Annotated in this window: 45 protein-coding genes and 1 tRNA gene (1 of these 46 running past the window's edge); 34 read left to right on the forward strand and 12 right to left on the reverse strand. The window is 66.2% G+C overall.

What is annotated here, in order from left to right; translation table 11 throughout:
- The first annotated feature begins 209 nt into the window (after positions 1-209).
- The 7 genes from FDW81_RS00005 (at position 210) to FDW81_RS00035 (ending at position 10,976) form a co-directional block, all read left to right on the forward strand.
- Positions 210-557, forward strand: a complete 348-nt coding sequence (locus tag FDW81_RS00005) for a holo-ACP synthase (RefSeq protein ID WP_018776647.1) — start codon at positions 210-212, stop codon at positions 555-557.
- A gap of 24 nt (positions 558-581) precedes the next feature.
- Positions 582-2,177, forward strand: a complete 1,596-nt coding sequence (locus tag FDW81_RS00010; RefSeq protein ID WP_138131859.1) for an NAD(P)H-hydrate epimerase — start codon at positions 582-584, stop codon at positions 2,175-2,177.
- A gap of 66 nt (positions 2,178-2,243) precedes the next feature.
- Complete coding sequence (glgX, locus tag FDW81_RS00015; protein ID WP_138131861.1) at positions 2,244-4,499, forward strand: glycogen debranching protein GlgX; 2,256 nt, start codon at positions 2,244-2,246, stop codon at positions 4,497-4,499.
- The gene (gene treY / locus FDW81_RS00020) at positions 4,496-6,823 is read left to right on the forward strand and encodes a malto-oligosyltrehalose synthase (RefSeq protein ID WP_138131863.1); all 2,328 of its coding nucleotides are present in this window, start codon (positions 4,496-4,498) and stop codon (positions 6,821-6,823) included. Before glgX ends, treY begins: the two co-directional genes overlap by 4 nt.
- The gene (gene treZ, locus FDW81_RS00025; protein WP_138131865.1) at positions 6,820-8,589 is read left to right on the forward strand and encodes a malto-oligosyltrehalose trehalohydrolase; all 1,770 of its coding nucleotides are present in this window, start codon (positions 6,820-6,822) and stop codon (positions 8,587-8,589) included. Before treY ends, treZ begins: the two co-directional genes overlap by 4 nt.
- A 98-nt stretch (positions 8,590-8,687) precedes the next feature.
- Positions 8,688-9,728, forward strand: a complete 1,041-nt coding sequence (mgrA, locus tag FDW81_RS00030) for an L-glyceraldehyde 3-phosphate reductase (protein WP_138131867.1) — start codon at positions 8,688-8,690, stop codon at positions 9,726-9,728.
- A gap of 162 nt (positions 9,729-9,890) precedes the next feature.
- A complete protein-coding gene (locus tag FDW81_RS00035) occupies positions 9,891-10,976 on the forward strand; it encodes an inositol-3-phosphate synthase (protein ID WP_138131869.1) in 1,086 nt (361 codons plus the stop codon).
- Positions 10,977-11,473: 497 nt separating this feature from the next.
- Here FDW81_RS00035 and FDW81_RS00040 read toward each other — a convergent pair whose 3' ends face one another.
- The 3 genes from FDW81_RS00040 to FDW81_RS00050 form a co-directional block, all read right to left on the reverse strand.
- The gene (locus tag FDW81_RS00040) at positions 11,474-13,150 is read right to left on the reverse strand and encodes a formate--tetrahydrofolate ligase (protein WP_138131871.1); all 1,677 of its coding nucleotides are present in this window, start codon (positions 13,148-13,150) and stop codon (positions 11,474-11,476) included.
- A 50-nt stretch (positions 13,151-13,200) separates the two neighbouring features.
- The gene (gene mshA / locus FDW81_RS00045; protein WP_138131873.1) at positions 13,201-14,466 is read right to left on the reverse strand and encodes a D-inositol-3-phosphate glycosyltransferase; all 1,266 of its coding nucleotides are present in this window, start codon (positions 14,464-14,466) and stop codon (positions 13,201-13,203) included.
- A gap of 75 nt (positions 14,467-14,541) precedes the next feature.
- On the reverse strand, positions 14,542-15,948 hold the full coding sequence (locus FDW81_RS00050; RefSeq protein ID WP_138131875.1) for a 6-phospho-beta-glucosidase: 1,407 nt from the start codon (positions 15,946-15,948) through the stop codon (positions 14,542-14,544).
- Between the two features lie 68 nt (positions 15,949-16,016).
- Between FDW81_RS00050 and FDW81_RS00055 the strand changes: the two genes are divergently transcribed.
- From FDW81_RS00055 to tsaD, 6 genes are all read left to right on the forward strand, one after another.
- Positions 16,017-17,108, forward strand: a complete 1,092-nt coding sequence (locus tag FDW81_RS00055; RefSeq protein WP_138131877.1) for a carbohydrate kinase family protein — start codon at positions 16,017-16,019, stop codon at positions 17,106-17,108.
- A 72-nt stretch (positions 17,109-17,180) separates the two neighbouring features.
- The gene (gene alr / locus FDW81_RS00060; RefSeq protein WP_138131879.1) at positions 17,181-18,398 is read left to right on the forward strand and encodes an alanine racemase; all 1,218 of its coding nucleotides are present in this window, start codon (positions 17,181-17,183) and stop codon (positions 18,396-18,398) included.
- Positions 18,395-18,991, forward strand: coding sequence for a tRNA (adenosine(37)-N6)-threonylcarbamoyltransferase complex ATPase subunit type 1 TsaE (tsaE, locus tag FDW81_RS00065; RefSeq protein ID WP_171027059.1), 597 nt, complete (start codon positions 18,395-18,397; stop codon positions 18,989-18,991). The genes alr and tsaE overlap by 4 nt, the downstream gene beginning before the upstream one ends.
- Positions 18,991-19,662, forward strand: a complete 672-nt coding sequence (tsaB, locus tag FDW81_RS00070; protein ID WP_138131881.1) for a tRNA (adenosine(37)-N6)-threonylcarbamoyltransferase complex dimerization subunit type 1 TsaB — start codon at positions 18,991-18,993, stop codon at positions 19,660-19,662. The genes tsaE and tsaB overlap by 1 nt, the downstream gene beginning before the upstream one ends.
- Positions 19,663-19,706: 44 nt before the next feature.
- Entirely contained in the window at positions 19,707-20,186 is a 480-nt protein-coding gene (gene rimI / locus FDW81_RS00075) for a ribosomal protein S18-alanine N-acetyltransferase (protein WP_138131883.1), read from the forward strand.
- A complete protein-coding gene (gene tsaD / locus FDW81_RS00080) occupies positions 20,183-21,295 on the forward strand; it encodes a tRNA (adenosine(37)-N6)-threonylcarbamoyltransferase complex transferase subunit TsaD (RefSeq protein ID WP_138131885.1) in 1,113 nt (370 codons plus the stop codon). Before rimI ends, tsaD begins: the two co-directional genes overlap by 4 nt.
- 106 nt (positions 21,296-21,401) lie before the next feature.
- On the opposite strand, the gene FDW81_RS00085 is transcribed toward tsaD, so the two are convergent.
- Positions 21,402-22,553, reverse strand: a complete 1,152-nt coding sequence (locus tag FDW81_RS00085; RefSeq protein WP_138131887.1) for a glutamate--cysteine ligase — start codon at positions 22,551-22,553, stop codon at positions 21,402-21,404.
- A 378-nt stretch (positions 22,554-22,931) separates the two neighbouring features.
- Here FDW81_RS00085 and FDW81_RS00095 point away from each other — a divergent pair, with 378 nt between their 5' ends.
- Positions 22,932-24,365 carry a glycoside hydrolase family 3 N-terminal domain-containing protein gene (locus FDW81_RS00095; RefSeq protein ID WP_138131889.1) on the forward strand — a complete coding sequence of 478 codons (1,434 nt, stop codon included), beginning with the start codon at positions 22,932-22,934 and terminating at the stop codon, positions 24,363-24,365.
- 25 nt (positions 24,366-24,390) lie between these two features.
- The gene (locus tag FDW81_RS00100) at positions 24,391-25,209 is read left to right on the forward strand and encodes a shikimate 5-dehydrogenase (protein WP_255467046.1); all 819 of its coding nucleotides are present in this window, start codon (positions 24,391-24,393) and stop codon (positions 25,207-25,209) included.
- A gap of 26 nt (positions 25,210-25,235) precedes the next feature.
- Here the strand turns inward: FDW81_RS00100 and FDW81_RS00105 are convergent, their stop codons facing one another.
- Both FDW81_RS00105 and FDW81_RS00115 read right to left on the reverse strand, forming a co-directional pair.
- Positions 25,236-26,474, reverse strand: a complete 1,239-nt coding sequence (locus tag FDW81_RS00105) for a class I SAM-dependent methyltransferase (RefSeq protein WP_138131891.1) — start codon at positions 26,472-26,474, stop codon at positions 25,236-25,238.
- Positions 26,475-26,846: 372 nt separating this feature from the next.
- Entirely contained in the window at positions 26,847-27,761 is a 915-nt protein-coding gene (locus FDW81_RS00115) for a DMT family transporter (protein ID WP_138131893.1), read from the reverse strand.
- Between the two features lie 225 nt (positions 27,762-27,986).
- Between FDW81_RS00115 and groES the strand changes: the two genes are divergently transcribed.
- Complete coding sequence (gene groES, locus FDW81_RS00120; protein ID WP_003805290.1) at positions 27,987-28,280, forward strand: co-chaperone GroES; 294 nt, start codon at positions 27,987-27,989, stop codon at positions 28,278-28,280.
- A 77-nt stretch (positions 28,281-28,357) separates the two neighbouring features.
- Positions 28,358-29,968, forward strand: a complete 1,611-nt coding sequence (gene groL, locus FDW81_RS00125) for a chaperonin GroEL (RefSeq protein ID WP_138131895.1) — start codon at positions 28,358-28,360, stop codon at positions 29,966-29,968.
- Positions 29,969-30,048: 80 nt separating this feature from the next.
- On the opposite strand, the gene FDW81_RS00130 is transcribed toward groL, so the two are convergent.
- Complete coding sequence (locus FDW81_RS00130; protein WP_138131897.1) at positions 30,049-30,651, reverse strand: dihydrofolate reductase family protein; 603 nt, start codon at positions 30,649-30,651, stop codon at positions 30,049-30,051.
- Between the two features lie 62 nt (positions 30,652-30,713).
- On the opposite strand from FDW81_RS00130, the gene FDW81_RS00135 reads away from it, so the two are divergent.
- The 13 genes from FDW81_RS00135 (at position 30,714) to FDW81_RS00195 (ending at position 51,746) form a co-directional block, all read left to right on the forward strand.
- Positions 30,714-32,237: an ATP-dependent DNA ligase gene (locus FDW81_RS00135; RefSeq protein WP_138131899.1), complete on the forward strand. Its 1,524-nt coding sequence runs from the start codon at positions 30,714-30,716 to the stop codon at positions 32,235-32,237.
- Positions 32,238-32,350: 113 nt separating this feature from the next.
- Complete coding sequence (locus tag FDW81_RS00140; RefSeq protein WP_240719792.1) at positions 32,351-34,402, forward strand: acyltransferase family protein; 2,052 nt, start codon at positions 32,351-32,353, stop codon at positions 34,400-34,402.
- Positions 34,402-36,480, forward strand: a complete 2,079-nt coding sequence (locus FDW81_RS00145; RefSeq protein ID WP_138131901.1) for an acyltransferase family protein — start codon at positions 34,402-34,404, stop codon at positions 36,478-36,480. Before FDW81_RS00140 ends, FDW81_RS00145 begins: the two co-directional genes overlap by 1 nt.
- Before the next feature lie 246 nt (positions 36,481-36,726).
- Positions 36,727-38,238 carry an IMP dehydrogenase gene (guaB, locus tag FDW81_RS00150; protein ID WP_138131903.1) on the forward strand — a complete coding sequence of 504 codons (1,512 nt, stop codon included), beginning with the start codon at positions 36,727-36,729 and terminating at the stop codon, positions 38,236-38,238.
- 81 nt (positions 38,239-38,319) lie between these two features.
- Entirely contained in the window at positions 38,320-40,233 is a 1,914-nt protein-coding gene (locus FDW81_RS00155) for an ABC transporter ATP-binding protein (RefSeq protein ID WP_138131905.1), read from the forward strand.
- On the forward strand, positions 40,230-40,376 hold the full coding sequence (locus tag FDW81_RS18010; protein WP_171027060.1) for a hypothetical protein: 147 nt from the start codon (positions 40,230-40,232) through the stop codon (positions 40,374-40,376). The genes FDW81_RS00155 and FDW81_RS18010 overlap by 4 nt, the downstream gene beginning before the upstream one ends.
- A 241-nt stretch (positions 40,377-40,617) precedes the next feature.
- Entirely contained in the window at positions 40,618-41,754 is a 1,137-nt protein-coding gene (locus FDW81_RS00165) for a GuaB3 family IMP dehydrogenase-related protein (protein WP_138131907.1), read from the forward strand.
- A 100-nt stretch (positions 41,755-41,854) separates the two neighbouring features.
- Positions 41,855-43,594 carry a glycerol-3-phosphate dehydrogenase/oxidase gene (locus FDW81_RS00170; protein WP_138131909.1) on the forward strand — a complete coding sequence of 580 codons (1,740 nt, stop codon included), beginning with the start codon at positions 41,855-41,857 and terminating at the stop codon, positions 43,592-43,594.
- 40 nt (positions 43,595-43,634) lie between these two features.
- Positions 43,635-44,123, forward strand: a complete 489-nt coding sequence (locus FDW81_RS00175) for a PTS sugar transporter subunit IIA (protein WP_138131911.1) — start codon at positions 43,635-43,637, stop codon at positions 44,121-44,123.
- A gap of 102 nt (positions 44,124-44,225) precedes the next feature.
- Complete coding sequence (locus FDW81_RS00180) at positions 44,226-45,062, forward strand: SURF1 family protein (RefSeq protein ID WP_138131913.1); 837 nt, start codon at positions 44,226-44,228, stop codon at positions 45,060-45,062.
- Positions 45,059-45,565, forward strand: a complete 507-nt coding sequence (locus tag FDW81_RS00185) for a DUF3817 domain-containing protein (protein WP_138131915.1) — start codon at positions 45,059-45,061, stop codon at positions 45,563-45,565. The genes FDW81_RS00180 and FDW81_RS00185 overlap by 4 nt, the downstream gene beginning before the upstream one ends.
- Positions 45,566-45,641: 76 nt before the next feature.
- Positions 45,642-47,231, forward strand: a complete 1,590-nt coding sequence (gene guaA, locus FDW81_RS00190; RefSeq protein WP_138131917.1) for a glutamine-hydrolyzing GMP synthase — start codon at positions 45,642-45,644, stop codon at positions 47,229-47,231.
- 129 nt (positions 47,232-47,360) lie between these two features.
- A complete protein-coding gene (locus FDW81_RS00195; protein WP_240719794.1) occupies positions 47,361-51,746 on the forward strand; it encodes a DUF4011 domain-containing protein in 4,386 nt (1,461 codons plus the stop codon).
- A gap of 34 nt (positions 51,747-51,780) precedes the next feature.
- On the opposite strand, the gene FDW81_RS00200 is transcribed toward FDW81_RS00195, so the two are convergent.
- From FDW81_RS00200 to FDW81_RS00210, 3 genes are all read right to left on the reverse strand, one after another.
- Positions 51,781-52,551 carry a Flp pilus assembly protein CpaB gene (locus tag FDW81_RS00200; RefSeq protein WP_138131922.1) on the reverse strand — a complete coding sequence of 257 codons (771 nt, stop codon included), beginning with the start codon at positions 52,549-52,551 and terminating at the stop codon, positions 51,781-51,783.
- A gap of 103 nt (positions 52,552-52,654) precedes the next feature.
- Positions 52,655-52,924, reverse strand: a complete 270-nt coding sequence (locus tag FDW81_RS00205) for an FmdB family zinc ribbon protein (protein WP_138131924.1) — start codon at positions 52,922-52,924, stop codon at positions 52,655-52,657.
- Between the two features lie 125 nt (positions 52,925-53,049).
- Positions 53,050-53,673 (reverse strand): 5-formyltetrahydrofolate cyclo-ligase, encoded by a 624-nt coding sequence (locus FDW81_RS00210; RefSeq protein ID WP_138131926.1) that lies wholly within the window; start codon positions 53,671-53,673, stop codon positions 53,050-53,052.
- Positions 53,674-53,787: 114 nt separating this feature from the next.
- Here FDW81_RS00210 and galU point away from each other — a divergent pair, with 114 nt between their 5' ends.
- The 4 genes from galU (at position 53,788) to FDW81_RS00230 (ending at position 56,515) form a co-directional block, all read left to right on the forward strand.
- Complete coding sequence (galU, locus tag FDW81_RS00215) at positions 53,788-54,693, forward strand: UTP--glucose-1-phosphate uridylyltransferase GalU (protein ID WP_138131928.1); 906 nt, start codon at positions 53,788-53,790, stop codon at positions 54,691-54,693.
- Positions 54,694-54,696: 3 nt separating this feature from the next.
- Positions 54,697-55,317, forward strand: a complete 621-nt coding sequence (locus tag FDW81_RS00220; protein ID WP_138131930.1) for a GNAT family N-acetyltransferase — start codon at positions 54,697-54,699, stop codon at positions 55,315-55,317.
- Between the two features lie 81 nt (positions 55,318-55,398).
- Positions 55,399-56,334, forward strand: a complete 936-nt coding sequence (locus tag FDW81_RS00225; protein ID WP_240719796.1) for a hypothetical protein — start codon at positions 55,399-55,401, stop codon at positions 56,332-56,334.
- A 108-nt stretch (positions 56,335-56,442) separates the two neighbouring features.
- Positions 56,443-56,515 (forward strand) — tRNA-Ala (locus tag FDW81_RS00230).
- Positions 56,516-56,605: 90 nt separating this feature from the next.
- Here the strand turns inward: FDW81_RS00230 and zapE are convergent.
- Positions 56,606-57,130 (reverse strand): AFG1/ZapE family ATPase, encoded by a 525-nt coding sequence (gene zapE / locus FDW81_RS00235; RefSeq protein WP_138131932.1) that lies wholly within the window; start codon positions 57,128-57,130, stop codon positions 56,606-56,608.
- 3 nt (positions 57,131-57,133) lie between these two features.
- Positions 57,134-57,671 carry the 3' portion of a magnesium/cobalt transporter CorA gene (gene corA / locus FDW81_RS00240; RefSeq protein WP_138131934.1) on the reverse strand. Its footprint extends 458 nt past the window's final position, so the window shows 538 of its 996 coding nt (coding positions 459-996); its start codon lies off the right edge, out of view — the gene reads right to left on this strand; the stop codon is at positions 57,134-57,136.

Consider the following 57,671-nt stretch of genomic DNA (forward strand, 5'->3'; position numbering starts at 1 on the left):
GTAAGGGAATCCCGTTGAACAGGAAAACCCCGGGCTTGTTACCCCGGGGTTTTCCTTTGCCCGGATTTGTTTGCGTAACTTTTGCCGCCCCGCCGCTCAATGAAGCCCTGAAAAACCGGGGCGCGCCTTAACTTCGAGGCCCAAAAGTGACGCATCTACGTCGAAGGGCAATGCGCTGCAGTGTCAGGGCGTCACCGTAGAGTAGTGCCATGATTGTTGGCATTGGCGTAGACGTAGTAGACATCGAGCGGTTCGGCCGCCAGCTTGAGCGCACCCCGGGGCTCCGGGACCGGCTGTTTGTCCCTGCCGAGCGGGAACTCAACACCCGTTCCCTCGCCGCCCGCTTTGCTGCCAAGGAAGCTGTTGCCAAGGTCCTTGGTGCGCCGGCCGGCATGAACTGGCAGGACTGCTGGATCGGTCTCGATCAGAACGGCCCCACCATCCAGGTCAAAGGCACCGTGCTCGCAGTCGCCGAGGCCAAGGGCGTCAAGCGCTGGCACCTTTCCATGAGCCACGACGGCGGGATCGCCACCGCCACGGTTCTGGCCGAGGGCTGATCCGGCAGTCTGCCGCTTCGCACCATGATCAGAGCCTACACCGGGACTCAAATCCGGCAAGCCGAGGAACCGCTCCTTGCCACGGGCCTGGGTGACGTCCTCATGCAGCGTGCTGCCCACGGGCTGGCCAATGCCGTGATCAGTGAGCTCAAGTCCCGCGGCGTCCGCCTCTACGGCGCCAAGGTCTCTGTGCTCGCGGGGAAGGGCAACAACGGGGGAGACGGGCTTTACGCCGCCGCTTTCCTCGCCGCCAGGGGAATGCGTACGACGGCGGTGCTCACCGCGGACTCCGCCCATTCCAAGGCACTGGCTGCTTTTGAAAGTGCCGGCGGCAGGTCCCACCGACTGGCCGACGCCGCTCCCGGCGAGCTGGCCGTGGAAGCCGCGCGTGCCGACATCGTGATCGACGCCGTGCTGGGGACAGGGGCGAAAGGGGGCCTGCGCGGTCCGGCTGCCGCCCTGGTCAGCACCTTGACCGAACTCCTGCCGGCTGCTGAAGGACAATCCTTCGTGGTGGCGTGCGACCTGCCCAGTGGTGTGGATGCCGACACCGGGGAAGTTGCCGGGCCCGTCCTGCCCGCCGACCTGACGGTCACCTTCGCCGGCGCCAAGGCCGGCCTGCTGGCCGACCCCGGCGCCGACTTCGCGGGCAGGGTGCAGGTGGTGCCCATCGGGATCGAGCAACGCCTGCCAGAACCGTCACTGCGCCGGCTTGAAGTTGAGGATCTTGCTGCGCTGCTGCCGAGGCCTGCCCGCCGCGCGCACAAGTACTCACGCGGAGTGCTGGGAGTGGTGGCCGGATCTACCGACTATCCGGGCGCCGCCGTCCTGGCCTGCCGCGGCGCCCTTGCCGCCGGTGTCGGGATGGTGCGCTACCTGGGCCCGCCCGACGTGGCGGACCTGGTGCGGCAGTCGTGCCCCGAGGTGGTCTGCAGTACAGGATCTGTGGCAGACAACCGTGTCCAGGCGTGGCTGGTGGGATCCGGCATGGGGCCTGAAGCCCACGAACAGCTTCAGCGCGCCCGGGATGCTGTTGATTCCGGCCTGCCCGTGGTGGCCGATGCCGGGGCGCTGCCTGCCCTACCTGACGTTCTGTCCCCGCACGTGGTCCTGACCCCGCATGCCGGGGAACTCGCCGCGCTCCTTCAGCGGCTGGGCGGGACGGAGGACAGGGGCGCGGTCGAGGCCGGAACCCTGGCCGCGGTCCGCCACGGGTCAGCCCTGACCGGCGCAACGGTGCTGCTCAAGGGCGCTTCCACTTTGGTGGCCGCACCCTCCGGGGCCGTGTTCAGTCAGGCAGACGGGACGCCCTGGCTGGCAACCGCCGGCAGCGGGGACGTCCTCGCCGGCGTTATCGGTGCCCTGCTTGCCCAGGCGGCTTCCGCCGTCGAACCCTTCAGGAAGTCGGGCGCGGACACGGACGCCCGGTGGGCAGCAATAGCCGCGCTGGGAGTCGCCCTGCACGGCAAAGCAGGCAGGGCGGCGTCGGAAGCCACGGCAGGGGGACCGATCGCTGCTGGCGGAATCGCTGATGCTTTACCTTACATCTGGGGTAAAGTAAGCACGCTTAGTAACTCTGGGGCCTGGATACGTAATAGTCACGGTCAGCCGTTACGGTAGGCATTAGTTCGCACCGGCATCAGGAGCGCTGCTGCACTTCTGCTGCCAATTATGAAGAGGAGCATTATGGAAGTCTGGCCTGGATCGGCTTATCCCCTTGGCGCCACCTATAACGGAACCGGCACGAACTTTGCCCTGTTCAGCGAACGAGCAGAGAAAGTTGAGCTGTGCCTGTTCGACGATGATGGCGAAGAAACGCGCATCCCCCTGGACGAGGTGGACGGCTACGTCTGGCACTGCTACATTCCGCAGGTCCAGCCCGGGCAGAAGTACGGCTACCGCGTCCACGGGCCCTACGACCCCGCCACCGGCAACCGCTTCAACCCCAACAAACTCCTGCTTGATCCCTACGCCAAGGCCGTTCACGGCCAGGTGGACTGGGATCCGTCGCTGTTCACCTACAACCTGGGCGAGCCGGAATCGATCAACAACGAGGACTCCGCCAAGCACATGATGCTGGGCGTGGTCATCAACCCGTTCTTTGACTGGGACGGCGACCAGAACCTGCGGATTCCGTACCACCAGTCCGTCATCTACGAGGCCCACGTCAAGGGCCTCACGCAGCTGCACCCGGAAATCCCGGAAGAACAGCGCGGAACCTACGCCGGCGTGGCGCACCCTGCCGTCATCTCTCACCTCCAGAAGCTCGGCGTCACGGCCATCGAACTGATGCCCGTGCACCAGTTCGTCAATGACGGCACGCTGCAGGACAAAGGCCTGAACAACTACTGGGGCTACAACACCATCGGCTTCTTCGCGCCGCAGAACACCTACAGCTCCACGGGCGACACCGGCCAGCAGGTCCAGGACTTCAAGGCCATGGTCCGCGCGCTGCACAAGGCCGGCATCGAGGTCATCCTGGACGTGGTGTACAACCACACCGCCGAAGGCAATCACCTGGGCCCCACGCTGTCCTTCAAGGGCATCGACAACGCCGCCTACTACCGGCTGATGGACGGCGATGAAAAGCACTACATGGACTACACGGGCACCGGCAACTCCCTGAACGTCCGGCACCCGCACTCCCTGCAGCTGATCATGGACTCGCTTCGCTACTGGGTCACCGAGATGCACGTGGACGGCTTCCGCTTCGACCTCGCCTCCACCCTGGCCCGCGAGTTCTACGACGTGGACAAGCTGTCCACCTTCTTCGAACTCATCCAGCAGGACCCGGTGGTCTCCCAGGTTAAGCTCATCGCCGAGCCCTGGGACGTGGGTCCTGGCGGCTACCAGGTGGGCAACTTCCCGCCGCAGTGGACGGAATGGAACGGCAAATACCGCGACACCGTCCGTGACTTCTGGCGCGGCGAACCGGCCACCTTGGGCGAGTTCGCTTCCCGCATCACCGGCTCGGCAGACCTGTACGAGCACTCTGGCCGCCGTCCCGTTGCGTCCATCAACTTCGTCACCGCCCACGACGGCTTCACCCTCGCGGACCTGGTGTCCTACAACGAGAAGCACAACGACGCCAACGGCGAAGGCAACAACGACGGCGAATCGCACAACCGGTCATGGAACTGCGGTGCTGAAGGTCCCACCGACGATCCCAAGGTCCTGGCGCTGCGGGCCCGGCAGCAGCGGAACTTCATCGCCTCGCTGCTCCTGTCCCAGGGCGTGCCCATGCTCCTGCACGGTGACGAGCTCGGCCGCACGCAGCAGGGCAACAACAACGGGTACTGCCAGGACTCGGAACTGACCTGGATCAACTGGGACAGCATCGACCAGCCGCTGATCGAGTTCACGGCGGCAGTCAACGCGCTCCGCGCCAAGCACCCCACCTTCCGCCGCAGCCGGTTCTTCGACGGCCGCCCCGTCCTGCGGGGTGAAGGCGAGCGGCTGCCGGACATCGTATGGCTGGACCCGTCCGGCGAAACCATGAAGCCTGAAGCCTGGGACAGCGGCTTCGGCCGCTCCGTGGGTGTCTTCCTGAACGGAGACGGCATCCAGGGCAAGGACAGCCGCGGCCGCAGGATCACCGACGTCAACTTCCTGCTGTTCTTCAACGCGCACGATGACACGGTCAAGTTCACGCTGCCCTCTGACGAGTACGCTCCTGCCTGGGACGTCATCATCGACACCGCCGGGCAGAACGCAGACACCAAGCCGGCGGCAGCGGGGGAGCCCTTGCCGGTGGAGGCGAAGTCCCTGGTGGTCCTGCGGGCCCACACCGTGGAGGAAGTTGAACCTGACCACTCGGTTGCCGCATCCCTTGCAGCCCTGACCCAGGCGACCACAAGCGAGGCGGAATCGGTCAGCACCCCGGTGGTGGCCGAGCCCGGGAAGACCACGCAGATCGGCGAGCGGAAGGCGACTGGCAAGTGAGGGCGCCGGCATCAACCTACCGACTCCAGATCCGCCGCAGCTTCACCCTGTTTGACGCTGCCGAAAAGGTCCCGTACCTGAAATCCCTCGGCGTGGACTGGGTGTACCTGTCACCGATCCTGACCGCGGAACAGGGCTCGGACCACGGCTATGACGTGACTGACCCCTCCGCTATCGATCCGGAACGAGGCGGGCCGGAAGGCCTCCTGGCCCTGTCCAGGGCCGCCCGCGAGCACGGGATGGGCGTCCTGGTGGACATCGTTCCCAACCATGTAGGGGTGGCCACCCCGGCGCAGAACCCGTGGTGGTGGTCCCTGCTCAAGGAGGGGAAGGGTTCGCCCTATGCTGAGGCGTTTGACGTCGACTGGGACCTGGGCGGCGGAAAGATCAGGCTGCCCATGCTTGGCTCCGGGGAGGACCTGGACAAGCTCGAGATTAAGGACGGCGAACTCCGCTACTACGACCACCGGTTCCCGCTCGCTGAAGGGACTTATTCCGAGGGGGACACCCCGCAGGAGGTGCACAGCCGCCAGCACTACGAGCTGATCGACTGGCGCCGCGCTGACGCTGAGCTGAACTACCGGCGCTTCTTTGCGGTCACCACGCTCGCGGGGATCCGGGTGGAGGTTCCCCAAGTCTTCGAGGAAGCACATGCAGAGGTGGGCCGCTGGTTCAAGGAAGGCCTGGTGGACGGGCTCCGTGTGGACCACCCCGATGGCCTTGCCGATCCCACCGGCTACCTCCGGTGGCTGAAGGACCTGAGCGGCGGCGCGTACGTCCTGGTGGAAAAGATCCTTGAGCCGGGCGAAGTCCTGCCCAGCGAGTTCGCCTGCGAAGGAACCACCGGCTACGACGCCCTGGCCGACGTCGACAGGGTCTTCATCGACCCCGCCGGCCAGGCGCCCCTTGACGAGCTGGATGCGAAGCTCCGGGGCGCTGACGCCCCGGCCGACTACGCCGGGATGATCCGCGGCACCAAGCGGATGATCGCCGACGGCATCCTCCGCTCCGAGGTGCTGAGGCTGGCCCGGCTGGTTCCGGAGTCCCACGGACTTTCGGTGGAACAGGCAGCCGATGCCATTGCGGAAATCATCGCCGCCTTCCCGGTCTACCGGACCTACCTGCCCACCGGCGCCGAGATCCTGAAGGAAGCCTGCGAGTCCGCCGCCGCACACCGCCCGGACCTGGAGGTTGCCGTCGGCACGCTGCTGCCGCTGCTCCTCGACCCGGCCAACCCCATCGCCGTCCGCTTCCAGCAGACCTCCGGCATGGTGATGGCCAAGGGCGTGGAGGACACCGCGTTCTACCGCTACACCCGGTTGGGCACGCTGACCGAGGTGGGGGCCGAACCCACCGAGTTCGCCGTGGGCCCTGAGGAGTTCCACCACCGGATGCTCCGGCGCCAGCAGGAACTGCCGCTCTCCATGACCACCATGTCCACGCATGACACCAAGCGCAGCGAAGATGCCCGGGCGCGCATTTCCGTCATCGCCGAACTGCCCCAGGAGTGGACGGAAACGCTTAACACCCTCCGGGACCTGGCCCCGATTCCGGACGGCCCGTACGAGAACCTGCTGTGGCAGGCAATCGTCGGCGCCTGGCCGGCCAGCAGGGAACGGCTCCAGGGGTACGCGGAGAAGGCTGCCCGGGAAGCCGGCAACTCCACCAAGTGGACGGACCCGGACGAGACCTTCGAGTCGAAGGTCAAGGCGGCCGTGGATGCAGTGTTCGACGATGCACAGGTCGCCAAGGTGGTGGAGGACTTCGTGGCTAGGATCGACGCCTACTCCGCGTCCAACTCGGTTTCCGCCAAGCTCGTCCAGCTGACCATGCCCGGAGTGCCGGATGTGTACCAGGGCAGCGAGTTTTGGGAACGGTCCCTCACCGACCCGGACAACCGGCGGCCCGTGGACTTCGCGCGGCTTCAGGAGGAGCTGGCAAAGCTCGACGCCGGCACCTTGCCTGCGTCGGGAACGGACACCAGTAAGCTCCTGATCACCTCCCGCGCGCTGCGGCTCCGCCGTGACCGCCCGGAATTGTTTCAGGGCTACACGCCGGTGACTGCATCCGGTGCGGCCGCCGGGCACCTCCTCGCCTTCCACCGCGGGGACGGCAGTGCTCCTGGCGCCCTGACGCTTGCCACCCGGCTCCCCGCGGGCCTGGCAGCCGGCGGCGGCTGGCGTGACACCGCCGTCGACCTTCCCGTTGACATGCGGGACGAGTTCACCGGCGCCGCTTACGGCCCGGGCACCGTTTCGGTGGCCGACGTCCTGGGTACCTACCCGGTGGCTTTGCTCGTACCCGCGGATGGAGAACAAGCATGACCCTTGTGAACAATGGCCCCGAGCGTTTTGACGTCTGGGCCCCCGAAGCCAATTCGGTGATCCTGCTGGCAGATGGCAGGCAGTATCCGATGCTGCAGAAGGAGACCGCTCCCGGCTCGGAGGGCTGGTGGACCGCACCGGATGCCCCTGCTGACGGCGAGGTGGACTACGGCTACCTGCTCGACGGCGACGGCCACCCGGTTCCCGATCCCCGCTCACGGCGGCTGCCCGCCGGGGTCCATGAGCTTTCCAGAACCTTCGATCCGGCCACCCACGCCTGGCAGGACGGCGACTGGAAAGGCAAGGAGCTGCAGGGTTCGGTCATCTACGAACTCCACGTGGGCACGTTCACGCCCGAGGGGACCCTGGATGCTGCCGCCGGAAAGCTGGGTTACCTGGCGGACCTCGGCGTCGACTTTGTTGAGCTGCTGCCTGTCAACGGCTTCAACGGGACCCACAACTGGGGCTACGATGGCGTCCAGTGGTACGCGGTCCACGAAGGCTACGGCGGCCCTGCCGCCTACCAGCGTTTCGTGGACGCCGCCCATGCTGCCGGCCTGGGCGTCATTCAGGACGTGGTGTACAACCACCTTGGTCCCAGCGGCAACTACCTGCCCAAGTTCGGCCCTTACCTGAAGCAGGGCGACGCCAACACCTGGGGCGATTCAGTCAACCTGGACGGGCCCGGCTCCGACGTGGTGCGTGAGTACATTCTGGACAACCTCGCGCTCTGGCTCCGGGACTACCACGTGGACGGGCTGCGCCTTGACGCCGTGCACGCGCTGCGCGACGAGCGGGCCATCCACATTCTGGAAGAGTTCGGTGCCCTGGGTGACGCCGTCTCCGCCGAAACCGGTTTGCCCAAGACGCTGATCGCCGAGTCGGACCTGAACAATCCGCGCCTGCTGTACCCGCGGGACACCAACGGGTACGGTCTTGCCGGGCAGTGGAGCGACGACTTCCACCACGCCGTGCACGTCAGTGTCAGCGGCGAGACCACCGGCTACTACGAGGATTTCCAGTCGCTGGGGGTACTGGCGAAGGTCCTCAAGGACGGCTTCCTGCACGACGGCAGCTACTCCAGCTTCCGTGGCCGCCATCACGGCAGACCCATCAACGCTGCGCTGGTGCACCCGGCGGCGCTGGTGGTGTGCAACCAGAACCACGACCAGATCGGCAACCGGGCCACGGGGGACAGGCTCTCGCAGTCGCTGTCCTACGGGCAGCTGGCCATGGCGGCGGTGCTCACTCTGACGTCGCCGTTCACCCCCATGCTGTTCATGGGCGAGGAGTTCGCGGCCGGCACGCCCTGGCAGTTCTTCACCTCCCATCCGGAACCCGAACTGGGCAAGGCCACCGCGGAAGGGCGCATCAAGGAGTTCGAGCGGATGGGGTGGGATCCCGCCGTCGTGCCCGATCCGCAGGACCCGGAGACCTTCACCCGCTCCAAGCTCAACTGGGACGAGGCCACCGGCGGCGATCACGCGAGGCTCCTTGAGCTGTACCGCTCCCTCACGGCGCTGCGCCGGGAGCACCGTGAGCTTGCCGGGCTGGGCTTCGGGGAAACGGACGTGACGTTCGACGACGACGCTGGTTGGCTGCGTTTCCGGCGCGGAAGTGTTGAGGTGCTCCTGAACCTGTCGGATGCGAAGGTCCGGCTGGAGGGTGCCCGGGGTTCCGTCCTGCTCTCGACGGACGACGGTACTTCCCTCGACGGCGACGCGCTGGCCCTGGCGCCTTGGAGCGCGGCAATCCTCAAGTCCTGAACTAGTCATCAAAGTTACGCCGCGGGCTGGACTTGCCCGCGGCGTAACTTTTCCCACGTTGTAATGCTGCGCCAGTCACAGCTGGCAGGATGGAACGTATGACTTATTCCGCGGCGGATAACCGCTACGAAACCATGCCCTACCGCCGCGTCGGCCGCAGCGGTCTCAAACTCCCGGCGATCTCCCTCGGCCTCTGGCACAACTTCGGCGACGACAAGCGCTTCGACGAACAGCGGGCCATCCTCCGCCGCGCCTTTGATCTCGGCGTCAACCACTTCGACCTCGCCAACAACTATGGACCTCCAGACGGGTCAGCTGAAAGCAACTTCGGCCGGCACCTGAAGGAGGATTTCAAGCCGTACCGGGACGAACTGGTGATCTCCACCAAGGCGGGCTACTACATGTGGCCCGGACCTTACGGCGAATGGGGCTCCCGCAAGTACCTGATTTCCAGCCTGGACCAGTCGCTGCAGCGGATGGGCCTGGACTACGTGGACATCTTCTACAGCCACCGGCCCGACCCGGAAACCCCGCTGGAGGAGACCATGGGCGCGTTGGACTACGCGGTTCGTTCAGGAAGGGCCCTGTACGCCGGCATCTCCTCCTACACTCCTGAGCAGACCCTCGAGGCAGCCAGCATTCTGAAGGAACTCGGAACGCCGCTGCTGATCCACCAGCCCAGCTACTCCATGCTCAACCGCTGGACCGAGAACGGTTCACCGAACCTCTACGAGGCGCTTGACCAGGTGGGCGCCGGCTCGATCGCCTTCTCACCGCTCGCCCAGGGAATGCTCACCGACCGCTACCTCGACGGGATTCCGGCCGACTCACGCGCAGCCAAGGCACGGTTCTTGTCCGAGGACGCGATCACCGACGAGAAGCTGGACCGGATCCGAGGCCTGCACACGATAGCGTCGGGCCGAGGGCAATCACTGGCGCAGATGGCCATTGCCTGGGTTCTCCGGGACCAGCAAGCGGGATCATCTGTTACCTCGGCGCTTATCGGCGCGTCCAGTGTCAGTCAGCTGGAGGACTCACTGTCCGCCATCAACAACCTCGAATTCACAGAGGACGAGTTGAACGCCATCGACGAGTTCGCGGTGGAATCGGATATCAACCTCTGGAAGCAGCCCGTCTAGATTTTTACCGCCATTCCAACGAGCGGGACGCGGGAACAGGCCCCGCGCCCACTCAGTTGGGTACTATGAAAAGGCGCCGCGCGGCGCCAAAGCCTGCCGGCCGTCGTCGTACATTTCTCGAAGCCGAACCGGCCGGCTGACGTTTGTCCTCAAAGGAGTTCCGTGTCTTCACATCCGATTCGTGTTGCAATCGTCGGCGTAGGAAACTGCGCCGCTTCGCTGGTCCAGGGCGTCCACTACTACAGGGATGCAGACCCCAAGGCCACGATTCCGGGCCTGATGCACGTTGAGTTCGGCCAGTACCACGTGGGTGACGTCGAGTTTGTCGCCGCGTTCGACGTCGACGGCAAGAAGGTCGGCGTTGACCTGGCCGACGCCATCCTGGCAAGCGAAAACAACACCATCAAGATCGCCGACGTGCCGCCCACCGGCGTCACCGTCCAGCGCGGCCACACCCTCGACGGCCTGGGGAAGTACTACCTCGAGACCATCGAGCAGTCCACCGAAGAGCCCGTGGACGTGGTGCAGGCGCTCAAGGACGCCAAGGCTGACGTCCTGGTCTGCTACCTGCCGGTTGGTTCCCAGGAAGCTGCCGAATTCTATGCGCAGTGCGCCATCGACGCCGGCGTGGCCTTCGTTAACGCCCTGCCCGTGTTCATCGCCGGCACCAGGGAATGGGCAGACAAGTTCACGGCTGCCGGTGTGCCGATCGTGGGCGACGACATCAAGAGCCAGATCGGGGCTACCATCACTCACCGTGTCATGGCCAAGCTGTTCGAAGACCGCGGCGTCACGCTGGACCGCACCTACCAGCTGAACGTCGGCGGCAACATGGACTTTAAAAACATGCTGGAGCGCGACCGCCTGGAGTCCAAGAAAATCTCCAAAACCCAGGCCGTCACTTCCAACGTTGAAGCCGAATTGGCTGCCAAAGACGTCCACATCGGCCCGTCCGACTACGTTCAGTGGCTCGATGACCGCAAGTGGGCCTTCGTCCGCCTCGAAGGCCGCAACTTCGGTGACGCACCCGTGTCGCTCGAGTACAAGCTGGAAGTTTGGGATTCCCCGAACTCCGCCGGCGTGATCATCGACGCCATCCGCGCCGCCAAGATCGGCCTGGACCGTGGCATCGGCGGCCCGCTGCTCTCCGCTTCGAGCTACTTCATGAAGTCCCCGCCGGAGCAGTTCAACGACGACCTCGCCCGCGAAAAGGTGGAAGCCTTCATCCGCGGCGACATCGAGCGCTAACCCGCGAGTCCGGCTGCCCACCGGTGCGACCCTCTCTCACTTAACGTCGGGTTCTGGACGATCCTCTCTCACTTAATGTGGGTTTTCACGCGGCGCTCTCTCACTTCGGTGGGGGAGCGCCGCGGCTTTAACCTCATGGCGGCCGATGAAGTGGCTGGTTTGGGCCAGTGCCAGGAGTTTGAGAAAAACCTGGCTGATCCGATGCATTCTGGCGGTGGCAGTGAGCATGAGCCTGTCGGTCGGCATCGCCGCACCCGGATGTCGCACGAGTCCCTGACCCGCCGGACATGCGAGAGGATCGTTGGAAAGCCCACATCAGGTGAGAGAGCGTCTACGGAAAGCCCACATCAGGTGAGAGAGCGTCTGCGGAAAGCCAACATCAGGTGAGAGAGCGTCTACGGAAAGCCCACATCAGGTGAGAGAGCGTCTGCGGAAAGCCCACGTTAAGTGAGGGAGCGTCTGTAAGAAGCCCACGTTTAGTGAGAGAGCGTCGGCGGTTACGTGAGGCCGATAGGGTTACCAAATTCGTCGACGTCCATGCGCATGGCGGCCGGAGCCGCGGGCAGGCCGGGCATGGTCATCACAGCTCCGGTCAGTGCCACAATGAACCCCGCGCCCGTCTTGGGCAGCAGGTCCCGCACATGGATGGTGAAGCCCTTCGGGGCCCCAAGCCGCGAGGCGTCGTCCGTGAAGGAGTACTGGGTTTTAGCCATGCACACCGGCAGCTGGGACCACCCGTTCCGCTCGATGTCAGCCAGCCGCTTCAGCGCCGGGACGGAGAAATCAACACCGTCCGCCCCGTAGATCTCCTGGGCGATAGTCCGGATCTTGTCCTCCACCGGGAGCTCCAGCGGATACAGATGCCGGAAGTTGCTGGGCCCGGAGACGGTCTGCGCCACCAGGGCTGCCAGCTCATCCCCGCCGTCGCCGCCTCCGCCGCGCCCCCACACATCCGCCACTGCAGCGGGGACCCCTTCCGCCGCGCACCACGCCAGCAGCCAATCGAGTTCCTCAGGAGTATCGGATGCAAACCGGTTAATGGCCACCACGGGCGGAACGCCGAACTTTTCCACATTCCGGACGTGCTGGCGCAGGTTGGACACCCCTGCTTGCAGTGCTGCCACATCCGGCATCGCCAGCTGCTCCTTGGCCACGCCGCCCTGCATCTTCAGCGCCCGTACCGTTGCCACTACCACCACGGCCGAGGGTGCCAGCCCGCCGACGCGGGCCTTGATGTCCATAAACTTCTCGGCCCCCAGGTCAGCGCCGAAGCCTGCCTCCGTCACAACGATGTCCGCCAAACGCCGGGCAGTCTGCGTGGCAATCAGCGAGTTGCAGCCGTGGGCAATGTTGGCAAAAGGGCCCCCATGCACCAGGGCCGGGGTGCCGGCGATGGTCTGCACCAAGTTGGGTTTGACGGCCTCCTTGAGCAGCAGGGTCAGTGCCCCCTGCACGCCCAGGTCTGCAACGGTGACCGGCATCCGGTTGAACGTGTACCCGAAGGTGATGCGACCCAGGCGCTCGCGGAGGTCCGCCAGGTCCGTGGCCAGGCAGAACACCGCCATGATCTCGGAGGCCACCGTGATGTCGAAACCGTCCTGGCGCGGAACTCCCTGGGTGGGTCCGCCCAGCCCGATGACCATCTCCCGGAGGGCACGGTCATTCATGTCCAGGACGCGCTTGAAGGTTATGCGACGAGGGTCGATGTTGAGCTCATTGCCCTGGTAAATGTGATTGTCCACCAGCGCCATCAGTGCGTTGTTCGCCGCGGTGATGGCATGGAAGTCGCCGGTGAAGTGCAGGTTGATTTCGTCCATCGGCAACACCTGGGAGTGGCCGCCGCCGGTGGCGCCGCCCTTCATGCCCAGGACGGGACCGAGAGAAGGTTCCCGAAGCGCGATCATGACCTTGTGCCCTGCCCGGGCCAGCGAGTCAGCCAGCCCAACCGTGGTGGTGGACTTCCCTTCACCGGCAGGGGTGGGGGACATGGCCGAAACCAGCACCACCTTCCCGGCAGGAGCAGGAGCCTGCAGCCGGGCCGGATCAATTTTGGCTTTGTACCGCCCGTACTGCTCCACCGCCTCCGCATTAATGCCCGCCGCTGCCGCTATTTCCTCAATGGGCCGGATCCGTGCCGCTCGGGCAATCTCAAGGTCACTGGGGATGGAAGACATCGTTGTCCTTTCCTTGGCGGTTCCGGTGAGTAGTCCGGGGGAGCGGGTCCTTACGAGGCGGGAACGGCCGGGACAAGCCGGCTTCCCGCGTAATTGTCGACGGCGGCGTGGTAGCTTTCCAGCGTGATGGCGGCAGTGCGGGCCCATCCGGAATTCTGTGCCCGGATGGCGGCAGCCCGCCCCATGTCCTCGCGGGTCACGGGGTCGTCGTACAACGCCTCGAGTGCGTCGGCCCAGTCGGCGGCATGGTGCCCGTCCACCAGCAGGCCGGTCCTGCCGTGGAAAATCGCCCGGGACAGCCCGCCCACGCGCGTGGCCACCACCGGCGTGCCGCAGGCCTGGGCTTCAAGCGCCACCAGCCCGAAGGATTCGCTGAAGGAAGGCATGACCACCACGTCCGCCGCGCGGAACCAGGCAGCCAGCTCAGGTGCCTTGACCGGCGGAAGCTGCGTGACGACGTCGTCCATTCCCGCGTCCGTCACCAGACGGCGGAGGTTGAATTCCTTGTTGCCGCTCAGCGAGCCCAGGATGGTTAGCCGGAGGTCGATGTCCGGGCGGCGCTGCCGGAGCAGCGCGGCTGCCTTGACCAGTACCTGGGGCCCCTTCAGCCGCTGGATCCGGCCGGCGAAGACCAGGTGGAACGTCCCCGGTCCGATGCCCCGCTCACTCCGTGACCTGGCGCGGAAAGCCGGGGTGAAGGTGCTGAGGTCCACCCCGGGGGGAGCGATGTCAATCCGGTCATAGGTGGCACCGTAGTGCGACACCAGTTCGGCGGCCTCGGCGCTCGTGTTGGCGATGAGCCGCGCGGCACCGTCGACGATGCGGTGCTCGCCCAGTTCCCGGCGCCGCGGCTCGGGCTGTTCACCTGACTGGAGCAGGAGGTTCTTCACCTTCGCCATGGTGTGCATGGTGTGGACCAGCGGCACGCCCCACAGCCCGGAGAGCTCAAGGCCGGCGATCCCGGAGACCCAGTAGTGCGAGTGGATCACGTCGTAGCGCCCGTGCGGCTGCCGCCTGCGGATCTGCTCGATCTCGGCAACCATGCTGTGCAGCAGGCCCGGAAGTTCTTCCTTGGGGATCTTTTTCGGCGGCCCGGCCAGGACGTTGTGGACGCAGACGCCGGGATCGGGATGCTCGACGGCGGGCTGGTTGGCAGACGTGGACCGGGTGAAGATTTCCACCTCAACACCGGCTTCGGCCAGTGCAGACGCGAGTTCCCGGATGTATACGTTCATCCCGCCGGCGTCACCGGAGCCCGGCTGCTCCATCGGCGAGGTGTGGAGGGAGAGCAAAGCGACCCTGCGGATCAAAGCCACGGGACCTCCTTCCTGCCACCGGCACGTACTGGCAGCGCCGGTTCAGTGCGCGTCCGATAAAACACTACTCCTCCCCTAACGACTGCCCCTGCCCCACAGGTCCCGCAGCGCAGGGAACTCCTGTTCGTAGCCGGCCAGCAGCGCGGCGGCCAGCCCTTCGGATCCCACCAGCGGGTGCCGGGCGAAGGCTGCCAGGGCCGCGTCCCGGTTCCCCTCTGTTGCCGCCAGGACCGTCAGCCTCTCCACTTCCTTTACCCGGCGGAGCAGCTCCAGCTGTGGTTCCGGGGGAACCTTCTGGGGCAGTGGCTGTGCACCGCGGGCAGTCACCGTGCAGGGAAGTTCGACGACGGCGTCCGCGGGCAGTCCGGGAATGGCGGCTTGTGGAGGGGCTGCTTCAGCCGCTGGGGGCAGACTTGAAGCCGGCAAGGAGTTGCGGGTGTTCAGGATCAGCTGACTGTCACCGGTTCCGGACAGTGCCTGCATGGCGGCGAGGGCCACCCGTTCGTAGCCGCCGCCGGCCAGATCGTCCTCATCCCGGTGCCCGCCCCCGGCCCGCGCTTCGGCAAGGTAACCCTCCTCACGGGACCGGCGCGCCTCCTCCCACAGCCGGAAGGCATCGGCGCCGGCACTGGCGAGCCTCGGATAAAGCTCCTGCTGCTGGCTGTGGATGGTCTCGCCGCGGGTGCGGGCCATGGCGCGCATTGCCTCCCGGGCCTTGTCCTGCTCGTAGTAGTAGTACAGGTACTCGTTGGGCAGCACGCCCAGGCGGGCCAGGAACGGCTGGGGGAACAGCCTGCCCTCCTCGAACGAGTCCAGCGCCTTCGGGTTTGCGAGCAGGTCCGGCAGCACGTCCCGCCCGGCGGACTCCAGCCGGTACAGCCAGCCCAGATGGTTGAGGCCGTAGTAGCCCACGCCGTCGAGCCTTCCCGCCGGCAGCACAACACCCGCTGCCCGCGCTGCACGCTGCACCAGGCCGCCCGCCGAGTCGCAGATCCCGATCACCTTCCTGCCCAGCACCGGGAGCAGCGCCTCGGTGACCATGCCGGCGGGATTGGTGAAATTGATCAGCCAGGCATCCGGGCAGTGCTCCGTCATCAGCCGTGCCAGGTGCAGCATATGCGGGATGGTCCGCAGTGCGTAGGAGATGCCGCCGGCTCCGGTGGTTTCCTGTCCCAGCAGACCCAGGTCCTGCGCCACTTTCTCATCCGCCACCCGCCCTGCCGTGCCGCCGGGCCGGATGGCTGCAAACACCATTTCCGTGCCGGCCAGTGCACCGGTCAGGTCCGTGGTGGGGTGGACGGGAAGGCGGGCACGCGTCCCTTCAGGCATGCTGCGCAGGACGGCGGTGACGGCGTCGATGCGGGCGGGGTCAACGTCGTACAGCACCAGCTCGGTGACCAAGCCGCCAAAGCGGCCGGAGGCCAGCGCCCGGTAAATCAGCGGTACCCGGAACCCACCGCCGCCGGCAATCAGAAGCCGCATAAGAGCAGTGTAGGCCGGGCGACCCCAGGCCCCTACCGGATGTCAGCGGCAGGGCGTATTGTGCGGACATGGACGCGATCCCAGCCCGCCCGTTCGACCCCCTGGCTGCGGTCCGCCCGCCTTCCACACCCGGGTTTGACCTCCTGCTGGCCGGTACCGTTTTCCAGGACATCATCTTTACCGGCCTGCCCCACGCACCGGAACCGGGCACCGAAATCTGGAGCGACGGCATGGGAAGCTGCCCCGGCGGGGTTGCCAACCAGGCCATCGCCGCGGCACGGCTGGGGCTGCGGACGGGACTGGCCGCCGCCTTCGGTGACGACGGCTACGGGGACTTTAACTGGAAGATTCTGTCCGGCCAGGAGCATGTTGACCTCACCCTGTCACGGCGGATTCCGGGCTGGCATTCACCGGTGACTGTTTCCCTCTGCGTCGAGAAGGACCGGTCGCTGGTGACCCACGGCGATGCCGCCCCGATCACCTCCTCGCAGCTCATCGGCGATCCTCCGCCGGCGCTCGCCGGAATCGCGGAAGTGGGCACGGAAATTGAGCCCTGGGCCAAAGCCGCCCACCAGGCCGGCGTGAAGCTCTTTGGCGACGTCGGCTGGGACCCGAGCGGCGAATGGGCGCCGGTGCGGCTGGACAACCTGCAGTACTTCCACGCGTTCCTGCCCAACCAGCGCGAGGCCATGGCGTTCACCGGAAAGGATGATCCGTGGACTGCCCTGTACGCGCTTGCGGACCGCGTTCCGGTGGCGGTTGTAACCCTGGGCCCACAGGGGGCCATGGCGGTGGACTCCGAAACGGGAGAGGAGGAGTGGGTGCCGTCGCTGCCCGTCAAAGCGTTCGACCCCACCGGGGCCGGGGACTGCTTCGACGCCGCGTTCATTGTTGGCAGCCTTGCCGGCTGGCCGCTGGGGGACAGGCTGCGGTTCGCGAACCTTTGCGCCTCACTGGCGGTCCAGGAGGTGGGCGGATCGCTGGCTGCCCCCGGCTGGGGGGACATTGCCGACTGGTGGCGGCGGGCCAATGCCCGGCCGGAGCGGCAGATGAGCCAGTGGCTGCGGCGCTTCGGCTTCCTGGCGGACATCATCCAGGACGTCCCGCTCGGAGCCCAGCGCAGGGCTTCCGCCACCATTGCGCACCTGTCCGACGCCTGACCGGCTCACCGCCGTGCTGCGCCCTTCCGCCCTGATTATTCGGCCGGAAGCCCCAGCACTAGAATCACTAGGGTGACTTACCCCGCAACAACCGGCGAAATAAGTGCTGTCCCGGGACACGGCCCCCGTTCCGAACGCTCGGCCGTGATCGACCTGGACGCCATCCGGCACAACGTCCGCCGCCTCGCCGCCGCCGCCTCTCCGGCGAAAGTCATGGCGGTAGTGAAGGCCGATGCATACGGGCACGGGGCCGTTCCCGTGGCGCGGGCAGCCCTGGAGGCTGGGGCCTCGTGGCTGGGGGTTGCCCATATTTCCGAGGCACTGGCACTGCGTGCTGCCGGCATCGACGCCCCGCTGCTCGCCTGGCTGCACACCACGGAAAGCAACTTCGGCGCTGCCGTGGCCGCCGGCGTCGACATCGGTTGCTCCGGCTGGGAGCTGGACCGCATTGTTGCAGCAGCCCGCGAACAGGAGCGCCCTGCCCGGATCCACCTGAAGGTGGACACCGGGCTGGGACGGAACGGGGTTGCCCTGGACAGGTGGGACAGCCTGGTGGGCGAGGCGATGGAGTACCAGGACCAGGGCTTGCTGCGCGTGGTGGGAATCTTCTCCCACCTTGCTGTTGCGGACGAACCCGAACGCCCGGAAACGGACCAGCAGTTGGCCACCTTCCGTGAAGTACTGGCCGTTGCGGAAGACGCCGGCGTGGACCCGGAGGTCCGGCACCTGGCCAACACTCCCGCCACGCTGTCCCGGCCCGACACCCACTTCGACCTGGTCCGCGTAGGCCTGGGCATCTACGGATTGTCGCCTTTCCAGGGGCAGACTTCCGCCGAGCTTGGACTCCGCCCGGCCATGACGTTGAAGACGGTGGTGTCGCAGTGCAAGGAAGTGCCGGAGGGGCAGGGCGTTTCCTACGGCCTCCGGTACCACACCAGCGGCCGCAGCACGCTGGGCCTGATTCCGGTGGGCTACGCAGACGGGATCCCGCGCGTCGCCACCGGCGGCCCGGTCCGGGTTGCAGGCAGGACCTACCCGGTAGTGGGGCGGATTGCCATGGACCAGATGGTCATTGACCTGGGCGATGTCGGCCGCGGCGGCGGCCTGCTCGGTGCCGAGGCGGAGCTTTTCGGCGACGGCGCCGGCGGCGGCCCCACTGCCGATGACTGGGCCCGCGCCGCCGGAACCATCAACTACGAGATCGTCACCCGCATCAGCCCGCGGGTGCCGCGCTCCTTCATCAACGAAGAGGACCGGGGCGATGCGGCCGGCCAGGAGGGTGGGGCATGAGCACCAACGGCGGCTTGGCACTGCCTAACTGGGAAAAGACTTTCACGGCGACGACGGCGGAGCAGACCCATGCGCTCGCCGTCCGTCTGGCGGCGGTGCTGGAGGCCGGGGACCTGCTGGTGCTCAGCGGCGAGCTGGGTGCCGGCAAGACCACGTTCACCCAGGGGCTCGGGGAGGGGCTGGGCGTCCGGGAGGGCATCATTTCCCCCACGTTCGTCCTGGTCCGAATCCACCCCAACCTGCCCGGGGGGCCCCGGCCCGGTGGCCCCGACCTGGTCCATGTGGACGCTTACCGGCTGGAATCCGCCGCCGAAATTGACGACATTGACCTTGAAAACACCATGGACTCTTCCGTCACCGTCGTGGAGTGGGGCCAGGACCGGGTGGAACACCTCAGCGAGAGCAGGCTGGAGATCGACCTGCACCGTGCCCTTGGGCTGGGTGCCTTTGGACCCGGCGGCCACAAGCCTTCTGCGGAGCTTGACTTCGATACCGAGGACGCGGACGAGCCCCGCACGATCGTCATGCGCGGCTATGGCCCGCGCTGGCCGGAGGCGCCGGAACTTGGTGCCGCCGTGGAAGGGGTCCGCTGATGCTGATCCTTGCCATTGACACCTCCGCCGTTGCCAGCGCAGCCCTGGTTTCCGACGACGTGCCCGAAGGAGTGGTGGCCAGCTTCTCCACCGAGGACACCCGCAGCCATGCAGAGGTGCTTGCCCCGGGAATCGAGGAGATGCTCGCCTCCGCCGACGTCACCGGGGAGGATATTGACGCGCTGGTGGTGGGCGTGGGGCCTGGGCCTTTCACCGGATTGCGGTCGGGAATCGCCACGGCCCGAACGCTTGCGTTTGTCTGGGGCAAACCCCTGCACGGGCTGGTGAGCCTGGACGCCGTCGCCCTGGAGGTGGCCGAGTCCACCGCCGCCGTGCCGGAGTTCCTGGTGGTCACGGATGCGCGGCGCAAAGAGGTCTATTGGGCGCGGTACACCCTTGAGGATGGCCGGCTTCCCCGCCTGGAAGACGGTCCGCACGTCAGCTTCGCTGCGGACCTGCCGGACCTGCCCGCCTTCGGTGCCGGTGCCGGACTCTATGCTGGTGCCCTGGACTGCCATCCGGAGTTTGCGCAGGAACAACCGGACGCCCTGTTCCTGGGGCAGTTCGCACTGGCCCGGCTCGCTGCGGGCAACGGGCTCCTCGACTCAACTCCCCTGTACCTCCGGGAATCCGATGCACAGGTTCCCGGGCCGCGGAAGAGGGCGCTGTGAACGCCGTTCCTGGCCGTCAGGCACCCGGGATCACCGTCCGGGACATGACAATTGATGATGTGCCTGCCGTGAGCGCACTGGAGCAGCGGCTCTTTCCGGTGGACGCCTGGCCCCTGCAGATGTTCTTCGACGAGCTGTCCCAGCCCGAGACCCGGCGCTACCTCGTGGCCCAGGGCAGCGACGGCATCGTGGGTTACGCGGGCCTCATGTGCATCGAGCCCATCGCGGACGTCCAGACGATCGCCGTCGTACCTGAATATGAGGGCCGCGGCATCGGCACCTGGCTGCTGACCAGCCTTATCGAGGAAGCCCGGCGCCGTCGGGCGGCGGACGTCCTGCTGGAGGTCCGTGCCGACAACCCGCGGGCGCAGCAGCTGTACCGGCGCTTCGGCTTCGAACAGATCCACGTCCGCCCCCGGTATTACCGCGACGGCGTGGACGCGCTGATCATGCGCCTGCAGCTAAACGGCCCGACAGGTAAACAAGCGGACGCCGGGACAACGAAGGAAGCAGGCCAGCCATGAACCGTTCGCAGCCACTGGTGCTGGGCATCGAGTCGTCCTGCGACGAGACCGGCGTTGGCATCGTCCGGGGAACCACACTGCTGACCAACACCGTCTCTTCCTCAATGGACGAGCACGTCCGCTTCGGCGGCGTGATCCCGGAGATCGCCTCGCGGGCGCATCTCGATGCCTTCGTGCCCACCCTGGAGCAGGCCCTGGCCGATGCCGGTGTGACCTTGGACGAAGTGGACGCCATCGCCGTCACCTCCGGTCCAGGCCTGGCGGGCGCCCTGATGGTTGGGGTGTGCGCGGCAAAGGCGCTGGCCGTGGCCACCGGCAAGCCCCTTTATGCCATCAACCACCTGGTGGCCCACGTGGGCGTGGGGCTGCTGGACGGGCAGGACAATGCTGGCGGCAGCCGGCAGAACGGTACAGCTCCGCAGCTGCCCGAAAATCTCGGCGCCCTGCTGGTGTCCGGCGGCCACACGGAAATTCTCAAGATCAACAGCATCACCGACGACGTGGTGCTCCTGGGGTCCACCATCGATGACGCCGCGGGCGAGGCCTACGACAAGGTGGCCCGCATCCTGGGCCTCGGCTACCCGGGCGGGCCTGCCATCGATAAGGTGGCACGGACCGGCAATCCGAAGTCCATCCGCTTCCCCCGCGGCCTGAGCCAACCCAAGTACATGGGCACCACCGAAGAGCCGGGCAAACACCGGTACGACTGGTCCTTCAGCGGTCTCAAGACGGCGGTGGCCCGGTGCGTTGAGCAGTTCGAAGCCCGCGGCGAGGAGATTCCCGTGGCGGATATCGCTGCCGCATTCCAGGAAGCCGTGGTGGACATCATCTCGTCCAAGGCTGTGCTGGCCTGCCGGGAGCACGGCATCAAGGACGTGCTGCTGGGCGGGGGCGTGGCGGCGAACTCACGCCTCCGGGAGCTCACCAGCCAGCGCTGCGCATCGGCAGGGATCAGGCTGCATGTGCCGCCGCTGAACCTGTGCACGGACAACGGTGCCATGGTGGCCGCTTTGGGGGCGCAGCTGGTGATGGCAGGAGTGGAACCCAGCGGGATCCGGTTCGCGCCGGACTCGTCCATGCCGGTCACCTCGGTGTCCCTCCCCGCCTGACGGCAGGGCCAGCCGACCGGTGCGGGGCACTTTGGGGGCGCCGCCGTCGGAAATCACGACGGCGGCCGGCGTGTCTGTGTCGAAGTGCCCCGTTTCGGCAGGGGAGTCAGGCGGTGGGGCCGTTCCGCATCTGCTTGACCAGGTCCAGCACTACTGCCTGGAGGTCTCCGCCGTGCTCGGCGGCCACCCTGCGCTGGCGCTGGTAGCCTGCACCGCGGCGGATGATCTTTTCGACGTCGGCAAGCTCGTCCGGGCAGCCGAGCTTCTTTGCCACCGGCTCCAGCCGGTTCAGGGTCTCCAGCAGGTGCTCGGTGACCAGCTGCTCCTTACCGGAGGCGTCGAGGATGATGATCGCGTCCATGCCGTAGCGGGCGGCGCGCCACTTGTTCTCCTGCACATGCCACGGCGGCATGGTGGGGATGGTGCCTCCGTTGTCCAGGATGGTGGAGAACTCGTCCACCAAACATTGGGTGAGGGCCGCAATTGCCCCCACTTCCTCCAGGGTGGCCAGGCCGTCGCAGATGCGCATCTCGATGGTGCCCAGGTTGGGAACCGGCCGGATGTCCCAGCGGATTTCCGAAAGGGTGTCGATCACTCCCGTGGTGAACATGTCCTGGACGTAGGACTCGTACTCCTCCCAGGAACGGAACTGGAAGGGCAGTCCCGCGGTGGGGAGCTGCTGGAACATCAGGGCGCGCTGGGAAGCGTAGCCGGTGTCCTCACCGCCCCAGAACGGGCTGGACGCGGAGAGCGCCTGGAAGTGCGGGAAGTAGTTGACCAGGCCGTCCAGGACGGGAAGCGCCTTGTCCCGGCGGTCGAGCCCCACATGGACGTGCACGCCGTAGATGACCATCTGGCGGCCCCACCACTGGGTGCGGTCGATCAGCTTGGCGTAGCGGGCCTTGTCCGTGACCGGCTGCAGCTGCGGCGGGCTGAAGGGGTGGCTGCCGGCGCAGAACAGTTCCACCCCCATAGGGTCGGTGATCTCGCGGACGGCGGCCAGGGAACGGCTGAGGTCCTCCTTGGCTTCGGCGGCAGTCCCGCAGATGCCGGTCACCAGTTCCACGGTGTTCAGCAGCAGTTCCTGCTTGATGTGCGGATGCTCGTCGTTTTCGTTCAGTTCCGGGTGGCGGGAGGCCACGCCGCGGAGCACTTCGTTGGCTACGGAGGCGAGTTCGCCTGTCCTGCCGTCCACCAGGGCCAGTTCCCATTCAACACCAAGGGTTGACTGGCTGGATGAAGCGAAGTCGATCTTCACGCATTTCCTAACTGTCCTGTTTGCCCCTGGCTCACGCCGTCACTGACAAGGCTGCTGCCGGCAGGCGAACGGGTGGTTCAAGTCTAGTGCAGGGGTAGCATCGTAGTGATGGCCTTGTTCCAACACCTGCGTGACAGTCTTCACAAACCCTTCCCCCTCCTTGCGGCAGCCTCCGCAGTAGCCCTTGCCTCCTGCACCGCTGCGCCCGGCCCGACGCCGTCGCCGTCGTCCCCTTCCGCTTCGGCGTCGCCTACGCCAACACTGCGTACGACGCCGTCCCACGCCACCGCGTCCCCCTCGCCTGATCCGGGTAGCCGGCCCCTGGGCTGGGGTCCGCAGCAGCGGGACCAGGATGCGGCGTCCGCGGCAGTGGCGGCGATGACCGCCGAGGAGAAGGCCGGGCAGGTCCTTCTTCCGTTCTTCAAGGGCATGGCGGTGGAAGCCCAGGCGGACGCCATTGAGCGGCTGCACTTGGCCGGGTCCATCATCATGGGCGACAACGTGCCCCTGGATGCCCAGGGCAGGATGGACGTCCAGGGCATGGCCGCCATCAACCATCGGCTGGCACAGGCAGCAGCCGCCAACGGCAGGCCCTGGCCGGGGATCATCGCAGTGGACCAGGAAGGCGGCCAGGTAGCCAGGCTCGGGCCGCCGCTGACGGAGTGGCCGACGCCCATGAGCTACGGTGCTGCCGGAAGCGGACCCCTGGCCAGGGAAGCCGGGCAGGGCCTGGCGGCCGAACTTGTGCCGCTGGGGTTCAACCTGGATTTCGCACCGGATACCGACGTCACCATCGGGCCAAAGGATGTCACCATCGGTGCCAGGTCCCTCTCCTCTGATCCCGGCGCTGCCGCAGCCCTTGGCGTCGCATTCTCGGAGGGAATGCTCACCGCGGGCGTTCTGCCGGCCGTCAAGCACTTCCCAGGGCACGGCTCGATGACAGTTGATTCACACCTCAGCCTTCCCACTCAAACAGCTACCGTGGCCGAACTCAGCGCGCGGGACTGGAAGCCCTTCCAGGCTGCAGCAACTGCCGGTTTGCCCATGGTGATGACCGGGCACATTGCCGTACCCGCGCTGGAACCCGGCGTCCCGGCGTCGCTCTCCGCCCCGACGTATACCGCGCTGCGGGGCCTGGGTTTCAAAGGCGTGGCCGTGACCGATGCCCTGAACATGGGCGCCGTGACCAAACAGTATCCCGGCGGAACCGCGGCAGTGATGGCCCTTGCCGCCGGGGCCGACCTCCTCCTTATGCCGGCCGACGTTGGCCAGGCGCATGCAGCGATAGTGCACGCGGTGGCCACCGGCGGACTGCCGCCTGAGCGGCTGGACGAAGCAGCCCGGCGCGTTGCCACCATGATGGTCTGGAACGCCCGGACAGCCCCGAAAGCCGGTGCACCTCCGGGCAGCAGCGCCGCCCTCTCGGCGCGCGTTTCAGCGTCGGCCGTTACCGTGCTTTCCGGTCCCTGCGGCGGTCCCATGGTTCCCGGAGCCGTGCAGGTGGCTGGCGGCAAGCCGGCGGACAGGGCACGGTTCGAGGCCGCGGCAGCCCGGGCCGGCCTGTCCCTGGGTTCGGGACCGGTGGTCAGCCTGATCGGCTACGGCGGGCGGGGCGCGGGCGGGGACATCGCCGTCGCGCTTGATGCTCCCTGGCCGCTGCAGGAATCAACCGCGCCGGTCAAGGTGGCACTTTATGGCCGCAGCGACGGAGCCTTCGACGCCCTCGCAGCCGTCCTCGCCGGGAAGGCGGCGGCACGGGGGAAGCTGCCCGCCGCCGTCGGAAGCTTCCCCGCGGGGACCGGCTGCCCCTGAGCCCGGGAACGCGTTTAATGGTCTGGTGCCCATTCTCAATAAAGACATGACCCTCTGCATCTCGCTCTCGGCCCGGCCCAGCAACAACGGGACCAGGTTCCACAACCACCTCTACGAGCAGCTGAACCTCAACTGGATCTACAAGGCATTCGCCCCCACCAACCTGGAACAGGCCATTGCCGGTGTGCGCGGGCTGGGAATCCGTGGCTGCGCCATCTCCATGCCCTACAAGGAGGACGTGATCGCGCTGGTGGACGAGATGGACCCCTCGGCCAAGGCGATCGACTCCGTGAACACCATCGTGAATACGGACGGGCACCTGAAGGCGTACAACACCGACTACACCGCCATTGAGCAGCTCCTGGCCTCGTACCAGGTACCCACCAGCTACTCGGTCCTGGTCCAAGGGGCAGGCGGCATGGCCAAGGCCACCGTAGCCGCGCTTCGCGATGCCGGCTTCTCCGACGTGACCGTCCTTGCCAGGAACGAGGCCACCGGGCGGGCGCTCGCGGACCAGTACGGGTTCCAGTGGCGGAAAGCGCTCGAGGGCGGGACCGCGGACCTGATCATCAACGTCACACCGATCGGCATGGCAGGGGGAGCTGAGGCCGACAGCCTCTCGTTCCCCGAGGCGACCATCAACACAGCGCAGGTGGTGTTCGACGTGGTTGCCCTGCCCGCTGAGACTCCGCTTATCCGGGCGGCGCGGGCCGCGGGGAAACCGGTGATTACCGGAGCGGAGGTTGCCACCATCCAGGCGCTGGAGCAGTTCGTGCTCTACACCGGCGTGCGGCCCGGCCCGGAGCAGGTGCGTGCCGCCGAGGAGTTCATGCGCGCACAGTAGCGCGCCCTACGCCGCCGGAGTGTGCCCTATCCCACCGGCTCCACCACGATGGCCACCCGGTCCTCCCCGATGCGGGTCAGGACCAGGGTGGCTGTTTTCGCGGCCTTCCTGCCAGCGGTCCTGCCGGAGTTCCGGCCGCTGAGGAGCTGCTTGCGGAGCTCCTCAGGGGTGACTGCGGTACCGCGTTTCTTGATGTCCAGCACGCCGATGCCGTTCTCCTTCACCCAGGCTTTGAGCGCTTTGACGTTGTAGGGCATCACGTCCAGCACCTTGTAGGCCCGTGCGTAAGGTGTATCCACCAAGGTCGGTGCACAGATGTAGGCGATGTGTTCATCCACCAGGTGCCCGCCCAGCTGCAGTGCGACGTCGGCCACCAGCCCGGCACGGATGACGGCGCCGTCCGGCTCGTACAGGTAGCCCTCGACGGGTCCTGTCGGGGCGGCCGGGCCTGCCCCGAACTCCTCTCCACTGGTCAGTTCCGCCGCACCCTGGGAGCCGAGCACCAGTGCCGACCGCCGGATTCCGGGCCGGCGCACGGCATTGAACCACAGTGCCACTTCGGTGACATCCCCGGCCACGGACACCCACTGGGCTTCACAGTCCGCAGGCACGGAGTCGTGCGGCATGGCAGGGCCCATCTTGACGCCGACCGCCTTGCCGGAGGCGGCAAGAGCCTCGGCGAAGGACAACGGCGGTGAGAACGCCTCGGGGTCCCAGATGCGCTTGGTGCCCGAGGTGGAGGTGACGCGGCGGGCCGGATCCAGCCATACGCCGTCGATCCCATCCAGCGGGACGGAGGTGGCGTCGGCGTGCACCACAGTGGCGTTGGGGAAGGGGATCAGATTCACCGTCGCGCACGCGGCGGTGGTCTCATCCATCTCCACAGCCGTGACAGTGATGTCCATGGACGCCAGCGCCAGGGAGTCGGCTGCCAGTCCGCAGCCCAGGTCTGCCACGTGGCGGATCCCGGCTTCGGCGAACCGCTGGGCATGGCGGGCGGCGACGTTGAGCCGGGTGGCCTGTTCCAGCCCGGCCTGGGTGAACAGCATCTGGCGGGCGAACTCGCCGAACTTCGCCGCGGCCCTGGTTCGCAGCCGGGACTGGGTCAGGACGGCGGAGACAAGTTCGGGGGAGTGCCCGGCCTTGCGGAGCGCCGAGTTCAGCTCGAAGGACTTCTCCTCCCGGTACGGCTCCAGGGATGCCAGCAGCTCCCAGCCTTCAGGGGTGAGCAGTGGTGCAATCTGGTCCTGGGGAGCTTGAGCCATGGGTTCCAGCCTAGTGGAGCAGCGGCTGGCAGGGATGCCGATGGTGTTGAAAGCATGAACCACAGTGCAGGTCCGCAGCCGTCCCCTGAGCACCAACCCAGGGACCGGGGAGCGGCAAGGTTCGCCAGGCCTGCACTGTTGTCAGTTCCGTCGTGGCGGTGGTGTGCCTTGCGCTCCTGGTGATCATCTACTTCCGGGACACGTTTGATGCCACCGTTTATTCGGTGGGGGCAGTGACACCCAGGACGACACTCAGGAGGCGCAGGACATCCGGGGTCTGTACAGCGGGGCACGGACGGGGAGCATCGTCTTCCTTGTCGCGTCGTTATTGACGGCAGCTGCCGCGGCGGTGCTGCTCTTCCGCAGACGGGATCAGGGGAGCCGCGACTCCGACGGCGAGGACGTCGGCTTCGACGATCCGGGACGCTGAGGCCGCTGGCCCGCGCTGGTCAGCAGGACGCCCGATATCACCAGGGCCCCGCCCAGCACCTGCGCCAGCGTGATGGGCTGGCCCATCAGCACCGTGATGATGGCGGTGAACACCGCAATCAGGTTCAGGTAATTACCGGCATTGGCTGCGCTGGTGCGCTTCAGCGCCAGGTTCCACAGCAGGTAGGACCCCAGTGACGGGAACAGGGCAATGAAGGCCAGTGACCATCCTTCGGCGGGCGTGGACGGCAGACCGGCACCGGTGGCTGCGGCGATGGGAGCGAGGACCACGGCAGCCATGGCCACTTGGACGGCCGTGGACGTGATCGCCGGGACGCTCAGCCTCCGCGCGATGATCGTATAGAGGCCCCAGACGGTGATGGCTCCGAGGATCAGCAGCTCGCCGCTGTCGATCGAAAAGGTCAGGAGCCGCTGCAGGTCGCCGCCGGTCAGGACCAGTAGGACGCCGGCCAGGCCCAGCCCGACGCCGGCCCAGCTAACCGGCCGCGGACGGTCCCTTAGCAGCACCACGGCCAGGACCATGATCAGAGCAGGGTTCGCGGCCGTCACCAGCGAGGCGTTCAGGGCCGAAGTGTGCTGCAGTGCGCTGTACAGCAAGAGGGTGTAGCCGCTCATGCCCAGCAGGCTCAGCAGGAGCAGGACGGGCCACCTGCCGAGGACTGCGCGCCAGTCCGGCTTTTCCACGGCCCCGGCCAGCACCAGCAATGGCACAGCAGCCAGCGCCCAGCGCCAAAACGTCAGCTGGAGCGGCTCCATGGTTTTCATGGCGGCCTGGCCCACCACGAAGTTTCCGGCCCAGAAGAGGTTGGCAAGGATGAGGTAGACGGCGGCTCGCACCCGTCAAATCTACACGCGGAGACGTCCGCTGATGACGAAACGCTGGCACTCACCTTGACCGAGTGCTAACCCTTACATAGAGTCTTCATTAGCACTCTCCCTAGGAGGGTGCTAATACATGAAGAGCTGCCAGCCAGGCTGCTGCCGGCACCGCGACGACGGTTTGCCAGCCAGGGCCGAAAGCTTTCCAGTCCACGAATTTTCTGACGAAAAGGAGAGGTCCGAGTGTCGGTCTCTATTAAGCCTCTTGAGGATCGTATTGTTGTCCGCCCGCTCGAAGCCGAGCAGACCACGGCTTCCGGCCTGGTGATCCCGGACTCCGCGCAGGAGAAGCCCCAGGAAGGCGAAGTTGTTGCAGTAGGCCCCGGCCGCTTCGAAGACGGCAACCGCGTACCGGTCGACGTAGCAGTTGGCGACGTCGTGATCTACTCCAAGTACGGCGGAACCGAAGTCAAGACCGGCGGCACCGAGTACCTCGTGCTGTCCGCCCGCGACGTGCTGGCGATCGTCGTAAAGTAACTCTCCGGATCCCCGCGCCGCTGGTCATGCATTCTGCTGCTCAGCGGCGCGGGGTTCTGTCTTGAAAGGACAAAACCATGGCAAAGCAGCTTGCGTTTAATGACGCTGCCCGCCGGTCTCTTGAAGCCGGCATTGATAAGCTCGCCAACACCGTCAAGGTGACGCTCGGCCCCCGCGGCCGCAACGTCGTCCTGGACAAGAAGTGGGGCGCTCCCACCATCACGAACGACGGCGTCACCATCGCCCGCGAAGTCGAGCTGGACGACCCGTACGAGAACCTTGGCGCACAGCTGGCCAAGGAAGTGGCCACCAAGACCAACGATGTCGCCGGCGACGGAACCACCACCGCAACGGTCCTGGCCCAGGCACTGGTCAAGGAAGGCCTGCGCAACGTGGCAGCCGGCGCTGCCCCCGGCCAGATCAAGCGGGGCATTGAGGTTTCCGTTGAAGCCGTGGCCGCCCGGCTGCTGGAGAACGCCCGTCCCGTTGAAGGCACCCAGGTTGCCAGCGTTGCTTCCATCTCCGCCCAGAGCGATGAGGTGGGCGAACTGCTCGCCGAGGCGTTCGGCAAGGTGGGCAAGGATGGCGTCATCACCATCGAAGAGTCCTCCACCACGCAGACTGAACTGGTCCTCACCGAGGGCATGCAGTTCGACAAGGGCTACCTGTCCCCGTACTTCATCACGGATGCCGACCGCCAGGAAGCCGTCCTGGAGGACGCCCTCATCCTGATCAACCAGGGCAAGATCTCCTCGCTGCAGGAATTCCTGCCGCTGCTGGAGAAGGCGCTGCAGGCTTCCAAGCCGCTGTTCATCATCGCTGAGGACATCGACGGCGAGGCACTGTCCACGCTGATCGTCAACCGCATCCGCGGCACCCTGAACGTTGTTGCCGTCAAGGCTCCGGGCTTCGGCGACCGCCGCAAGGCCATGCTGCAGGACATCGCCACCCTCACCGGTGCGCAGGTTGTCTCTCCCGAACTGGGCCTGAGCCTGGACACCGTCGGCCTTGAGGTGCTGGGCACTGCCCGCCGCATCACGGTCACCAAGGACAACACCACCATCGTTGACGGCGCCGGTACCGAAGAGGACGTGGCAGCACGCGTTGCGCAGCTGCGCGCCGAGCTCACCCGCACCGACTCCGACTGGGACCGTGAAAAGCTCCAGGAGCGCCTGGCCAAGCTGGCCGGCGGCATCGGCGTCATCAAGGTCGGCGCTGCCACCGAGGTTGAGCTCAAGGAAAAGAAGCACCGCATCGAGGACGCCGTGTCCTCCACCCGCGCTGCCCTCGAAGAAGGCATCGTGGCCGGTGGCGGTTCTGCACTGATCCACGCCCTGAAGGCACTGGATGAGGACCCGGCCGTCAAGGCACTGGAAGGCGACGCCGCCGCTGCTGTGGGCATCGTCCGCCGCGCGCTGGTCCAGCCGCTGCGCTGGATTGCCCAGAACGCCGGTTTCGACGGCTACGTCATCACCTCCAAGGTCGCCGAGCTCGACACCAACAACGGCTTCAACGCCAAGTCGGGCGAGTACGAGGACCTGATCGCCGCCGGCGTGATCGACCCCGTCAAGGTCACCCGCGCAGCCCTCCGCAACGCGGCCTCCATCGCTGCCCTGGTTCTCACCACCGAGACCCTTGTTGCCGAGAAGCCTGCCGAGGAAGACGAGCACGCAGGCCACAGCCACTGACGCGTCTCCCAGGGAAACGTGGCTGAAAACCGGTCCAGCATCCGCTGGGCCGGTTTTTGCGTCCAAGGCTGGTTCACCGGCTACGTGCCCGGCATATCCTGTGTTTCCACGCCACCGGCGCGCTCGTACACCAAGGAGACAGCACCTTTAGGGAAGCTCCGCGCGGGCTCGGCGAGCCGGAAAGCAGCGGGGATGGTCCCGGTATCAAAGAGCCGTTTTCCCTCTCCGAGCGTGACCGGATAAAGCCAGAGGTGGAGGCGGTCGAGCACGCCTGCCGCGAGAAGCGAGCGGAGGAGGACGCCGCTGCCGAACATGTGCACCTGGCCGTATTCCTCGCGGAGCCTGCCCGCAGCAGCTGCATCAGGGAGCACTCCTGTGCCGGCCCAGGCGGGATCAGCAAGCCTGTGGGAGACGACGAACTTCGGCACGCGGTTGAGGGTGTCGGCGATTTCACCGGACTGCTGGGGCCAGTAGGCCGCAAATATGTCATAGGTTTTGCGGCCCAGGAGCAGGGCGTCGATCCGGCCGATCTCCGCTTCGATGGCCGCCTCCGCCTCCTCATCGGACACCGGCAGCTGCCAGCCGCCAAAGGCAAAGCCGCCCTCGCGGTCCTCCTCCCGGCCACCGGGAGCCTGGTAGACGCCGTCGAGCGTAAGGAACAGGTTGGCGACGATGATTCCCACGCGCCCATTCTGAAACCGGCGTCCGCCGCTGTCCATAGGTGGACGCGTGGCAGACTGGTGCCATGCTGCTCGACGAGCTCGTGAGGACCACGGATGCCGTTGCGTCCACCCGCTCCCGGGTCGCGAAGGTCGAGGCACTGGCAGGCCTGCTCCGCCGGCTGGAGCCTGCGGAGATAGCGACTGCGGTCGGCCTGCTGACCGCTAAACCGCGGCAGGGTCGGGTGGGGGTCGGCTGGCGGGGCATGACAGCGGCCATGGGGGAGGCGGCGGCCGATGCCACTCTTACTGTCGCCGACCTCGACGCCGCCCTGGACCGGCTGCTCGCCACTACGGGCTCGGGATCGGCCGCGGAACGCGCCATGACACTCCGGACGCTCACGTCCGCCGCCACTGAACGCGAGCAGCGTTTCATCGCAGGTGTGCTGCTCGGTGAACTGCGGACCGGGGCGCTTGAGGGGGTCCTGACCGACGCCGTCGCCCGCGCCGCCGGCCGCCCTGCCGAGGCCGTCCGCAGGGCGGCAATGCTCTCCGGCGATCTCGGTCAGACCGCCCTGCTGGCGATCACGGGCACGCCGGAAGAACTAGGCGTGGTGGGGCTCGTCGTCGGCCGTCCCGTGCAGCCGATGCTCGCCTCAACCACCGCCAGCGTCACCGAAGCGATGGAGGTTACGGGGAAGGCATCAGTGGAATACAAGCTCGACGGCGCCCGCATCCAGGTGCATCGCAGTGGAGACGACGTGCGCATCTTCACCCGCACCCTTGCCGAGGTGACGCACCGCCTGCCCGAGGTGGTGGAGGTGGTTCGCGGACTCCCGGTGCGGGATGTCATCCTCGACGGCGAGACCCTCGCCCTCGACGAGGAGGGCGGTCCGCGGCCCTTCCAGGAAACCATGGCGCGGTTCGGTGCGGAAGCGGCGCGTACCACCCTGCTGCATCCATGGTTTTTCGACCTGCTGCACCTTGACGGGAAAGACCTCCTGGACGAGCCCCTGGCAACGCGCATCGGCGTGCTCGAGCGCATCGCCCCCGAGTACAGGATCCCGGGGGCGATCACTGCGGATGCGGCCGCTGCCGAGCGGGTCTCCCGCGATGCGCTCGCCGCCGGACACGAGGGCGTGGTAATCAAAGCTGTTGATTCCCCCTACGCGGCCGGCCGGCGGGGCTCCAACTGGATGAAGGTGAAGCCGGTGCTCACCTACGACCTGGTGGTGCTGGCCTGCGAATGGGGATCAGGACGACGGACGGGGCTGCTGTCCAACCTTCACCTCGGAGCCCTCGACCCCACCGGCGAGTTCGGCGAACCCGGCGCCTATGTGATGGTGGGCAAGACCTTCAAAGGCCTCACCGATGCGCTCCTGCAATGGCAAACCCGGCGGTTCCAGGAGATAGAGGTGCGGCGCACGGCGGGAACCGTCTGGCTGGAGCCCGTCACCGTCGTCGAAATTGCCATTGATGGCGTCCAGCAATCCCCGCGGTACCCCGGCGGAATCGCCCTGCGCTTCGCACGCGTGAAGCGCTACCGTGACGACAAGACGGCGGCCGAGGCTGACACGATCCAGACCTTGCGCGGGCTGCTGCGCGCCTAGCCGAGGGCAGCAATTCGCGGGACAGCCGGATCCCGGCGGATACCGCCAAATCCGGGAGGGCCAGCCGTATCGGCTAAACTTGATGGTTTGTCAAGGGCTCTGAAGGGTAATTTGTGTCAGTAACAAGGACCGCTGAAGCGCCGGCGACCGCTGCCGGACGCCGGCAGCCGCACCGCAGATCCGCCTACCGCCCCGAAATCCAGGGCCTTCGTTCCCTGGCTGTCCTGATGGTGGTCTCGTACCATGTCTGGTTCGGGCGCGTCTCGGGAGGGGTCGATGTTTTCCTCCTGGTCTCCGCGTTCCTGATGACCCTGCAGTTCACCGGGCGGCATGAGCGACGGGAGCGCGTGGACCTGCTGAAGCATTGGCTGCATCTTTTCCGGCGGCTGCTGCCGGCAGCCGTAACGGTCATCGTGGCAACCCTGGCAGCTTCATACCTGTTCCTTCCGCGAACCCGCTGGCTGGACCTCATCCAGCAGGGCTGGGCGTCCCTGTCCTACTCACAGAACCGGCTGCTGCAGGAACAGGCGGTGGACTATTACGCCAACGACCACAGCCTCGCCAGCCCGCTGCAACATTTCTGGTCCCTCTCCATCCAGGGGCAGGTGTTCATCCTCTGGCCGCTCATCTTCGCGCTTGCCGCGTGGGCGGCGCAGCGCTACAGGCTTTCCTACCGGCCCCTGCTCGCCTACGTCTTCTTCGCACTCTTCCTGGGCTCGCTTGGCTATTCGATTTACTTCACTGCCTCCAACCAGGTGCAGGCATATTTCGACACCGGAGCACGGCTCTGGGAGTTCGCACTCGGCACGCTGGTGGCCCTTATTCTTCCCGGTCTCCGCCTATCCCGTCCGACCCGCGTCATCCTGGGCTGGGTGGGCCTCATTGCAATGCTCAGCTGCGGGATCCTGCTGAACGTGCAGGCAGCCTTTCCCGGGATCGCCGCACTTTGGCCAACTCTCGCCGCTGCCATGATCATCGCCGCTGGCCAGACCCAAAGCGGAGCCGGGGTGGACAGGTTCCTCAGCTCCAAGCCACTGGTGAAGCTGGGCGGGATGTCCTATGCGCTGTATCTGTGGCACTGGCCCCTCCTGGTGCTTGGGCTGGCCTGGAGCGGCAAGGAGCATGCAGGGTGGCTGTCAGGATCAGTGATCATCCTGGCGTCCCTGGTCCTTGCCCATCTCACCACGCGCTTCATCGAGGCCCCGTGGCGTGAATGGAGATGGCCGGAGGCCAGGCGGCGCCGGGCAGTAATCGCGATCAGCTTGGTGGTCGCCGTTGCGGCGGCACCCCTAGCTCTTTGGCGGCACCACATCATCCAGTCCAGCTCCATCTCCGCCATCGGGCTGGACGACCCCCGCTATCCCGGGGCCCGAACAGCCAGCAACAACTTCAACTTCAAGCCGGATGGGCGGGCGGAGCTGGTCCCCACACCGGAGGTGATAGCCACCGAATGGCCCGAGTTTCCCGAACCCTGCGAGGACGTGGGCCAAAACGCCAGCGTTTGCACCAACGCCGTCACTGATGGAGCCAAGAAGATCGTGATGATGGGCAGCTCCCATGCCTTTGTCCTGAATACAGCTGTTCTTGCCATGGCTGGGAAGTACCAGTGGGAGGTTACGTCCATCACGAAAGGCTTCTGCCCGTTGACTGACGAACCGGGGCCCGGCGTGGACGAGGACTGCCTGAAGTTCAACGAGGAGGGCATGGCCCGGGTGCTGGAGATGAAACCCGACCTTGTGCTGACAACCAGCACCCGGACCTTCGGTGATCCGGCGATGCCCGAACGGCTGGATGAGGGCTGGATCCGTGAGGTTCAGCGGCTCAACGAGGCCGGTATCCCGGTGGTGGGGATCCGGGACACCCCCCGCATGCCGGCCCACACGCCGGATTGCCTGGCGCAGAACCCGCAGGCGCAGGAAGTCTGCGGCAGCAGCCGCGCGGCAAGTTTCAGCCCTGTCTCCCCAACAAACGCGGCAGCCGACCGGCTTCCAAATACCCGCTTCATGGACCTCACCCGGTACTTCTGCACAGATGATTTCTGCCCCGCCACCATCGGCAACGTGATCGTCTATAAAGACAACAACCACGTCACGCGGTCCTACATGATGACGCTTGCCCCATTCTTTGAGCAGGAGTTTCTGGCCAGCACAGGTTGGCAGGTCTGATGTCCGGGACGACGGACGGCAGCAAGCCCGCAAAACTGCCCAAGGCCGCCGCAAAGAGCCGCAAGGAAGCCTTCCGGCCCGAGGTCCAGGGGCTCCGTGCGCTCGCCGTGCTGATGGTGGTGGCCTACCACGTATGGCTGGGCCGGGTTTCTGGTGGCGTGGATATATTCCTGCTGGTCTCCGCGTTCCTGCTGACGCTTTCCTTTGTCCGGAAAGCCGAGGCAGGACGGCCTTTTGGACTCCTGGCCCACTGGCTGCACCTCTTCAAGCGGCTGCTGCCCGCCGCCGTCGTGGTGATCCTCGGCATCCTTGCAGGCACCTGGCTGATCCTGCCGCAAAACCGCTGGCCCCAGGTGCTGGACCAGGCCTGGGCATCCCTGCTCTACGTCCAGAACTGGCTGCTGGCGGACACGGCCGTCGACTATTACGCCCAGGACCATGCCGGTGCCAGCCCACTGCAGCACTTTTGGTCCCTGTCCATCCAGGGGCAGGTGTTCATCCTGTGGCCGCTCATCTTTGCAGGCAGCGCCGGCCTCCTGGCGTTGCTCCGCCGCCTTCCCGGTGGTGCCCGCTCAAACTATCGCGGGCTGCTTGCCCTGGTGTTCGGGGCAGTGTTCGCCGTATCGCTCGCCTACTCCGTCGAGCAGACAGCCACCAACCAGGCCTACGCCTACTTCGACACCCGGACCAGGCTCTGGGAATTCGCGCTGGGGTCACTGCTTGCCCTCGCCCTTCCGTATGTCAAGCCCGGCCAGGCGCTGCGGGTGGTGCTCGGCTGGCTCGGGCTGGCGGCCATGGTGTCCTGCGGCCTGCTGCTGACGGTGGACCGGTCCTTCCCCGGCTACGTGGCTCTCTGGCCGACCCTGGCTGCTGCCGGCATCATCATCGCGGGCCAAACGGGCAGCCCCTTCGGCGTGGACAGGTTCCTCAGCAGCAGGCCGCTGGTGGCGCTGGGAGACAATTCCTACGCCCTCTACCTCTGGCACTGGCCCATCCTGGTGCTCGCGCTCGCCGCCACCGGGGCGGAGGCGCCAAACCTTGCCGAGGGCATGGGGATTGTGGGCGCGTCCATCGTGCTCGCGGTCCTCACCACGCGCTTCGTGGAAAAGCCGTTGCGCGACTGGCACTGGCCACAGCGCCGGGCCTGGCGCACCGCCGTCGTGATTGCTGCCTGTGGTGCCGTCCTTGCCGGCCCCGTGGCTGTTTGGCAAACCACCCTCACCGCGGAGGAAAGCGCGACGGCGGCCCAGCCCCGGGAGCTTACGCCAGGGGCCGCTGCCTTGCACCCGGAGAACGCCCCGGTGCCGGTGGCCGGCGCCAAAATCATCCCCGGGCCGTCCGCGCTGGACAACGACTGGGCCGGCATCTACGCCCCCTGCACCGGTGACAATGCCACCAGCGATCCCATTCTTCAGGGATGCCGGCAGGAGGTTCCCGAAGGCGAAGTGACCAAGCGGATCGTGGTGCTGGGGGACTCCCACTCTCAGCAGTACCTCGGCGCGCTGGCGCCGATCGCCGCCGCACGGGGCTGGGAACTGGTGACGCTGCTGATGCCGGCCTGCCGTTTCGGTGCCGCCTCCGAAACAAGGAACGCCGAGTGCAACGCCTACAACCAGGCCAGCGCAGCCTACGTCCTGGAACACCGCCCCGACGCTGTGTTCACGGTGGCATCCCTGACGCATGAGGAAGCGCCGTTCGAGACTGGGATCCCGGGCTACCTGGAGGGCGTCCGGCCGTTCGCGGAGGCGGGCATCGAGATTGTCGGGATTAGGGACAACCCCCGCTTCACCTTCAACATGCCTGAGTGCGTGCAGCGGAACGGCCCCCATGCACCTGAATGCAATCCATCCCTGGCCGAGTCCCTGGCGGATCCCTCACCGCTGGAAAGCTACCGGGGGAAGCTGCCCGGGCTGCACCTGATGGATCTGAGCGACTTCATCTGCGCACGCGGCGTTTGCCCAGCTGTGGTGGGGAACGTCTACGTGTACAAGGATGACAACCACCTCACCCGCACTTATGTGGAGACCATGATCCCCATGTTTGAGCAGCGACTCCTGGCAGCCACCGGCTGGAGGTAGGCAGGGCCCACGCGAGAGGGAGCGGGCGGAGGGCCCACGCAGGGAGGTGCGGTTCCTCACATTGCACGCGTGGAATAGGGGGATCGGCGCAGAGGTTCTAATATTTACTCAACACTTTCCTGCCCCTGGGCCGCCGCCTTCAGCGGTTGTCCTGCACCATCTTCTGCACAGGCCAGTCCCGTAATGACGGGCTGGTCATCGGCTGCAACCCCTACCCGTCCAGCAACCAAGGTAAGAGGCGCACTCATGACCGAGCCCGAACACAACCCCTTTGGCTTTATTGGCCTGACGTACGACGACGTCCTGCTCCTGCCGGGACATACCGAGGTCATCCCGTCCGAGGCGGACACCTCCTCCCGGATTTCCAAGCGGATCACGGTGCAGACGCCGCTCCTTTCCGCTGCCATGGACACCGTCACCGAGTCCCGGATGGCCATCGCGATGGCACGCCAGGGCGGCCTGGGCGTGGTGCACCGCAACCTGTCCATCGCTGACCAGGCTGACCAGGTGGACCGGGTCAAGCGCAGCGAGTCGGGCATGATCACCAACCCGCTCACCATCCGTCCGGAAGCCACCCTGCGGGAACTGGATGACCTGTGCGCCCAGTACCGCGTGTCAGGCCTGCCCGTGGTGGATGAGGACAACCGCCTCCTGGGCATCGTCACCAACCGCGACACCCGTTTTGTCCCCGAGTCCGACTTCCCGCTGCGGCTGGTCAGCGACGTCATGACCAAGATGCCGCTGGTCACCGGACACGTGGGAATCAGCCGTGAGGAAGCCTCGCACAAGCTGGCCACCAACAAAATCGAGAAGCTTCCCCTGGTGGACGAGCAGGGCCGGCTCAAGGGCCTGATCACCACCAAGGACTTCACCAAGGCCGAGCAGTACCCGCTGGCCACCAAGGACGACGAAGGCCGGCTCCGCGTGGGCGCCGCCATCGGCTTCTTCGGGGACGGCTGGGAGCGCGCCATGGCCCTCGTGGACGCCGGCGTCGATGCCCTGTTCGTGGACACCGCGAACGGTCACTCCCAGGGTGTGCTGGACATGATCCGTCGGCTCAAGTCCGATCCCGTGGCAGCCCACGTGGACATCATCGGCGGCCAGGCCGCCACCCGTGAAGGCGCCCAGGCACTGATCGACGCCGGCGCCGACGGCATCAAGGTTGGCGTGGGACCGGGATCCATCTGCACCACCCGCGTGGTGGCCGGCGTGGGCGTCCCGCAGATCACCGCCATCTACGAATCGGCCAAAGCTGCCATCCCGGCCGGCGTTCCGCTGATCGCCGACGGCGGCCTGCAGTACTCGGGCGACATCGGCAAGGCGCTGGTGGCCGGCGCCGACACCGTAATGCTCGGTTCCCTGCTGGCCGGTTGCGACGAGTCCCCCGGCGAACTGATTTTCGTTAACGGCAAGCAGTTCAAGTCCTACCGGGGCATGGGATCGCTCGGAGCCATGCAATCCCGCGGCAAGAACACGTCCTACTCCAAGGACCGCTATTTCCAGGCGGATGTCTCCGGCGATGACAAGCTCATTCCGGAGGGCATCGAAGGCCGCGTTGCCTACCGTGGCCCGCTGTCATCGGTGGCCTACCAGCTGGTGGGCGGTTTGCGCCAGACCATGTTCTACACCGGCGCGCCGACCATCGCAGAACTGAAGGCCCGCGGCAAGTTCGTCCGGATTACCCCCGCCGGCCTGAAGGAATCCCACCCGCACGACATCCAGATGACCGTAGAGGCGCCGAACTACGGTTCGCGCTAAGAGCCATCTTTGGTTGAGCCCCGCCGAAACCCGGGTTTCGGCGGGGCTCAACCTGTATCTGTTCGGAACTAGGCTGATTGCATGCCCGCATCACGCCATCCGGCGGAACTGACCCCCACACGCGATCCCCAGCGCCGGCTGGCGCTGCGGCCTTATGCCCGGGCCGTAGCCCAGGTACTGAAGGTCAGCTTCCGTGCCTCGCCGGGCGCAGTGGTCATGAAAGTGCTCGGTTCGCTGATCTCGGCCGTACTGCCGCTGGTCACCACCTACTTCGCGGCCCTGACCACCACCGCGCTTGCCGCTGCCTACGCCGGCGACGGCGGGGCGGGCCAGCTGGCGATCGTCTACGTCATTATCACCGCTGCCCTGGGGCTCTTCTGGGGCGCGTTCAGCAGTGTCGACCGCTACATCCAGCAACTGATGAGCTTCAAAGTGGGCGCCATCGTGGGCGACCAGATGTACGAACGCTTCCTGGCCCTCGAATTCTGGCGCTACGACGACAAAGAAACCGTTGACCTGTACGACCGCGCCAAGAGGTTCTCCGATTCCTATGCCCGGGTCCTTGACCGCATCGCCGCGATCTTCACGCAGCTCGTCTCGGTGGTCCTGGCCGTCGGTGCCCTGCTGCTGGTCAGTTGGTGGATCGCAGTGATCGTGCTGGTGGCCATTGTGCCCAGCGTCTACCTGCAGTTCAAGCTGTCGCGCGAACAGATTGCCCACTGGAACACCCAGGTGGATTCCAGGCGCCAGCGCCGGATGATCGAAACCAACCTTTTGCGTCCTCAGCACATTGCCGAGATGCGGCTGTACGGCATCGTCGGCTTCCTCATGGACCTCCGCTCCCGCCTCCGCGACGCAGACGAGCGCCGCCGTCTTGATTTCCAGCGCCGCTACATCCCTAAGCAGCTGGCCGCGGACGCCCTCCAATACGGCGCAGAGGTGGTCTCGCTGATCTGGGTGGTGGGGCAAATCATCGCCCGCGCCCAGCCCGTGGGCCAGTTTCTCTACGTGCAGCAGATCGTCAGCCGCGCCCTGTCCACCGCGAACAACCTGGTGTCCTCCCTCAGCTCAATTGACGAGGACCTGGCAAACCTGAAGGACTATGAGCTGTTCATGGCCCTGCCCGTCCACTCGGAGCACGCGCCGCCGCTGCTGCAGCCACCAAGGACCGTGGAGCTGAAGGACATCCGGTTCACCTACACCGGCAGCGACATCGAAGTCATCAGGGGCATCAGCATGACCATCCGCGAAGGACAGCACATCGCCATCGTGGGGGAAAACGGCGCCGGAAAGTCCACGCTGGTCAGGATCCTGGCAGGCCTTTACCGCCCTGACTCAGGTCAGGTCATGCTCGACGGCGTGGACCTCGCCGCAGTCGACGTCACCTCCTGGCACCGCCACCTCGCCGTGCTCAGCCAGGAGTTCCTCAAGTACGAGTTCGCCACTGCCGCGGAGAACATCTGGTTCGGCGACGTCGATTCGCCGCGGGACGACGTCCGCATCCGCAAGGCCGCCGCCGACGCTGAAGCCCTGGACTTCATCAACAGGCTGCCCAATGGACTGGACAACCACGTCAGCAACTGGATGGAGGACCCGCGGGGCCGGAAGGGCAGCGGTCTGTCCGGCGGCCAGTGGCAGCGGCTCGCCATGGCCCGGAACTTCTACCGGGACGCTTCCTTCATGGTGATGGACGAGCCGACCTCCGCCATCGATGCCCTCGCCGAACATCGCATCTTCACCCGCCTGTTCGCGGACCGGAACAGCACCATCATCGCCATCAGCCACCGCCTCGCCACCATTGAAAAGGCGGACATGGTGTACATGCTCGAGGACGGCCGGATCGTGGAGCAGGGCACGCATCAGGAACTGGTGGCGCTGCGCGGCCGCTACTTCCGGATGTTCGAATCCCAGCTCAGCGTCCCCGCCGGCCCCATAGCCTCCCATGCCCGCCCAGGGAACCCTGCCGGCGTCGGCCCGGAGGCCGGCGGGGCATGAGTTCGGTTATCGTGGTGCGCACCCGGGCGAGGCTTGGCTGGGGCGGAACACTGCGGAAACCGAACGTCACGGCAGGCCGAATGGGCGCCAGTTCGCCGGCGTCCGCTCCGTTCCAGCCGACGACGGCGGACGTGATGTCGTGAAGGTCGCTTACCCCGTAGTACTCCCGCCGGCCGCCCCCGGCGCGAGCAGCAGTCGCCGCCCGGACGGCTGCTGGACCATTACGCCGGAAACGTGCCGAAGTGGGACTGGTGCCAGAGTCCTACCACGGCGCGCAGCCCGGAGGAGGTGCCCGGGCCTGCAATATGTCCATCAAAGATCCAGCGTTTGCCCAGCAGGCCACTCTAGCCAGGGGTAGCGCAGCGGCTGGGATAACCTAGAGCAGTGACTTACGAGATCGAGATCGGCCGTGGCAAGCGTGGGCGTCGTGCCTACTCCCTGGATGACATTGCAATCGTCCCTAACCGTCGTACCCGCGACCCGAAGGACGTCTCCGTCTCGTGGCAGATCGATGCCTACCAGTTCAGCATGCCCGTCATTGCGGCGCCCATGGACTCCGCCATGTCACCGCAGACTGCCATTGCGCTGGGTAAGCTCGGCGGCCTCGGAGTCCTTGATCTCGAAGGACTCTGGACCCGGTACGAGGACCCGCAGCCCGTTCTGGACGAAATCGGGGCACTGCAGGACGAGACCAACAGCCCCCTCGTGACCGGACGAATGCAGGAGCTGTACCAGGCGCCCATCCAGCCCGAGCTCATCACATCCCGCCTGGCGGAGATCCGGGAAGCCGGCGTGACGGTGGCCGGATCGCTGACCCCGCAGCGCACGCAGGAACACTACAAGACCGTCCTTGCCGCAGGCGTCGACATCTTCGTCATCCGCGGCACCACCGTCTCCGCCGAGCACGTTTCCAAAGATCACGAGCCGCTGAACCTCAAACAGTTCATTTACGAACTCGACGTCCCGGTGATCGTGGGCGGCGCGGCGGGCTACACCCCCGCGCTGCACCTCATGCGCACGGGTGCGGCCGGCGTCCTGGTCGGCTTCGGCGGCGGAGCCACCACCACCACCCGCCGGGCGCTGGGCATCCACTCGCCCATGGCTTCCGCCATCTCCGACGTCGCTGCCGCCCGCCGCGATTACATGGACGAGTCCGGCGGCCGCTACGTCCACGTGATCGCCGACGGCGGCATGGGCGCCTCGGGGGATATCGTCAAGGCCATCGCCATGGGTGCCGACGCCGTCATGCTGGGCAGCGCGCTGGCGCGCGCCGAAGAGGCGCCCGGCAAAGGCTGGCACTGGGGCCAGGAAGCCCACCACCTGGAGCTTCCCCGCGGTGACCGTGTGAACGTCGGCACCGTCGGACCCCTGGAGGAAGTTCTCTTCGGCCCCGGGCACCACACCAACGGGACGTCCAACCTCATCGGCGCCCTCCGCCGCTCCATGGCGACCACAGGCTATTCGGACCTGAAGGAATTCCAGCGGGTCGACGTCGTCGTATCCCCGTACGAAGGAAACTGACGCCGGGGCAAGCCAGCCGCCTCCTGCCGCCCTGCCCAACCACGCCGCAAACGAAGTAGGGTGGTTTCACGACCGGCACTAGTGGTACTGGAGGCGTTCAATGAAGAGTGTTCCTGCTAACGGAGGGGCCCTGGGCCCCGCAGCACGGGAAGCGGCCATCAAGCGGTTGCGTGCAACTGCGGAGCCCGGCCGGGAACTGGACATCCTGATTGTCGGCGGCGGCATTGTGGGCACCGGGGCCGCCCTCGACGCCGTCACCCGGGGATTGGAAGTCGGAATAGTCGAGGCCAGCGACTGGGCGGCCGGTACGTCGTCCAGGTCGTCCAAGCTGATCCACGGCGGCCTGCGCTACCTGGAAATGCTGGACTTTGCCCTGGTCAAGGAGGCGCTTCAGGAGCGCGGACTGCTGCTCTCCGAAATTGCGCCGCACCTGGCCCGGCCGGTGCCTTTCCTGTATCCGCTCACCAAGCCCTTCCTCGAGCGCCCCTACGTGGGTGCCGGCATTGCCCTGTATGACGCGATGTCGATTTCCAGCGGCCACAGCAGGGGAGTGCCGTTCCACAAACACCTCACCAGGAGGGGCACCCTGCGCGCCGCCCCCAGTCTCAAGAACGACGCCTTTGTGGGGTCCATCCGGTATTACGACGGCCAGGTGGATGACGCGAAATACTGCGCCAACCTGATCCGGACTGCGGCCTACTACGGCGCCCACGCCGTCAACCAGATGAAGGTGGTGGATTTCCTCCGCGAAGGTGAAAGGGTGGTGGGCGCCAAGGTCGTCAACCACGAGGACGGGACCGAATTCAACATCCGCGCCAAGCAGGTCATCAATGCCACCGGCGTCTGGACGGATGAAACCCAGGCCATGGTGACAGAGCGCGGGCAGCTGAAGGTCCGCGCCTCCAAGGGCATCCACCTGGTGGTTCCGCGCGACCGCTTCCAGTCAACGGTGGGGCTGATCCTGCGCACGGAGAAGTCCGTGCTGTTCGTCATCCCCTGGGGCCGGCACTGGATCATCGGGACCACGGACACGGACTGGCACCTGGACAAAGCCCACCCGGCTGCCTCCAGCAAGGACATCGACTACATCCTGGAACACGTCAACAGGGTCCTCAAGCGCCCGCTGACCCGCGAAGACGTGGAGGGCGTGTACGCCGGGCTGCGTCCCCTGCTTGCGGGCGAGAACGACTCAACCGCCAAACTTTCCCGTGAACACGTGGTGGCACACCCGGTACCCGGACTCGTGGTCGTGGCAGGCGGGAAGTGGACAACGTACCGGGTGATGGCCAAGGACGCCGTGGACGAGGCAACCCGTACCATGGATGAGCGTGTCCCGCCCAGCTGCACGGAGACCATCCCGCTGCTGGGCGCGAACGGGTACCGGGCTGCCTGGAACCGCCGGAACCGTACCGCGGAGGAAAGCGGCGTGCACGTGGCCCGGGTTGAGCACCTGCTCAACCGGTACGGTTCCATGACTTCCGAGGTGCTGGCCCTCATCGAGGAGAATCCTGCGCTGGCGGAGCCTCTTCCCGGTGCGGATGACTACCTCCAGGCCGAGGCCGTGTACGCCGCCACGCATGAGGGCGCCCGCCATGTGCACGATGTCCTGACCCGAAGGACACGGATTTCCATCGAAGCGTGGGACCGCGGCGTGTCCGCCGTGCCGGTTGTCGCTAAACTGATGGGTGACGTTCTTGGCTGGAGTGACGCCCAGCGCGAAAACGAGGTCCGGCACTACATTGCGCGGGTGGAGGCCGAACGCCTAAGCCAGCAACAGCCGGACGACGAATCCGCAGACGCCGCCCGCCTGGGCGTGGAGGACATCGTGCCCTTGCGCTGAGGGGTTACGGCACCAGCACTGCTGACTGAAGGGATACGCCTTGGCGGAACCACTTGACCGGTACGATGCCGAGCTCACCACACCGGACATGGTGATCCTGGAGCTGGAGGCAGCGGACAAGGCCGACGCCGCCACCCAGCTGGCAAAGCGCATGTACGACGCCGGGCGGATCACGGATCTCGAAGGGTTCCTGAAGCATGTCAATGCCCGGGAGCACCAACTGGCCACGGGGTTGCCCGGCGGGATCGGCCTGCCGCATGCGCGCAGCGAGTTCGTCTCCCAAACCTCCATCGGCGTTGGAATTGCCAAGTACGGACACGCCCTTGACTTCGGTGCCGCCGACGGCCCGGCATCCGTCATCCTGCTGATCGCAACCCCGGCCAGCTCCTTCTCGGACCACCTCGAAGTCCTGGCCACCCTGGCCCGGTCGTTGTCCAAGGAATCATTCCGTGAGTCCCTGCGCCGGGCATACGATGCCGAAGTGATTGCCGAACTCATCAACTCCAGCCTGGTCTTCTTCGATCACTGATCCGGCTGGAGCCAGCCCTGCCGTTCCCGGGGACAGGCGAGGGGCACATCCCTCCGTTCCGGCGTTTAGTTGTTCTACAGAAGCACGAAGTACGGTTAAGACGTGTGGAAAACAGCCCTCAAGCCCCGATGGATCGCCGGTTTTGTTTTCGCGATCGCCGTTTCCGGGGTCTTCGTGCTGCTGAGCCAGTGGCAGTTCGGGCGGTCCACCCAGCCTGAAGTGCCGGTCAACCCTGCCACGGAGCAGGTCCGGCCGCTGACCGAAACCCTTAATCCGGGTGAGTTCTTCCACGGCTCCGACGCCGACCAAATGGTTTCGGCTCGAGGTTCCTATGATCCTGCCAAGCAGCTCCTGGTCCCGGGCCGGTTGCACGACGGCAAGACCGGCTACTGGGTGGTATCGGCCTTTGCCGTCACCGGGGCGCCCACGCTCGCCGGGGCCGCTGCCTCGCCTCAGACGTGGATCCCGGTGGCCCGCGGCTGGGTGGCGGACCGCGCAGATGCCGCCGCTCCGCCGTCGGGCACTATCGAACTGACTGGACGGCTCCTGCCGTCCGAAGCTCCCGTGCCGGGCACGGCGCCGCAGCCGGGGGAGGCCACCGCGGTTTCAGTGGCGGAGCTGATCAACTACTGGGAGGTCAGCAGCTACCCCGGTTTCGTGGCCGCCACCGCGGAACTGGCGGACGGTGTGGATGTCAGTCCCGCTGCGGTGCCCGGCAAGCTTCTTCCGCTGGACATCGGGCCGCAGCCGCCGGCGCAGCAGATCAACTGGCTCAACCTCTTCTACTCCCTGGAATGGGTGGTCTTCGCCGGCTTCGCCCTCTTCATCTGGTGGCGGCTGGTGAAGGACGACTACCACCGCGATCTCGAAGACAGCCTCGAAGCTGAAGATGAAGACCACCAGCACACTGACCACAACCAGCAAAAGGTACAGCCATGATTGACCCGAAACCCGCCAGCCCCGCCGCACCCGCCGGTGGCAAAGCCTCCGGAAAAAAGCGCCGCTTCGGTGGTACCGAGGCGCAGATCCGGTCAGCCCTGAAGTTCTACAAAGTTTTGGCGTACCTGACGGGCGCCATGCTGCTGCTGCTCTGCGCCGAACTGGTCGCCCGGTATGGTTTCGGCCAGTACCTGTTCGCGGGCGGCACCGACGCGGCCACCGGACAGCCCTTTGGCTTCGGGTTCGCCGGCGCTGAGCCGCCGGCTGTGCTGGGCGGAGTCAACCTGTCAGTCACGGTCCTCATTGTGCACGGCTGGATGTACGTGGTGTACCTGATGTCCAACTTCCGCCTGTGGGCGCTCATGCGCTGGCCGTTCCTCAAGCTGATCCTGCTGGCGCTGGGCGGCGTCGTTCCGTTCCTGTCCTTCATTGTCGAGAAGAAGGTCCATGCCGAGGCGGAGGCCGAGCTGGCAGCCAATCCGCAGGCAGCCCAGCGGTACTGAGCCAACCAACGTCTGCTGCGTCACAGCACTGCTTCTCAAGGTGCGCGGGTGCAACAGCGGCAAGTAGGCTATTACGGTGACTACTCCCACTGCATCCCAGACTTCCCAGAAGCCGGTGCTGGTAGTTGACTACGGTGCCCAGTACGCGCAGCTGATTGCACGCCGCGTCCGGGAAGCGAATGTGTATTCGGAAGTGGTTCCGCATACCTACTCCACCGAGCAACTCCTCGCCAAAAATCCCGCCGCCATCATCCTGTCCGGCGGCCCCTCCAGCGTCTATGCCGACGGTGCCCCCAGCGTTGGCGCCGACCTCTTTGAAGCAGGGGTGCCGGTCTTCGGCATCTGCTACGGCTTCCAGGCGATGGCGAACGCCCTGGGCGGCAAGGTGGACAAGACCGGGCTGCGGGAGTACGGCTCCACGGAAACCACCATCCTGGGTGAGGGACGTTCCGTCCTCGAGGGCATGCCGCAGCACCAGAAGACGTGGATGAGCCACGGTGATTCCGTTCACGAGGCACCCGAAGGCTTTGAGGTCCTGGCGACGACGGCGGGCGCTGAAGTGGCTGCCTTCGCCAACGAGGACAAGGGCCTCTTCGGGGTCCAGTGGCACCCGGAAGTCAAGCACTCCGCCTACGGCCAGCAGGTGCTGGAGAACTTCCTGTTCAAGGGCGCGAAAATCGAGCCCAACTGGACCACCGGCAACATCGTCGAGGAGCAGGTGGAGCGCATCCGCCAGCAGGTCGGGGACGCGCGCGTCATCTGCGGCCTCTCCGGCGGCGTGGACTCTGCCGTTGCGGCCGCCCTGGTCCAGCGTGCCGTGGGCGACCAGCTCACCTGCGTGTTCGTGGACCACGGCCTCCTGCGCGAAGGCGAAGCTGAGCAGGTGGAGCGCGACTTCGTTGCCGCTACGGGTGTGAAGCTCTATGTTGCCAACGAGCAGGAGCGCTTCCTCTCAGCCCTCGCCGGCGTCAGCGATCCCGAAACCAAGCGCAAGATCATCGGCCGCGAGTTCATCCGCGCCTTCGAGGAAGCCGAGTTGGCCATCATCGCCGAGGCTGCAGCCCACGGCGAGAAGATCAAGTTCCTGGTCCAGGGCACCCTGTACCCGGACGTCGTCGAATCCGGTGGCGGCGAAGGCGCAGCCAACATCAAGAGCCACCACAATGTGGGCGGCCTGCCCGAGGACCTGCAGTTCGAACTCGTCGAGCCGCTGCGCGCCCTCTTCAAGGACGAAGTCCGTGCCGTCGGTGCCCAGCTTGGCCTGCCGCAGGAGATCGTGGGCCGCCAGCCCTTCCCTGGCCCAGGCCTGGGCATCCGGATCGTCGGTGAAGTCACCAAGGACCGCCTGGACCTGTTGCGCAAGGCAGACGCCATCGCGCGCGCAGAGCTGACCGCCGCCGGCCTGGACAACGAGGTCTGGCAGATGCCGGTGGTCCTGCTGGCCGAAGTCCGGAGCGTCGGCGTCATGGGCGACGGGCGCACCTACGGCCACCCCATCGTGCTCCGCCCGGTCTCCTCCGAGGACGCCATGACGGCGGACTGGTCACGCCTTCCCTACGATCTGCTGGCCCGGATCTCGAACCGCATCACCAATGAGGTGGAAGGCGTCAACCGCGTGGTGCTGGACGTCACCAGCAAGCCGCCGGGAACCATTGAGTGGGAATAGCATCCTGAGTGGCCGGCCTCCGTTGCGGGGGCCGGCCACTGCTGTTTTCGGGCGAAATCCTCCGTAAATTCGCCTCCTCCAGTGTTGCGGTCTCTCAAGTCCGGCGCCCGAGCGGCTACGCTCGAAGCTATGCCGGTATGGTCCAGGGCGTCACGTGCAAGCGCAGAAAAGAAGGCAGTAGTGTCAGTTGGTCAAGACCACCCGGAGGGCTCGGAGGAGCTCCGCAAATGGTTGTCCGGGCTCAAACCCGTCACTGGTGCAGACACAATGCTGCGCTTCACCAAGACTCCGGAAGGCTCCATCGACCTGACCCATGCCCACCCGTCGGGCCTGGCCCAGCTGATGGCGGGCCGCAAAACGAGGCTTTCCACCTTGATCAGGGACCGCCAGCAGTACGTGGTGGCCGCCAGGGCTTCCCGGAACATCCGGTCCAAGATCTTTGAACTCGCCAACGACCGCGGCATCGATGCCGGGTATCTCTCGGCGGGCACTGTGGTGTGGACGTCCGCCGTCGGAGGCAAACCGCAGCGCATCTCGGCGCCGGTCATGCTCACCGCCATTTCGCTTACCGTCCGCCCGGGGGAGGACGACTACGAGCTCCAGCTGACGGAGCAGGCGCACATCAACCCTGCCCTGGTGCGCCACCTGAAGAACATTCACGGCATCGTCTTCGACGTCAATGCCGTCACCCGCCTCGCCTACAGCACCGCCCGCTTCGACCCCCAGCCCGTCCTGGACCGGCTGGGCACGCTGATCCGGCCCATTCATGGCGCGGAAGCCCAGCACAACCTCCTGGTCTCAACCTTCGCAGACCTCTCCGGTAACCTTGACGACCCATGGATCAACGACTCCAACCCGTTGATCTCCGCGCTGGCGACGGCGGCAGGCGGTGAAGTGGTGGACGTCGATGAGCCGGACCCCTCGCGCTTCCCGCCGCTGGACAGCAGGCACCCCAAGGACGAACTGCTCCTGCTGGACGCGGACACCGACCAGCAGTACGTCATTGACGCTGCCCGGGCCGGCGATTCCCTTGTGGTCAGCAGCCCTCCCGGCACCGGCCAGACCCAGACCGCCATCAACACTATCGGTGCACTGGTGGATGCCGGGAAGACCGTCCTGGTGGTGGGGGACCGCCGCGCCAGCCTCAACGAGGTATCCGGACAGCTCAAGGGCCTCGGCCTGGAGTCCATCCTGTTCCAGCTGTCCGGAAACGTCACGGCCCAGCAGCTGAAGGCACAGCTGGTCCGGGCCATCGTCCGCAATGAAAAGTCGCTGGAACCCCAGCTGGGAAACCTCCACAACACTTTGACCGAGCACCGCCACGCCCTGATGGACCACGTGGCGTCGCTCCACAACGTCCGCCAGCGCTGGGGCTGCTCCCCGTACCAGGCCATGCAGTCGCTGGCGGAGCTGACCTCCATCCATCCGGCACCGGCCACGACGGTGCGGCTGAAGCGAAGCGTCCTCGACAGCATCCGGGACCGTGAAGAGCTCGCAGGCAGGCTCCGCCGGGCCGCGGAACTGGGCAGCTTCAGCAAGGCGTCCACCACCAGCCCCTGGCATGGTGCCAGGCTGCTGACGCGGAAAGAGACCGAGGAGGCCCAGGACCTGGTCCGCTCCGTGGCGAAGAACCTGCCTGTCCTGCGCGACCGCATGAAGGCCGTGGCGGAGCACGCGGAAATCCGGCTGGGTGCCTCCTTTGCGGAATGGGGCGAGCAACTCGAGCTTCTCGTCGCGGTGCGGGGCAGCCTGGACAAGTTCACGCCCGATATCTTCGACCGCCCGGTCACGGACCTCATTTCTGCCACCGCTCCTTCCTCCTGGCGGAAGGAGCGCGGCATCGAGATGACGTCGATGCAACGCTCACGGCTGCGCAGGGTTGCCAAGGAATACGTCCGGCCCGGTGTCCACATCGCCGACCTGCACACGTCCCTGCTGCTGGTGCAGGAGCAGCGGGCGCTGTGGGCGGGCTACGCCACGACGCAGCGGCACCCGGCAGTTCCGTCGGGACTGGCCGAGATGAATGCCAAGCACCGGTCGCTGGACGCCGACCTGGCAAAGCTGGGCGAGGCCCTCCGGCATACCGAAGCCGGAGGATCCCTGGCCACCGTCCGCTACGAGGAGCTGATGGAGCGCCTGGAGCGCCTGGTGGCAGATACGGACACCCTCAAGACACTGCCCGAGCGGACCTTGCTGGTGGAGAACATGCGCGAGCACGGGCTGGGCGAACTCCTGGCGGACCTGGCAGAGCGTGAAGTTCCGGCAGGGTCAGTCGCTGCGGAGCTCGAGCTGGCATGGTGGCAGTCCGCCCTCGAGGCCATGATCAGCGGCGATGACTACCTCGCGATGTCCGACGGTGACGCGCTGCGGAAGCTGGAGGCGGAGTACCGCCTTGCCGACAACGCCCATATCGCCAGCGGTGCCGCACGCCTGCGCTGGGACCTTGCGGAGCGGTGGCGCAGCGCCATCGCTCAACATCCGCGGCAGGCCGACCTCCTTCGCAGCCTGCTCAAGGACGGCCGGGTTTCCCTGGCGTCCCTGACGGCACAGGCACCTGAACTCATTGGTGCCCTGGTCCCGGTCTGGTCCGTCAGCCCCTACCTGATGACCGGCCTGCTGCCGGCGCAGCAGCACTTTGATGCGGTGGTCATGCTGGACGCGGAGGCGACCTCGCTCCAGGCCGTGCTGCCGTCCATCGCCCGCGCCAAACAGGTCATCGCCTTCGGTGATGCCCGGATCGCAACCCCCCGCACCTTCACGGTTGGAGTGGAACGCCTGGCACCGGGCGAATCAGCCCACCATCGGGTGGAGAGTGCTTTTACTGCCCTGTCCGAGGTGCTTCCGGTGTGGCGGCTGAATTTTGTCTACCGCGCAGTGGACGAGGACCTGGTCCTGCAGCTCAGCAAGAGCTTTTACAACGGCGGGCTCCGCCGGCTCCCGGAGGGCCAGTCGGCCACCGGACTGGACCGCGCCCTGCTGGTGGAGTACCTGCCGGACGGCACCGGCTTGCCAAGCGCCGACCACGAAGGCGTGGAGTCCGTGGTGGCGGAAGTCAACCGCGTGGTGCAGCTGGTCTTCGAGCACGCACGCCTGCGGCCGAGGACGTCGCTCGCCGTGGTGACTGCCAGCCTCCGGCATGCCGCCCGGATTGGTGAGTCAATCAGACTGCAGCTGCCGAACCACCCGGGGCTGGCAAGTTTCTTTGGAGCCGGGCCGGAGTCCTTCCGTGTTGTCGACCTCGAGCGGGCGCAGGGCCTGGTGCGCGACCACGTCATCTTCTCGCCCGGGTTTGGCCGCACGCCGCACGGACGCGCCCTGCACAATTTCGGGCCGCTTTCGGCCGAGGGTGGCCGGGAGAAGTTCGCCCTGGCCATGACCCGGGCCCGCAGGTCCATGCATGTGCTCACCTGTTTCCGGCCCGAGGACCTGGACCAGACCAGGCTCACCCACGGCGCCGTGGACCTGTACGCGCTCCTGGACCGTGAAATCGCCGGGAATACCGATCTCGGAACTCCCGCTTCACGCGCTGCAGCAAGCGAACAGGCACTTGGTGCCGATCCGCTGGTGGCCGACCTTGGGGACCGTCTCCGGGCCCGGGGTGCAAGGGTGTGGCACCAGTACGACGGTGCCATCGATGTGGTGGCCGCCGCTGATCCGCTCAGCACCATGGGACAGGATGACGCCGATCTGCCTTGGCCGGTGGCGATCGAATCGGACGGCACGGAGCAGTACCGCACCTTGAGTGTCCGCGAGCGGAGCCGCCTCCGGCCGCAGCAGTTGGAACGCCTTGGCTGGCGCTACATGCCGTTGTGGACCATTGAGGTTTTTACCGATCCGTCTGCCTGCGCTGACCGCATCGCCGGGTACCTGGGCCTTGAGAGAAATCTGCTGTCAGCACGGGCGGGCACTTCCATCGCCTTCCTCGATGACGACGTGGACCAGGCGCTTCACAGTGTGGACGCGGCCAGTCAATCACTGGAAGGTGCGTCCACGTTCGCTCACGGCGGACTCGGTCAGGGGGGTCCTTTCACCTCGGATTCCCAGCTCCCGGTCTCGTCGGAGGCGGTTTCGGTCTCCTGGGACACCAGCCGGGATAACGCGGAGAACTCACGCGCCGGCCGCCGCGCTGCAGCAACAAATCACCCAGCGCAGGCTGAAAGTCTGCACGCCAAGGAGGCAATGGCGATGGCCGCGGACCGGGAACAGGACGGCGCATTCGCCGCTGGACAGTCACAAGACCCCACTCCTGCACCGGAGAAGGTGGAGGGGGAAATGCATGATGCCCCTATGGCCGGGGATGCGCAGCCTGAGGCTGCAGTAGTGTCAGGCAGCCGCACCAGGCGAGGCAGCAGCGCCGTAAATACCGGTCCCGCCCGGCGGGGAACTGCCGCCGCGGATGGCCATGCCGCCCTTCCCAACAAGGCGTCTGAGGATGAAGCCCGGGGCTGGGGCGACCGCGAGGACAGCGACCATGAGACCTGGCTGAAGGAGCAGCGCCCCCCTCATTGGGGCTGACGTTCGGCGCTGGTGCATGGAGGCTGATGCTGGATTAGGGCCCGACGAGGACAAAGAACAGCTTGCCCTGGGTGGAGGCACCGGCGAGCCGGGCGGCCTGTTCGGGGTTTGCTGCCACCACTATCAACCCGTCTGTCTCTGCGGTCCCCAGCCACTGGCCGCCCTGCCCGCCCTGGCTGGCGGTCCACAGCACCGGCACGGCCGAGGCCAGCACCTCCGGAGGCTGTTGCTGGTCGAAGCCGTTGGCTGCGGTTAGCACCACGTTGACCAGTTGTCCTGGCGAGACCAGCTGGATGGACGACGGGTCAGCCAGCCTGAGGGGAACGGCTGCCGATCCCGGGGGAGACCCCGCAAGCAGTCCCGGACCCAGGAGTTGCGCATCCGTGAGCAGCTGCCCTTTCCGTAGGGGCGCCGCGAGTTGTTTGCCTGCCGCTTGGGCTGGCTGCTGAAGGAAGCCTTCGGCCACCATCCCGGGCGATACCTGGACAGCGGCGAGGTCTGCTGGCGTCATGGCAGCCCCTGCTGGCAGGTCGCGGGCGGCCGCTACCGCAGACACCGTATGAACAGGGGCGGGCGTGAGCTGGTGGACGGTGATGGCAGCGGCAGCGGACAGCAGCACCGCTGCGGCAAGTCTGCTGTTGCGGTTCAGCCAAGCCGAGAGACGGACGGGCGTGCGCTTGTTCGCGCTGCGGCTGCTGCCTTGGATGCCCCGGCGCCGCGGACCCCCCAGAGACCCTGCTTTGTGCAGTTTGTTGGTTGCGCCCCCGCTGTATGCGCCGCGGCGGGACTGGCGGTATGCAGGCATGCCCCCACGTTATGGGCCAGGGTGCAGCTTGGGCAGGGACGCAGTCAGCTATGTGGACAACGCTCCGTTTTGAATCAGTCGCCCAGTCTGCAGGACTCCCAAATCAGCTCGCGGTTGCGGCCGGAGCCGGGGAAGCCGGCGCGGCTGCAGGCGCAGGTGCTGCAGCGGGAGTGGCGGAAACGGTACTTCCTTTGGAGTCACGCGAGTCGGTGCGGTAGAAACCCGAGCCCTTGAAGACCACGCCCACGCTGTTGAACTTCTTGCGCAAGGTACCCTGGCACTCGGGGCAGGACGTCAAAGAGCTGTCCGAGAACGACTGGACGATGTCAAAGGCATGGCCGCAATCCTTGCAGGCGTACGCATACGTTGGCACTGGTGCTCCTCCTCTTGGGCAAACGAGAGGTCCCGCACTGCCGCGGGTGTCCGGCTGGACATCTCATTAGCAGTCGCAGGGCCTGAGTGCTAATTCTATCATCCTCCGGCGCCGGGACCGAGACGTCAGAAGCCGCCAGCCAGGTCCCGGAACCCGGACGGAAGCACCACTCCCGGCACGGGGCGGTCGAATTCCTCCACCGGGATTCTCCCGGCGGGCAGCAGTTCCTCGTCGTAGATAACAGCGGCCAGCGGGATATGCTTCCCCGCGGAGGCGAGGTGGCCCAGGAACTTGTCGTAGTAGCCTCCGCCCTGGCCCACCCTGCTGCCCGCAAGGTCAACGGCAGTGGCAGGGATGAACAGGGCAGCGGCTTCCCCGGCAACCTCAATCTCATGGCGCGTCCCCACCGGCTCCAGGATGGGGGCAAAGCTGCTGGGCGCCAGGTCGATCCCCGGGGCCCAGAAAACCCACTTCATTTCCCGCCCCGGCTCACAGACGGGGAGCAGAACCTTGTGGCCGCCGTCGTGAAGCGCCTTCATCAGCGCCAGCGTCGGTGGTTCCCCGCCCACGCTAAGGTAGGCGCACACCAGGGACGCGCTTCCCTGAATTACCGAATCCGCCCAGGCTGCACCGTGCTTCGCCAGCGCGGCGCCCGCGTCTTCCAGCTCCCCGGGTGTCAGCGAGGCCCGCCGCCGGCGATGGGCGGCACGGATTCTGTCCTTGGCTTCCCTTGTTTCCTCAACCGTCATGTCTCTCCTTGATAAAGTCGTCCTGCCCGCCGGGCTGCGGGCCACCCGTCGGCGCGGGCATCTCCGGCCATCCGCTGATTACTGAATGCTTGACGCTGACGTTAGATTAGACCGGTGACTACCAGTAACCCGAGAGTTCGCAAAGCCGTCATTCCTGCCGCCGGACTCGGTACCAGGTTCCTGCCGGCAACCAAGGCGATGCCCAAGGAAATGCTTCCCGTTGTGGATAAGCCTGCCATCCAGTACGTGGTTGAGGAAGCCGTGAACGTGGGCCTGAACGATGTCCTCATGATTACCGGACGCAACAAGCGGCCGCTGGAAGACCACTTCGACCGGGTGCCGTCACTTGAGTCAACCCTCGAAAGCAAGGGGGATGAGGAAAAGCTGGCGTCCATCCAGGCTGCCAGCAACCTGGGCGACATCCACTACGTCCGCCAGGGAGACCCGCACGGCCTGGGCCATGCAGTCCTCCGGGCAAAACAGCATGTTGGTGACGAAGCCTTTGCCGTGCTGCTGGGTGATGACCTCATCGACGCACGGGACGAACTGCTCAGCACCATGATTGATGTCCAGGCCAAGACCGGCGGGTCAGTCATTGCCCTGATCGAGGTTGAACCGTCACAGGTCAGCGCCTACGGCTGTGCTGATGTGGAGCAGGTCGACGGCGAAGCTTATGTACGCGTCAACAGGCTGGTTGAAAAGCCAAGTGTGGATGAAGCCCCCTCCAACCTGGCTCTGATTGGCCGCTACGTGCTCCACCCGGCCGTGTTCGGTGTCCTTGAGGAAACCGGTCCCGGGCGGGGCGGTGAAATCCAGCTGACGGATGCTCTTCAACAGCTGGCAACGGGCGACGCCGATGGGCACGGCGTGTACGGCGTGGTCTTCCGGGGGCGCCGCTACGACACGGGGGACAAGCTCAGCTACCTGAAGGCCTGTCTGCAGCTCGCGATTGACAGCGAAGACCTTGGACCCGGGCTGCGGGAGTGGCTGCCGGGGTTCACCGCCGGCCTGTCCGAGTAAGACATGCGCGCCGGTCAGATCTGGCCCGTGACGCTGGAGTGCGGCGACCTGGTCCTGCGTCCCATCCGCTACCGGGACAAGAAGGAATGGACCGAGGTCCGCTCGCGCAACAGCCAGTGGCTGGCGCCGTGGGAAGCCTCGAACCCGGATCCTTCCGGTGGCCTGCCGGACTACCGCCAGATGGTTCGTTCGCTGAAGTTGCAGGCAGCCCAGGCCACCGCGTTGCCCTTTGTCATCACCGAGCGGGTGGCAGGCGCCGCCCACCCTGTCATTGTTGGGCAGCTGACTGTTTCCTCGATCGTCTGGGGCTCTGCCCTGATGGCAACCCTCGGTTACTGGGTGGACCAGGCGCGGGCCGGCCGGGGAATTGCGCCCACCGCTGTTGCCATGGTGACGGACCATTGTTTCCAGACCCTTGGACTGCACCGGATGGAAATCAACATCCGGCCGGAGAACGGACCGAGCCTGCGGGTGGTAGAGAAGCTGGGATTCCGCGATGAGGGATACCGGCCCCGTTACCTCCACATCAACGGTGAATGGGCTGATCACAGGTCCTTCGCCTTGACCTCGGAAGAAGTTCCGGAGGGATTGCTCAAGCCCTGGCTCGCTTCAAGACCGTCATAAATCCACTGATTTGCCGGCGGTGGCACGACACACCGCGGCTAATGCTGCAACAGTGGACCGGATGCTCATACGGTTTTGAGTGTGGACTTCCCCCTTAGCAGCTCAGTGATCCTCGTGGTTGCCGTCGTGCTCTGGATTGTGTGGGTTGCCCCTTACGTCCTCCGGAACCCCAGGCACCAGTTTCAGCCCGTCGGCGATTTTCCGGCGGGCACCGCCGCAGATGAAACACCTGAACCGCCAGCCGCTTTGGTACTGAACGTCGCAGCCCAGCAGGAGAAAGTCATGGACACCAGGAAGAGTGCCGGACCCGGGAGCGCCCGTACCGGCTCCCCAACTGCAGGCAAGCTCCGTATCCGTTACGGCCGGACGGCCATCGCCCTGGTCGGGCTGCTGTCCCTGATCACGGCATTCGTTTCCGGCGTGCTCCTGCTCTTCGGGCTGGGCGCTCCTTTCCTGCCACTGACAACCCTGGCGCTCACCATCGGCTCCGTCGTCCTCCTGCGCTGGCTCGCGGTGCGGGACAGGAAGGCCAAGGTCAACGCGGCCTTCCGGTCCGCGATGGCTGCGCCAGCCCGGCAGCCCGAGCCCGCGGTGAATATCCCGCCACAACCCGAAGCAGCGCCTGCCAGGCCGGAAAGCCCCCTTTTTGATGCGGAAGCGCATGAGCCCAAGGTCAAGCGGCTGACGGCAATGGAATTGCGCGAGGCCGCCCTTGCTGTCGCCGTTGCCGCCGGAGATCCCAGTGCAGCAGCAGCCAAGGCTTCTGCTTCCGCCACTTGGGAACCTGTGCAGGTTCCCAAGCCCGTTTACGTCGAGGCCGCAAAGGCCGAGCGGCCGGAACCGGAGCCACTGGAACTGCCCGAGCCGCCGAAGGCTGTTGGCAAGCCTTCCCTGAAGCAGGGCGTTGCCGCTGCTCCAGCGGCGGCCCCTGCTGCTGCAGGAGAAAGCGCCCAGCTTTGCAAGGCGCAGAGCGCCCTGAGCAATCTCGACGACGTCCTGCAGCGCCGCCGCGCTTGATCCCAGGTGTTGGGCATCCGGACTGGTCGTGCGCTCCGGTTTGGCTTTGGTTAGGAAAATTTGTAGCCTAGGGTCACCGGTGCCGTACCAGCGGGTGCGGATCGTTCCGGGGCTATAGCTCAGTTGGTAGAGCGCTTCGTTCGCATCGAAGAGGTCAGGGGTTCAAATCCCCTTAGCTCCACAAGACAAAAAGGCCCCACTGAGGGGCCTTTTCCTTTGCTGTGGTAATGATCCGGTGCCTGCCCGCCCAAGGCCTGCCAGGTGAGTGTGGTTAGCTCCCGGACACTCGTTCGATGGCAACCGCTTCATCCGATTTGACACGCTCGAGCCTGGCGAGGAGCCGGTGGATCTCCGGGAAGGTACCCCGAAGCCCGGCGTCGGGGGCAGTGGCAGAAGCCGCCGCCCAGTCCATCGGCCTGGCACCCACCACAAAGAGCGCAACCTTTGCAGCCGCCAACTCCCTCAGTACCTCCGCAAACCGCTCCCAGGCTTCTGCCTGGCGTCCGGCGTCGGTGGACTCCGGTGCCGGAACACCATCAATGACCCACAGCTCCGCTCCGGCAGCCAGGCCTCTGTAGTCCCCGGCGGACGCGTCCGCTGCACACAGTTCGTCAAAGCTGATCCACAGCAGTTCGGGTTCGCTCGCCTTCGCGCGGAAAATGCGGTTCGCCCCCTGCAACTCCCGGTGCTGGATGGGCGACGGCGGAAACAGGCCGTAGACAGCCAACTGACGGGCCGTGCCGGGGACAATGACGCGACCGTGCCGGAGAACCGGCGGTTCCGGCTCCCTGTCCATGGGCTACAGCCAGCCCTTCTTTTTGAAGATCCCGTACATTATTGCCGCTGTGGCAATCATCAGGCCGATCGCCATGGGGTAGCCCAGCTGCCAGTGGAGCTCGGGCATATGGTCAAAATTCATCCCGTACACGCCCGCCACGAAGGACGGGGCGAAGAAAATGGCCGCCCATGATGAAATCTTCTTCACCTGCTCGTTCTGTTCGGCACTGGCTTCGTTCTGCCGGTTCGCGGTCAGGGTGCCGTCCAGGGTCAGGGCGTTCTGCAGGAGGTCCCGGAAGGAATCCGCCCGGGAGATCACCCGCTCCACGTGGTCCTCAACGTCGCGGAGGCTGTGCCGCAGGTCGGCCTCCACCCCGTATTTCTCGAAGCCCCGCTTCAGCTGGTGCATCATGTCAGGCAGGGGATGGATGGCACGCTGGAACTGGATGACCTCACGGGCCAGTTCGTAGATCCGACGGGACACCGTGGTGTCACCGCTGAAGAGCTGGTCCTCGATCTCGTCGATATCATTTTCAAGCCCTGCCACCACCGGGGCATAG

Origin of the sequence: Pseudarthrobacter sp. NamB4 (assembly GCF_005796185.1) — a bacterium.
Taxonomy (GTDB): Bacteria; Actinomycetota; Actinomycetes; order Actinomycetales; family Micrococcaceae; genus Arthrobacter.

What these genes read in the sequence shown, in the direction of transcription:
- tsaD (WP_138131885.1), top strand. Translation starts at nt 20,183, where the DNA reads ATGAACCGTTCGCAGCCACTGGTGCTGGGCATCGAGTCGTCCTGCGAC.
- FDW81_RS00185 (WP_138131915.1), top strand. Translation starts at nt 45,059, where the DNA reads ATGATTGACCCGAAACCCGCCAGCCCCGCCGCACCCGCCGGTGGCAAA.
- FDW81_RS00200 (WP_138131922.1), bottom strand. Translation starts at nt 52,551, where the DNA reads ATGCCTGCATACCGCCAGTCCCGCCGCGGCGCATACAGCGGGGGCGCA.
- FDW81_RS00105 (WP_138131891.1), bottom strand. Translation starts at nt 26,474, where the DNA reads ATGGCTCAAGCTCCCCAGGACCAGATTGCACCACTGCTCACCCCTGAA.
- treZ (WP_138131865.1), top strand. Translation starts at nt 6,820, where the DNA reads ATGACCCTTGTGAACAATGGCCCCGAGCGTTTTGACGTCTGGGCCCCC.
- groL (WP_138131895.1), top strand. Translation starts at nt 28,358, where the DNA reads ATGGCAAAGCAGCTTGCGTTTAATGACGCTGCCCGCCGGTCTCTTGAA.
- FDW81_RS18010 (WP_171027060.1), top strand. Translation starts at nt 40,230, where the DNA reads ATGAGTTCGGTTATCGTGGTGCGCACCCGGGCGAGGCTTGGCTGGGGC.
- FDW81_RS00145 (WP_138131901.1), top strand. Translation starts at nt 34,402, where the DNA reads ATGTCCGGGACGACGGACGGCAGCAAGCCCGCAAAACTGCCCAAGGCC.
- FDW81_RS00210 (WP_138131926.1), bottom strand. Translation starts at nt 53,673, where the DNA reads ATGACGGTTGAGGAAACAAGGGAAGCCAAGGACAGAATCCGTGCCGCC.
- FDW81_RS00135 (WP_138131899.1), top strand. Translation starts at nt 30,714, where the DNA reads ATGCTGCTCGACGAGCTCGTGAGGACCACGGATGCCGTTGCGTCCACC.
- FDW81_RS00220 (WP_138131930.1), top strand. Translation starts at nt 54,697, where the DNA reads ATGCGCGCCGGTCAGATCTGGCCCGTGACGCTGGAGTGCGGCGACCTG.
- guaB (WP_138131903.1), top strand. Translation starts at nt 36,727, where the DNA reads ATGACCGAGCCCGAACACAACCCCTTTGGCTTTATTGGCCTGACGTAC.
- FDW81_RS00195 (WP_240719794.1), top strand. Translation starts at nt 47,361, where the DNA reads ATGCCGGTATGGTCCAGGGCGTCACGTGCAAGCGCAGAAAAGAAGGCA.
- FDW81_RS00055 (WP_138131877.1), top strand. Translation starts at nt 16,017, where the DNA reads ATGGACGCGATCCCAGCCCGCCCGTTCGACCCCCTGGCTGCGGTCCGC.
- FDW81_RS00040 (WP_138131871.1), bottom strand. Translation starts at nt 13,150, where the DNA reads ATGTCTTCCATCCCCAGTGACCTTGAGATTGCCCGAGCGGCACGGATC.
- tsaB (WP_138131881.1), top strand. Translation starts at nt 18,991, where the DNA reads ATGCTGATCCTTGCCATTGACACCTCCGCCGTTGCCAGCGCAGCCCTG.
- FDW81_RS00095 (WP_138131889.1), top strand. Translation starts at nt 22,932, where the DNA reads ATGACCGCCGAGGAGAAGGCCGGGCAGGTCCTTCTTCCGTTCTTCAAG.
- FDW81_RS00170 (WP_138131909.1), top strand. Translation starts at nt 41,855, where the DNA reads ATGAAGAGTGTTCCTGCTAACGGAGGGGCCCTGGGCCCCGCAGCACGG.
- FDW81_RS00050 (WP_138131875.1), bottom strand. Translation starts at nt 15,948, where the DNA reads ATGCGGCTTCTGATTGCCGGCGGCGGTGGGTTCCGGGTACCGCTGATT.
- tsaE (WP_171027059.1), top strand. Translation starts at nt 18,395, where the DNA reads ATGAGCACCAACGGCGGCTTGGCACTGCCTAACTGGGAAAAGACTTTC.
- FDW81_RS00010 (WP_138131859.1), top strand. Translation starts at nt 582, where the DNA reads ATGATCAGAGCCTACACCGGGACTCAAATCCGGCAAGCCGAGGAACCG.
- glgX (WP_138131861.1), top strand. Translation starts at nt 2,244, where the DNA reads ATGGAAGTCTGGCCTGGATCGGCTTATCCCCTTGGCGCCACCTATAAC.
- FDW81_RS00005 (WP_018776647.1), top strand. Translation starts at nt 210, where the DNA reads ATGATTGTTGGCATTGGCGTAGACGTAGTAGACATCGAGCGGTTCGGC.
- zapE (WP_138131932.1), bottom strand. Translation starts at nt 57,130, where the DNA reads ATGGACAGGGAGCCGGAACCGCCGGTTCTCCGGCACGGTCGCGTCATT.
- rimI (WP_138131883.1), top strand. Translation starts at nt 19,707, where the DNA reads ATGACAATTGATGATGTGCCTGCCGTGAGCGCACTGGAGCAGCGGCTC.
- FDW81_RS00155 (WP_138131905.1), top strand. Translation starts at nt 38,320, where the DNA reads ATGCCCGCATCACGCCATCCGGCGGAACTGACCCCCACACGCGATCCC.
- mgrA (WP_138131867.1), top strand. Translation starts at nt 8,688, where the DNA reads ATGACTTATTCCGCGGCGGATAACCGCTACGAAACCATGCCCTACCGC.